Raw genomic sequence first — 57435 nt, forward strand, 5'->3', positions numbered from 1 at the left:
TTCCTTGTCACTTCCACAAAGTTTACCTTCGAAGTAAGAGAAAACCACTGCAAGATCAGCTCCTTGATTCTCATCCCCCATCTGATCATTGATCGCACCAGCCAAACTCTCGAACCAGGTATATGCCGTGTTATCATCGACGCTATCCCAAATTTTGATGTGTTTGGCGTCTGCAACTTGGGTTAATTCGGGAAACCGCTGTCGAAAGTCGCGGTACATCTCCAACACACTCAAATCTGATCTCTTTCGATATTCGTAAACCGCTACAATCCAGACCTTGGTGCAATCCGCAGCATCGTTCAAGTTGGGCTCACACCAGACTTCCACCCAAAAAAGGGGCCACCCGGAGGCAGCCCCAATCTTTTAGCAATGAAGCGTGAGCTTACATCATGCCGCCCATGCCGCCCATGTCGGGCATACCGCCACCGGCAGGTGCATCCTTGGCGGGCTTGTCGGCAACCATAGCTTCAGTTGTGATCAGCAGACCTGCGATCGACGCTGCGTCTTCCAGCGCGGTACGCACAACCTTGGCCGGGTCAATCACGCCGAACTTGAACATGTCGCCATATTCTTCGGTCTGTGCGTTGAAGCCGAACTTGCTGTCACTGCTTTCACGGATCTTGCCCGCAACAACCGAACCGTCAACGCCGGAGTTTTCGGCGATCTGACGCAGCGGTGCTTCCAGCGCGCGACGCACGATGGCGATGCCGTTGTTCTGGTCGCTGTTTGCACCTTCAAGGCCGGCAACTGCATTCGCGGCTTGAACCAGTGATACACCACCACCCACAACGATGCCTTCTTGGACAGCGGCGCGGGTTGCGTTCAGCGCGTCATCAACGCGGTCTTTACGCTCTTTCACTTCGACTTCTGTCATGCCGCCAACGCGGATCACAGCAACACCGCCTGCCAGTTTGGCAACGCGCTCTTGCAGTTTTTCACGGTCATAGTCGCTTGTGGTTTCTTCGATCTGAGTGCGGATCTGAGCAACACGTGCTTCGATCTCGGCTTTCTCACCGCCACCATCGATGACAGTTGTCTCATCTTTGGTGATGTCCACGCGCTTGGCCGAACCCAGCATGTCCATGGTCACGGACTCCAGCTTCATGCCCAGATCTTCAGAGATCACCTGACCACCGGTCAGAATGGCGATGTCCTGCAGCATGGCTTTACGGCGATCGCCGAAACCAGGAGCTTTAACCGCTGCGATTTTCAAACCGCCGCGCAGTTTGTTGACCACGAGGGTCGCCAGCGCTTCGCCTTCGACGTCTTCGGCAATGATCATCAGCGGCTTTTGCGACTGGATCACCTGTTCGAGCAGTGGCACCATTGGCTGCAGCGAGCTGAGTTTCTTTTCGTGCAGCAGGATCAGGCAGTCTTCAAGCTCTGCAATCATCTTGTCGCTGTTGGTCACGAAGTAAGGGCTCAGGTAGCCACGGTCGAACTGCATACCTTCGACCACGTCGGTCTCGGTTTCCAGGCCTTTGTTTTCCTCGACGGTGATCACACCCTCGTTGCCAACTTTCTGCATCGCGTCCGCGATCTGCTGACCGATTTCGGCTTCGCCGTTGGCCGAGATTGTACCGACCTGTGCAACTTCCGCACTGTCTTTGACTTCGCGTGCTGCCGCTTTGATCGATTCAACAACTTTCGAAGTTGCCAGATCAATACCGCGCTTCAGATCCATCGGGTTCATACCCGCTGCAACGGCTTTCATGCCTTCGCGAACGATCGCTTGGGCCAGAACGGTTGCTGTGGTTGTGCCGTCGCCGGCTTCGTCATTGGTGCGGCTGGCGACTTCTTTCACCATTTGCGCGCCCATGTTTTCGAACTTGTCTTCCAGTTCGATTTCCTTGGCAACCGATACACCGTCCTTGGTGATGCGCGGTGCGCCAAAAGATTTGTCCAGAACAACGTTACGGCCTTTGGGGCCCAGTGTTACCTTCACCGCGTCTGCCAGGATGTTCACACCCTTCAGCATCTTGTTGCGGGCATCGGTATCGAATTTGACGTCTTTAGCAGCCATATCTCGATTTCCTTTGAATTAGTGTTTCAATCAGCGGTTCAGGCGATAACGCCCAGAATGTCGCTTTCTTTCATGATCAACAGCTCTTCGCCGTCCAGCGTGATCTCGGTACCGGACCACTTGCCAAACAGAACTCGATCACCGGCCTTTACGGCCATCTCGATCAGCTCACCGCTGTCTTTGCGAGCGCCTTCGCCGCACGCAACGATTTCGCCTTCACTGGGCTTTTCCTTGGCGCTTTCGGGGATGATCAATCCACCAGCAGTTTTCTCTTCGCTTTCTACGCGGCGTACAACGACGCGATCATGTAGCGGTTTAAATGCCATCTCTGAGGCTCCTTAGCTCAAAGTTACTCCCTATGGCCCCTCCCCAAAATTGCTCTGGTGGGGCCGTTAGCACTCAGTGCATTCGAGTGCTAACGGCGCATAGCTAAGGATGTGACCTGACGGAGTCAACAACTCCGCTCAATTTTTTTCATAACCTTTTCAAAGACACAGGCGACGCTTCGCGCTTGCCAGCGCTCAGGAGCGGGTTAAACTCGTTCTATGCTTAGAATTCTCTGTGTTTTTCTGTGCCTTGCCACACCAATTGCCGCAACCGCGTCCTGCGAAGGGACGGATTTGATCGCAACGATGCCACCCGCCGACAGGGCAAGCCTGATCGAAAGCGCCACCAACACCGCGTACCCCGAGGGCCTGTTGTGGCGCGCCGAACGCGCGGACACGACCATAACGCTCTTCGGAACCTATCATTTCGAACATGAAAGGACGTCGGCACATCTGACAGCGCTCACCCCGATGATCGATCAGGCCGATGTGATTTACCTTGAGGTCTCAAACGCCGATCAGGCGCAATTGCAGCGTGAAATGTCGAATGACCCGTCGATCATGTTCATCATCGAGGGCGACACTCTGCCCGATCTTCTGGGTGAGGAAGACTGGCAACGCCTCGCAACTGAAATGCGCGCCCGGGCTGTTCCGGGGTTCATGGCCGCCAAGTTCAAACCGTTTTGGGCCGCCATGATGCTGGGCATCGGCCCCTGCGAAGCGCAAAACGCAGCCGTGAAGGAAAACGGGATCGACAAACAGATCGGCGACTATGCCACCGACATCGGCAATGACAGCCAATCGCTGGAAGACTACAAAACGCTGCTGACCCTGTTCGACAGCTTTCCACAGGAAGACCAGCTCGACATGATCCGCCTGTTCTTTGCCGTTGCCGACGACGCGGATGACATGGCCTACACCCTGCGCCAACGCTACCTGTCACAGGAAATTGCATTGATCTGGGAGTATTCGCGCCATGTCTCGCTCACGTCCGGTGGACCAAATGCCGAGGATGATTTCGCACTCTTCGAACAACAACTGCTTATCGAACGCAATCAGGGCTGGGTTGACGTGCTGATGCGCGATGCCTTGGGCAAAACCGTGTTTCTGGCCGCAGGGGCCGCGCATCTACCCGGAGAGTTCGGATTGCTGCAGATGTTGCAGGATCGCGGGTTTACCATCACCCGCCTACCCTTCGACGCCTGATACACTTATCGAGACGGGCCGCGAAGAAGAGCCTGCGCGCAGGCGCACTCAATTTTACACCACTTCCCCGCCTTCCATCTTGACCGGCGCGCAGGCGCGGGGCATCACGCTGTCATGCTGATCTACAAGATTTTTCGCGCCGCTGAGTGGGCCCATCTGAAAACCCACAAGGAAACCACTGGTGCGCCCGTCGACATGTCTGACGGCTTCATCCATTTCTCGACACTGGAGCAGGCCCCTGAAACCGCCGCCAAGCACTTTGGCGGTCAGGATGATCTCATGCTCCTTGCCATCCACGCGGAACCTCTGGGCGATGCGTTGAAGTGGGAGGTGTCACGCGGGGGCGCGCTGTTTCCGCATCTCTACCGAACGCTGCGTCTGGACGATGTGCATTGGGCGCAACCGTTGCCACTGGTGGATGGGCATCATCAATTCCCACCGGGCCTTTCATGACGCTGCTTGAACGCCTTGGGTTGGCCGCGCTGCATCGGTGTGATCCAGAAACCGCCCACGGCTTTGCGATCAGGGCATTGCGTGCGGGTCTCACCCCCACACCCGGGCCGGTCACATCGCCGCGGCTCGTGACCCAGATTGCGGGTATTGAAATGCCCAACCCCGTGGGGCTGGCCGCGGGGTTCGACAAGAACGCAACCGCGCTGGCACCTCTGTCGCGTGCAGGTTTTGGGTTCATCGAAGTCGGCGCCATCACGCCGCGGCCGCAACCCGGCAACGCGCGCCCCCGGCTCTTTCGCCTAAGTGAAGATCAGGCGGTGATCAACCGCTTCGGCTTCAACAATGATGGTATGGAAGCGGCCGCCAAGCGCCTGGCGCAACGCCCGAAAGATGCGGTGATCGGCCTCAACCTTGGTGCCAATAAAGACAGTTCGGATCGGGCGGAAGACTTCGCACGCGTTCTGTCCCATTGCGGCCGCTACCTTGATTTTGCGACCGTCAATGTCTCCAGCCCCAACACCGAGAAACTGCGCGATCTACAAGGTGCCGACGCGCTGAGCGCCCTCTTGCGCGGCGTGATCGAGGCGCGGAACTGGCTGCAGCACCCTGTGCCGGTGTTCCTGAAAATTGCCCCTGATCTCGATACCCCAGCCCTGGCGGACATTGCGCAGGTCGCCATGGCCAGCAAACTCGACGGGATCATTGCCACCAACACCACGCTTTCACGGGAAGGTCTGACCAGCCTGCACCGTGATGAAGCGGGGGGTTATCAGGCGCACCCCTGTTTGAATCCTCTACCCGCGTATTGGCACAGCTTCATGATCTGACCGATGGAAAAATCCCTCTGATCGGCGTCGGTGGTATCAGTTCCGCCCGCAACGCCTATGCCAAGATTTGCGCCGGGGCGAGCGCTGTTCAGCTCTATTCCGCGTTGGTCTATCACGGCCTGTCACTGGTCGGAGAGATTGCCCAAGGCATCGACCGCCTGCTTGACGCGGACGGATTTACGAATATTTCGCAAGCGGTCGGCACAAAAAGACAGGACTGGTTATGACAACGATCTGGCACAACCCTCGGTGCTCGAAATCCCGCCAAACCCTTGCACTACTGCAAGACCGCGGCGAAGAGATTGAGATACGCGCCTATCTGGATGATGCGCCCCGCGCAGAAGACATTCGCCACGCGCTCAAAACCCTGGGGCTGAATGCCATCGACATCACGCGCACCGGTGAGGCCCTTTTCAAGGAACTTGGCCTGTCAAAAACAGATGACGACGAAACGCTGATCGCCGCCATGACCAAACACCCGAAATTGATCGAACGCCCCATTGTTTTCAAAGAGGGTCGCGCCGCCATTGGCCGCCCACCTGAAAGCGTGTTGGACATTCTGTGATCTGCGCCGGATGAATTTTGTACGCAGTTTCACCCGGGGGATCGACGCGGTCATCTTTGACCTGATCCGGCAATTGCGCTGGTCGTTTTTGCCGCCGATCATGATCTATTTCTCATATGGCGTTGCCACGATCACCGGCATTGTCGGCACGTTTTTTGTGAAGGATTACCTCGATTTATCAGCCGCTTATCTGGCCGGCCTTGCGTTTTGGGCAGGGCTGCCATGGGCGCTGAAAATGCCGCTTGGGCATCTTGTCGACATCATCTGGAAGTGGAAATGGATACTGGTCTGGCTCGGCGCGATCCTGACCGCGGCAAGCGTCTTCATTATGTATCTGGTGATCACCCAGCAAGCGATGATGCAGGCCATCATGCCCATCAGCAGCTGGTACATCACATCGTTCATTCTGGCCCCGTGCGGCCTTGTCATTCAGGACGCCGTTGCCGACGCCATGTCTGTCGAAGCGGTGCCAAAAGTTGACGAAACCGGCCAGCCGATGCCCGAAGACGCCACCAAAGCCATGCACACCACCATGCAGACGCTTGGCCGGTTTGCACTGATTGGCGGCACGGTCGTGGTGGCCTTGGTCAATATCTACATGTTCACAGACATCGAAAACATGACCGAGGCTGACAAGGCCCACACCTACGCCAAAATCTATCTGATGGCGTTGGTGATCCCGCTATTGTCCGTCTCCGGTGTGGTGCTGGCCGGATTACAAAAACGCGCCAAGCAGCGGCGTTTGAGAGACCAGGACGTACCCGAAGATCAGATCGCAGCGCTGGACCAGCCCGACGAAGAAACCACACCCAATTACTGGTATTTCATTGGTGGTGCAGCCTTTGTGGCGCTGACATTAACAGTGGGCCTGACCAATATCCCCTACGGTCAGGAAATCATTTTCGCGGGTTCAATGACCATTGTCGTCGTGCTGATGCGCCAACTCCTGAAGGTCCTGACCCCGGCACAGGCAAAGGCACTGGTGGGAACGGCCTTGATCCTCTTCTTTTTCCGCGCAGTGCCACAACCCGGACCAGGACAGACATGGTTCGAAATTGATGTGCTTTTGTTCGACCAGCAATTCCTGTCTGTACTGTCGCTCATCGTTTCGGTTCTTACCTTGGCGGGCATGGTCCTGTTGCGCCCGATGATGGCCAGCCGCTCCATCACCTGGCTGGTGATCATGCTCACATTGGTAGGCGGGGCGCTGACGCTTCCCAACATCGCGCTCTATTACGGATTGCATGAAACCACGGCGGCCATGACCAACGGCATCGTCGACGCGCGGTTCATTGCCGTGCTGGATACAGCGGTTGAGTCACCACTGGGGCAGGTCGCAGTCATTCCAATGCTCGCCTGGATCGCGCGGAATGCGCCCGGGCATCTCAAGGCCACGTTCTTTGCCGTCATGGCCTCCTTCACCAATCTGGCCCTGTCGGCCAGCGCGTTGATGACGAAATACCTGAACCAGATTTTCGAAGTCACACGCGAAGTGCGTGATCCAGCCACCAACACGATCCAGACAACTGCCGATTACAGCGAGCTCGGATGGCTTTTGCTGTCCGTTACAACGCTCACCGTGGCCCTCCCGCTGATCGTGATCTTCATGGTTCAACGCTCCCCCTTGCGCGCCAAAGATTGACGCGCCCCGCGCAATCCGCGAACCATAGTTCCTGAACCGGGCCTTCGCCCGCAGGAAATTGAAACGTGACCGCAGGCAGCCCACCAGCCACCAATGGACCGGCCAGAAACATCGCGCTTTATCCGTGGTTCCAGTTCCTACGCAATTTGGTCTTTTGGCAGGCCATCTGGTTTCTGTTTTTCCAAAACCGGCTTTCCGCAGCCGAAGCCATCCTGCTTTACGCAATCTACGACATCGGAACGACCGCAATGGAGGTGCCGTCAGGCTACCTCTCCGACAGGTTGGGGCGCCGTCTGACCCTGATCCTTTCTGCGCTGGCCACGCTGATCGGTACGGTATTGCTGACCATTGGCGACGGCTTCGCAATTTTTGCGATCGCACAGGTGTTTTTAGGTGCCAGCACGGCGTTCAATTCCGGCACAGACAGTGCACTACTCTACGAATCTCTTGCCGCCACAGACCGGCAGGACGAGGTTGAAGCGCAAGAACTCCGCGCGTGGCGGTTTGGCTTTGTGGCGCTCGCCCTCTCGGCGGTTCTGGGTGGGGTCATGGCCTATTTCAGTGAAACGCTTCCGTTTTTGATCAGCGCCTTGGTGGCCATCGGTCTTGTGGGCCTGACGCTGAAATTGCATGAACCACCGCATCAAACACCGGCATCCGACCGAAAATCTGACAAACACCGCCTGACCACGTTGCGCAGAGCCATGACCGAACCGGTATTGGTCTGGCTTTTCGCCCTCAGTGTCCTGATGTACGGCTTCAGCCACATTCCCTTCGTCTTTGGCCAACCTTTCATTCTGGAGGCTTTGAACAATGTCGGTCTCGCGGCCGAGGCTCCGGTCGTGAGCGGCGCGACCTCGGCCATCATGATGCTATTGTCGGTCGTGACATCGCTCTTTGCCTTACGTTTACGCCATGCCATTGGCCTATCCGCGATCCTGTTGCTGGCCTTCGCCATGCAGATCACATTGGTGGCGGTTCTGGCCCTGACCAATAATTTGCTGGCCATCGCCCTGCTGTTTTTCCGCATGGTGCCAAACTCTCTGTCACAACCGTTCATCCTCGCCCGGACGCAGCCGATGCTCGAAGATGATAGTCGCGCAACATATCTTTCGCTGCGCAGTTTTTGTGCCCGGCTCGCATTCGCCGGAACGCTTTATGTCGCATCTCTCACGGCCTCTGCCTCCGATCAGATGGCTTATGGCGAATTGCAACAGGTTCTGAGATGGTACGTGGCATGCGGTGTGACAGCACTGGTGCTTTTGGCCTTATGGGCCCGCCGCACGGACGTTGAGCCTGTGGAGCCGAAGTAGAGAACACCGAACCCGTACCCACCCGCGCACTACCACGACCACACCCCGCCTGCAAAAATCCCCGATATCAGCACTTCCACCCTTGTCAGCGCGGCAATACCGGGGCAGCGTAGCGCCAACATGGAATTGGGGCCGTATCTTATCCTCGCATCTCTGGAAGGTGCTGTTTCAGCTGCTGTTCTGGCACTGACCGCCGTGGGCCTGTCGTTGGTCTTTGGCGTCATGCGCGTGGTCAATATCGCCCATGGTGAGTTTTTCATGCTGGGCGCGGTGATTGCCTGGTGGATCGCACACAGCCTGGGTGGACACCCTGCCCTTGGGTTTGGCGTGGCACTGGTGGTGGCACCGTTGGTGGTGGGCGCCATCGCGGTGGCCGCCGATATGACCATTCTCAAGCGGGTAGACTATGACCCGGAGCGCACGATCGTCGCCACAATCGGGCTGCTCTACATCATTCAGCAACTCACGCTGATGACCTACGGCCCTGAGGCCCGCCCGGTCGAAGCCCCTTTCAACACCCGCATTTCCATTCCCTGGTTTGAAAACGGGGAAAACGGCTGGCAGATGATCTGGCCATGGGGCCTCGGCACAACCACCTATAAACTGGCCGTTATCGGTGCAGCAGCCACGGTTTTGATCGGTGTTTGGGTGCTGATGAAACGCACGCGCATCGGCCTCGTTATGCGCGCCACGCAGGCAGATCGTGACATGGCGCTCGCTTTCGGCATCCCGGTCGAGCGGGTCTATGCCATGGTCTTCGGCCTCGGCGCTGCGCTGGCCGCGCTGGCCGCCGTGTTGATTGTTCCCATTCAGCAGGCGCATTACCTGATGGGCGCGGACCCCCTGCTGCTCAGCTTCATCGTGGTCATCATCGGCGGCCTCGGAAGCCTGCCTGGCACGGTTCTGGCGGCAATTCTGATTGGATTGTCCGACGGCATCATTTCGGTCTTCTTCTCCCCGACACTGGCCAAAATTCTGGCCACGTTGCTGGTTGGGCTGGTTCTGGTTTTCCGCCCCCAAGGCCTGGCCGGAACGCGCGAAAGATGACCGAGAAGACCAAAATCATCGTCCTGCATGGCGGTTTGCTGGCGCTTCTCTTTGTCTTGCAGTTTGTTCTGCCCGCCTATCATCACGGCAATCTGGCGCGCATCATGGTACTGGCCAGCTATGCGGTTGGGTACAATATCCTCTTTGGCTACACCGGTCTTCTCAGCCTTGGTCACGCGCTCTTTTTTGCGGCGGGCATGTATGGCGCCGGAATGGGCATTCAGTTTTTCGACCTCTCAGTTGCGCCCGCACTTCTGGCCGGGGTGGCCGCGGGGGCCGTAGTGTCCGCCTTGCTGGCCGTCCTGGCTTTGCGCACCGCCGGTGTGGCATTCATGATTGTCACGCTGATGTTTGCCCAGGCCGGGTACCTCACCGTGCTCTACTTCGGCGAATTCACCCGGGGGGATGAAGGCTTTGTCCTGCAACAGGCGCAACGCGTCTTGTGGGGCATCGACCTGAGCGACCCCACAAACCGGTACTTTGCGGGTTTCATCCTCTTTGCGATTTGCCTGTTCGTATCGCTATGGCTGGTGCGACGCCCGTTCGGCAAAACCCTGATCGCCATCCGCGAAAACGAGGAACGCGTGCGGATGCTGGGCTACAATACATTTGCGCATAAACTCGGCGCCATGGTGCTGTCCGGCACCATTTCGGCGGGCGCAGGTGCCACATACGGCGTGCTTTTTGGGTATGTGGGTGCCAGCTTCGCAGGCGTGCAATATTCCATCTTTCCGCTGCTTTGGGTGCTGTTGGGCGGCGCGGGCACCATTCTGGGCCCCTTTGTTGGCACGCTCTTCATGTTCTACCTGATCGATCTCAGCTCCGGCATCACCACCGCCTATATGCTGATCGCCGGTGTTGTTCTGGTCGCTTTGACCCTTTTTGCGCCGCAAGGCCTGGTTGGCGAACTCAGAAACCGGATTTGGAGATGGTTGCCATGAACCTTCTCTCGACCCGCGAGCTGAGTAAAAACTTCGGCGGCCTGCAGGCCGTACGCAATGTCACTTTTGATGTTCCATCCGGACAGGTCCGCGCGTTGATCGGCCCAAACGGCGCGGGTAAAACCACCCTTGTTGGCATGATCAGCGGGCGCATTCTGCCCAGCACCGGCACCGTCTTTTTCGATGGCAAAAACATCACCGCGCTGCCCGCCCATGAGCGGATCACAAAAGGCATGGCATACACGTTCCAGATCACGTCGGTGTTTGAGCGCCTGCCCGCCGGCGAAAACGTGGCACTGGCCGCGCGCCGCCATCTCAAACCCGCTGAGGTCGAAGAAGCCACGAACGAAGCCTTGAACGCGGTGGGGCTTCTGGACCTGATTGACCACGAAGCCGGTGATCTGGCCTATGGCCACCAACGCCTGCTTGAGATTGCCATGGGTTTGGTGCAGCGCCCCAGGCTTTTAATCCTGGATGAACCAACGCAAGGCCTGACGGACACCGAGATCGACAATTTCAAAGTCCTGGTGCGGGAACTTGCCGGGCAGACCACCATTTTGCTGATCGAACACAATATGAATGTGGTCATGGAAACCGCCGATCAGGTCACCGTTTTGAATTTTGGCGAGGTTCTGGCCGAAGGCACACCAGAAGAAATTCGCGCTGACGTGTCCGTTCAATCCGCCTATCTGGGGACGGGCTGATGCTGGTTCTGAACAACATCAACTCCGGTTATGGCCGCGCACAGATATTGCGAGACCTGTCGTTACGAGTGAACAAGGGCGAGATCCTGTGCCTGTTGGGCCGGAACGGGGCTGGCAAGACCACGACCATGCAGACGATCATGGGGCTTTTGCCACTGATGTCCGGCAGTATCAGCCTTGATGGCGACGACGTCGGGGAATTGGCACCACATCTCGTACCGCGTGCGGGGATCGGCTATGTCCCTCAGGGGCGGCGTCTGTTTGCCGGGCTCAGTGTGGCGCAAAACCTCGAGATCGGCATGCGCACCCGCAACAGCGACCCTGAAATCCTGCAAGATGTGCTGGACCTCTTCCCCCGGCTGCGCGAGCGCTATCTGCAGCGGGCCGAAACACTATCGGGTGGTGAGCAACAGATGCTGGCCACGGCGCGGGCGCTTTGCCTCCGCCCCAAGGCACTGTTGCTGGACGAACCAACAGAAGGCTTGCAGCCTTCGATGATCGAGGCAATCCGTCAGGTGATCATAAAGATGCGCGAAAAAGGCGTGGCCGTTTTATTGGTCGAACAGCGCGTCGATGCCGTGCTATCGGTCGCCAATCGCGTGATTTTCATCGAAAACGGTCAATGCGGCGAGGCCATGCCGGCCAAGCAGTTGCAGGACGAGCCGCATATCATCAAACGCTACCTCGGCGTCTGACCATAAGAACACTTACAGTAGATGCCCGGACTTCGCGGCCTTTGTGGCAAGGTAGGCGCGGTTATGTTCGTTTTCGCCCACCTGTAGCGGTACGCGCTCCGTGACAGCAATGGCATTGGCTTCCATCATTGCAATCTTGCTGGGATTGTTGGTCAGGAGGCGCACCTGACTAAATCCCATGGTTTTCAGGATATGCGCCCCGATCCGAAAATCACGCTCATCATCTTCGAAGCCGAGCCGGTGGTTGGCATCAACCGTATCAAATCCCTGATCCTGCAAGCTGTAGGCACGCATCTTGTTGGCCAACCCGATGCCGCGCCCCTCCTGATTGAGATAAAGCAATATCCCCTCGCCCGTCGCACCCATCTGGGCCAATGCGCCGCGCAATTGCGGACCGCAATCGCATTTCAAACTCCCCATGAGATCGCCGGTAAAGCATGCAGAGTGCAGTCGCGCCAAAACGGGTGTGTCCCGCGCGGGCTTGCCGATTTCGATGGCATAATGCTCCTCTCCACCGTCTTCGGGGCGAAACACATGCAATCGCCCGGCCTCACTCACCGCCAGCGGCAAACGGGCACTGACCACCGGATTGAGCGGGCTTGACGCCTCCAGCACCGGGCCTGCCAAGGTGGCGTTCACCACAGTCAGCCCGTTTTCGGCCGCAAATCGGACGGCGTCCGACATCGGCAGCACCAAAACGGCTGGCAAGAGACGCCCGGCTTTGGCGAGCCGCAAGGCGATGCGGTGCAGATCTGCAGAACCCTCGCGTTCCGAGATCAACGGGCCCTTCATTGGTGTCTTCAGGTCATCTGCCGGGTCAGACACGCCTAAGACCCAGGTCAGCGTTGCATCCGGCGGCAGTTTGACCCGCGCCAGATCGCCGTCATAGGCACGTGCCTTGAGCGTTTCCGCGCGCCGGGCCGTGATTGCCAGAACCGACCCACCGCCCAGAGCCCGTACGTCCGCCAGGCGTTGCGCATCCAGCGTCTCTGCCGCGAGCACAAGGGCGGCGCCATCCGGGCCCGCAAGCACGATCGGCACGCCCATGCGCAAATCAGCGCGGGCACGTGCCAGAATTTCAGTTGTATCCGGGGCCAAGCTCATGCGCACGGGGTCCTTGTCATCATCACGACAGATGTACAGACTTTTGAAATGGATTGAAACAATCGCTCGCGTGGTAACACGTGGGCGTGAGAAGTCTGTAGCACACCTTGTGAACACGCAATGGCTACCGCATCTTCCCGGAAACAACGCAAGGAATTTCCCGATGGGACAGCTAAAGAAAATTTTACTTGTCGATGATGATGACGATCTGCGCGAGGCACTGAGCGAGCAGTTGGTCTTGACAGAAGACTTTGACGTGTTCGAAGCGGCCAACGGTTCCGAAGCGATGACCAAAGCCAAGGACGCCATTTATGATCTGGTCATTCTTGATGTGGGCCTGCCCGACACGGATGGCCGCGAGTTGTGCCGTTTGATGCGCAAACAGGGCGTCAAATCCCCCATCATGATGCTGACCGGCCATGACGGTGACGCAGATACCATTCTGGGTCTGGATGCGGGCGCCAATGACTACGTCACAAAGCCCTTCAAATTCCCGGTTCTGCTGGCCCGTGTCCGTGCACAACTCCGCCAGCATGAACAATCCGAGGATGCGGTGTTCCAACTTGGGCCATATACGTTCAAACCGGCCATGAAGATGCTGGAAACGGAAGACAGCAAGAAAATCCGCCTGACTGAAAAAGAAACCAACATTCTGAAGTTTCTGTATCGTTCGACCGAGGGCGTTGTGCCGCGCGACATCCTCTTGCACGAAGTCTGGGGTTATAACGCGGGTGTCACCACACATACCCTTGAAACGCATATCTATCGCTTGCGTCAGAAGATCGAGCCCGATCCTTCGAACGCGCGCCTGTTGGTCACTGAATCAGGAGGCTACCGCCTGCTGGCCTGACCACAGGCATCCAAAACTGACCTTTATCTGCTCCGCTATCCCTCCTCTAGGACCAGATTTGACCGTCGCATATACGGGAATTCATATGCACCTTTCAAAAATGACCTCGGGGTTTCCCGGGGTCATTTTTTTGAACCGACGCCCTGCAAATATCAGTTTACCTGCGCGCTGTCGCCTTCATCACCGGCCTCGGCCAACAGCAGATCAAAATCCGGGACAGTCACGTGGCGCTTGCCCTCAAGCTCGATGACCCCGTCTTTTTTCAGCGCCGATATCTGACGGCTGACCGTCTCCAGCGTTAAGCCCAGATAATCTGACATCGCCTCACGGGTCAGAGGCAGATCAAACACGATTGGTCCCGTGGCTTGGGACAGATGCAGCGTCGCGCTACGCCGGGCAATGATCGACAAAAGCGATGCGATTTTCTCACGGGCGGTCTTGCGCCCCAGAACCAGCATCCATTCGCGTGCGGCATCCAACTCGTCCAGGGTCATTTCAAGCAAGCGCTGCGCAATATGAGGGGTTGTGGCCATCATCGCCTCAAACGGCGCTTTGCGGAAACAACACATCACCACATCTGTGGTCGCCACAACGTTGTAGGCGGCTTCAATCCGGCCCGGGCGGCCCACGAAATCACTGGGCAAAAGCAGCCCGACCATTTGCGTGCGCCCGTCTTCCATAGTCTGGGTCAGCGTGGCGATGCCAGATACGACCGAGCCCACAAATTCCATATGATCGCCGGACCAGATCACCGCCTGCCCGGCCTCGAACGTGCGGTAATACTTGATCTTGTCCAACTGCACCAACTCTTCGGCTTCGCACCGTGAGCACACGGCACGGTGGCGGATCGGACAATCGCCACAGTCACGGGGAGCCTTTGTCAGGGGCGCGTTCAGCATCTAAAATCACCTAGCAATCTCATGTTGCACCAGGGGCCGCACAATCACGTATGTCCCACACGTAATACCACGACCGGGCCGGAAAAACACGCGCAACGCGGGTCATGTTGACGCAGCGTTCAATCGGCGTTGCGGCGCTCCATTTCCGCCATGAGCGCATCGTAAGACGGTAGCCCGAATTCAGCCCCCATCGTATCCTGCCATTTCTGATCGAAACGCGCCCGCATGGCCGCGCTGATCAACGGCTTGCCAGCGCCAACTTTGCCCGTGGATACTTTTGTCGCTCTGCCACCGGTCGGCAACCCACAGGGTTCATCCCTGTAAGACCGCAGCAAGTGATCATCAAATTGCGTGCTATGGGCCTTCATGAACGCAAAACTGGCTTGCTTCTGCGCCAGTTTGCGCAGCTCCGGATCATCCGGCAGCCCCATGAAATCCGCAACGCGCGCAACAACCGGGGTTAGATCTTGTTTCATATGCTCAAAACAGAAGAGTAATACGTTCTTGTCGTCCCGCTGGCGCCACCACGAGGCGGCATGATCCCAATAGTTGTTGCCCTTGTCACGGGTCAGGTAATAGTGACCAAACTCTTCCAAAGAGATGCTACCGGTTTCAAAATGCCACCCCTCGAGAAACTTGTGCAATGACAACATGGCATCCACCGGGTCGCGCAGAACAACGATGTAGCGACCACCCTTGGGGATGTCATTCCACGACAAGTGGCTCTTGAACGCATGCGGTCGCGCCGCTTGATCCGCATTGACGTCAATTTCCATGTCATAGGCCAATTCAAGCCACGGAACCGCCTGAGACACTTCATCAAAGGCCATGGACCCGCCCGTGCGTAAACCATGAACAATTTGCTGCATCCATGTGGTGCCGCACTTCGCATAGGGCGATATGAAGATATCCGTCGGGTCCGGGGCATAAGACAAAGCACGTCGCATGCTTTCCGCGCTAACGAAATTTTCGTCAATCCTGTCCATTTCGGCGATGCTGCGGGGACGCGTCCGGGTCATTTATAAACCTCAAAATATCAGGTCGTCAGATCCAAAGCTGCGTGCAGCAGCGTTCGTGCATATTCGGTCTGTGGGTTCTCAAAAAGCGCCTGCGCTTCACCGGTCTCAATGATATCACCCTGTTTCATCACCAGTACCCGATGGCTCATCGCGCGCACCACATTCAGATCGTGGCTGATAAACAGGTAGGCCAGCCCGTATTTGACCTGCAGGCGACGCAAGAGATCAACGATCTGCACCTGCACCGTCATATCGAGCGCCGATGTCGGTTCATCCAGAACCACCAGTTTCGGTCGCAGGATCATGGCGCGGGCGATGGCAATCCGCTGGCGCTGACCGCCGGAGAACTCATGCGGGTAGCGATCCATCATACTGGGATCAAGTTCGACCTCTGTCATCACTTCAGCCACCAGATCGCGGGCGGGCCGCCCATCCGGATTGCCATGCACACCAAGGCCCTCGGCAATGATCTGTTCGCAGGTCATGCGCGGGCTCAAACTGCCAAACGGATCCTGAAAAACAATCTGCATATCTGCCCGCCGACGACGCAATTCGCGGGTGTTCCAGGCGGTGACGTCTTCTCCGTCAAACCGGATACCACCCTGCGATGGGATCAGCCGCATAACCGCGAGGGCCAGCGTTGTTTTACCTGATCCACTTTCACCAACAATGCCGAGTGTTTCACCCGCCCGGACCGAAATTGTGGCCTCATTAACAGCTTTCACATGCCCGACGGTCTTTTTGAAAAACCCTTGCTGGATAGGGAACCAGACCCGCAATGCCTCTGTTTCCACCAGCGTCTTGGTATTTGCCGGGACGGGGTCAGGCTCACCCACGGCGCGGGCGCTGAGCAGCTTTTGGGTGTATTCGTGTTGCGGGTTGGCAAAGATTTCAGCCGTCGGGCCGGTTTCAACGATCTCACCGTCCTTCATCACGCAAACCCGGTCAGCAATGCGTTGTACAATGCCCAGATCATGGGTGATGAACAAAAGGCCCATGCCTTCTTCACGTTTGAGTTCGGCAAGCAGGTCCAAAATCTGCGCCTGAATGGTCACATCAAGGGCGGTTGTCGGTTCGTCGGCAATCAGGATGTCGGGTTTGTTGGCCAGCGCCATCGCGATCATCACGCGCTGACGTTGCCCGCCGCTTAATTGATGCGGATAGGCGCCCAAACGGCTCTCGGCATCCCGGATGCCCACCCTCTCCATCAGTTCCACGATCCGTGCCCGCGCCTCGTCGCCGGTCAGGCCCTGATGCAATTCCAACGACTCGCGGATTTGCTTTTCGAGCGTGTGCAGCGGGTTCAGCGACGTCATCGGCTCCTGAAAAATGAAACTGATATCGTTGCCCCGCACATCGCGCAGCAGTTTTTCATCTGCGCCGATCATCTGCTGACCGTTATAGGTAACGCTGCCACCAACATGGGCAGATCCGCCCAAGAGCGATACCGTGCTGAGCGCAGTGACCGATTTGCCTGATCCGGATTCGCCCACCAACGCCACGGTTTCACCTCGGTCCACGGTGAAGGACACGCCCTTGACCGCTTGCGTCACTTGGCCGTCCTGACGGAAGCCAACGGTCAGGTCCTTGACGTCAAGAAGGCTCATTCAAAGGTCTTTCTGGGATCGAACGCATCCCGGATGCCTTCAAAGATGAAGACCAGAAGCGACAGCATGATGGCAAAGGCAAAAAAGGCGGTGAAGGCCAGCCATGGCGCTTGCAGGTTCTGCTTGGCCTGAAGGGTCAATTCCCCCAATGACGGCGACGACGACGGCAACCCAAAGCCCAGGAAATCAAGCCCAGCAAGCAGAGAGATCGTGCCGGTGATCACGAAAGGCAACATGGTCAGCGTGGCTACCATGGCATTGGGCAGCATATGGCGGAACATGATGGTCAGGTTGCTCACACCAAGCGCCTTGGCCGCGCGGACATATTCCAGATTGCGCGCACGCAGGAATTCCGCCCGGACAACCCCCACAAGCGCCATCCAGCCAAAGAGCACGGTGATTCCGACCAGAAGCCAGAAACTTCGCGGCAGGATCGCAAAGAGAATGATGATCACGTAGATCTGCGGGGTGGATGCCCAAATCTCGATAACGCGCTGAAAGATCAGATCGGTTTTACCGCCGAAATACCCTTGCACCGCGCCCGCAAAGACACCGATCACGGTTGATAACCCCGTGACGATCAGGGTGAACAGCACAGATAGCCGAAACCCATAAATCACCCGCGCCAGCACGTCGCGTTTGGTATCATCAGTCCCCAGCAGGTTCTGACCATTCGGCGGCAAGGGCGCCGCCCCTGAGCGATCGACAGAGGTGTCATAGCTATAGGGAATGATCGGCCAGATGGCCCAGCCCTTGGCGATGTTTTCGCCATTCACCACACCGTCTTCGGCATCCGCAATAACGCCGTCAGGGTCTTCGAAGCATGTCTCCAACCCGCCGGATACGATGAGGCATCGCACCTCCGGGTCGCGATAGATCGCTTCGGTCTCAAAATCCCCGCCAAATTCCGTTTCGGGATAGAAATTGAAAATCGGTGTGTAAAAATCACCGCGGTACTTGATCAGGATCGGTTTATCATTGGCAACAAATTCAGCGCAGAGCGTGATACCAAAAATGATCGCAAAGAGGATCAACGACCAAAAGGCGCGTTTGTTGCGGCGAAAGTTGCGCCAGCGGCGCTGATTGAGGGCCGAAAGCGCCATACCCTACCCCGCCCGCTTTTCAAAATCGATGCGCGGATCAACCAGCACATACATCAAGTCCGACAGGATATTGACGACAAGGCCGATCAGACCAAAGAGGAAGAGCGTGCCAAACATCACGGGGTAGTCGCGGCCCACTGCCGCCTCGAAGCCAAGACGGCCCAGACCATCGAGCGAGAATATCGTCTCGATCAGAACCGACCCGCCGAAAAAGACACCGATGAAAACCGCAGGGAAGCCCGCGATCACAATCAGCATCGCATTGCGGAAGACATGCCCGTAGAGAACCTTGCCTTCGCTAAGCCCCTTGGCGCGGGCGGTCATCACGTACTGCTTCTTGATCTCATCCAGAAAGCTGTTCTTGGTCAGCAGTGTCAGCGTGGCAAACGCCGCGATGGTCGACGCCGTCACCGGCAGAGCGATGTGCCAGAAGTAATCCAGCACCTTCCCCACAAGGCTCAACTGCTCAAAATTATCTGACGTAAGACCCCGAAGCGGGAAGAGCTGCCAATAGCTGCCCCCGGCAAAGAGCACCAACAACATGATGGCAAAAAGGAAGGCGGGGATTGCATACGCCACGATGATCACCGCGCTGGTCCATGTGTCAAAGCGCGAGCCATCGCCCACCGCCTTGCGAATGCCAAGTGGGATCGACACCAGATAAGCGATCAGTGTCGACCACAAACCAAGCGATATACTGACCGGCATCTTATCAAGCACCAGATCCGTAACCGTTTCTTTCTTGAAATAGCTCTCTCCAAAGTCGAACCGCATGTAGTTCCACATCATGTTCAGGAACCGTTCCAACGGGGGCTTATCCAGACCGAACTGCTTTTCCAGCTCCGCGATGAATTCCGGCGGCAAACCGCGTGAGCCCAGGTAATCGCTGCTCTCTTCGCCACCGGCCAGCGTGGCATCCTCGCCGCCGCCCGCAAACCCACCAAAGACGTCACCCTCGCCCTGCATCTGGGCGATGATCTGTTCCACCGGACCACCGGGGACAAACTGGACCAGTGCAAAATTGATGATCATGATCCCCAGAAGCGTTGGGATGATCAGCAGCAACCGGCGAAGGATATAGGCGCCCATGCGCCGGTTACCTCAGCGCACCGGAGGCTTTGAGCGCCTCGGCTTTTTCGGCATTGGCCCACCAGAAATCAAGCGCGCCCAAAGCATAAGGTGGCTGCTCTTCTGGGTGCTCATACATATCCCAGAACGCCACCCAGTAATCAGGCACATAGCCCGTCGGGATCAAAAAGAATTCATACCGCAGCGCGCGGTCCAGAACCCGCACCGCCACGTCTTCTTCAGCCTGGCTTTTCGTAAAGAGCGATTTTTCAATGATCGCATCCACCAGCGGGCTGGCCAATCCGGCGGGGTTGAAAAGGCTGTAGGCCGCGTCTGCGGAACCAAACCGCTGCATCAGCCCGGCCCCAGTACCGGTCACGGAAGGGTAGGCATCCAGCACAAGGTCATATTCGCGGTTGCGTTCCAAGTCAGTGTATTGTGACAGATCCACCGAGTTGATCTGCGCATCTATCCCGTATTTCTTGAGGTTCGAGATAAAGTTTTCGACGATGGCCTTGTCGGTGGGGTCCGACGTTGCATTGAGCAGGAAAGTGATTTTCAACGGCTTGCCCTCGGCATTCACCCGTTTGCCATCCACCACATTCCACCCTGCTTCCTTGAGAAGCTGGTTCGCTTTGGTGCGGTTGTCGCGCGTCAAAAGCCGGTCTGGGTCGGACGTGTGTGGGACCACCGCTTCTGTGGTGAGAAAATCGGGTGGAACAACGTCACCAAGCGTTTCCAGAAATGCAATTTCATCTTCACCGGGCAGCCCCTTGGCCTCGAGCGGTGTACCATTGGAAAATGATCTTTGTTGCGCATAGAGCCCGTTATAAAGTGACTGTGTGGTCCATTCGAAATTGAACGCAAGCGCGATGGCCTGACGCACCCGGATATCTTGCAACACTTCCTTGCCCAGGTTGAACACGATACCGCCCATCGACGGCGGATTACCATTTGGCAATTCTTGCCGCACCACGTCACCACGCTCCAATGCCGGGAATTCGTACGCCGTTGCCCATTTTTTCGGATCAGATTCCGTGCGGTATGTCACCTCGCCCGCTTTGAACGCCTCGAACGCGGCGGTGGCATCGGCGAAATACTCCAAACGGATCCGGTCAAAATTGTGCCGGCCCTTGTTGATGGGCAAATCCCAGCCCCAATAGTCAGGATTGCGGTCGAATGTGACGCGGCGGTTCACTTCGACATCCCCGATCACATAAGGCCCCGAGCCCGGCGACACTTCCAGCCGGCTTTCGTTCAGCTTTGCGCCGGTTTCTTCGTACCATTTCTTGGACCAGACCGAGGTGAAACCCACCGTTTCGATCAGGCTGCGCCGTGAATACCCATCGGCAAAGGTGAATTTGATGGTGTGATCATCAATCACTTCGGCGTTTGGGACACGCGCCTTGACCGCATCGGCGTAAGATTGCAGTCCCTGCTCCAACAGCAGTTTGTGACTGAAATGTACATCATGCGCCGTCACCGGCGTTCCATCCGAAAAGCGGGCTTCAGGGCGCATGTGAAAGATCACCCAATCCTTGCTTTCCGGATATTCGATCGTGTGGGCCAGAAGGCCGTAATATTCGCCATCAACGTCTGACGGCAAAACGCCGCTTCCGGCCAGAATTTCGCCCAAAAGACTTTCATACATCACCGATGACAGCGCCGACGCCCGCCCCTGACGGTAATAGGGATTCATCGAATCAAAGGTGCCCCCAAGGGCGATGGAAATCTCGCCCCCTTTGGGTGCATCGGGATTGACGTAGTTGAAATGGGGATAGTCGGCCGGATAGGTCAGTTCGCCGAAATAGGAATAGCCGTGACTTTTGATGATCTTTTCGTCCTGCGCCAGAGCCGTCTGAGCGACCAGTGCCGCGATCATCAGCCCCATAAGGCCAAAAACGTATTTGAGCGTCGTGTTCACCTGAAGCGTTCGGGTTGCCGCCCGATTGCGTGGTCCGGTCATACTGTTCTCCTCTTGCCGCTTTCAGATGTGGCGCCTTTTTTGTTGAAAGCAAGCTACTGGAGGCAGGGCATTACATTCAAGCGCGGAAAGTTGAACAAAGACGTACCCGGCCTGTTTTCAAGAAAAAAGCCGCCGGTTCCGGGGAACGGGCGGCTTCATTCAAAGATCTTGGCGGTTATTGACCGGCGCTTTTCAGATAAGCCACAACGGCTGCGCGATCTTCTTCGTCACGCAATCCCGGGAAGGCCATCTTGGTGCCCGGCGCATAATCGCGCGGCTTGGTCAAAAACGCGTTCAGGTTGTCTTCGGTCCAGGCGCCTTCGAGGCCGTTCAGCGCGTCAGAGTAGTTGAACCCTTCAGCACTGGCGATATCGCGACCAACAACATTGGCCAGATGCGGACCAACACGGTTTTTGCCGTCTTCCAGCACATGACAAGCCTTACACTTTTTGAAAACCTTTTCACCCGCGGCCACATCGGCCGCCGCAACCAGTGCCGCAAAACCTGATGCGTCAGCAGCGGCTGTTTCCTCGGTTACAGCTTCTTCCGCAGATGGCTCTTCGGTTGCGGCTTCTTCCGGGGCAGCTTCTTCAGTCGCGGGCTCTTCGGCGGCCGCTTCTTCCGTGGCTTCTTCTACCGCTTCTTCGGTTGCAGCCTCAGCAGGTTCCTCCGCCGCCGCCGTGTCAGACGCTTCCTCTTCGGTTGCTTTCGCAGCTTCTTCCGTCGCCTCTGCTTCTTCGGTTACGGCTTCTTCAGCGGCAGGCTCTTCTGTTGCAGCGTCTTCGGCAGCAGCTTCTTCGGTAGCTGCCTCTTCGGTTGCAGCTTCTTCCTCAACCGCGGCTTCTTCTTCCGCCGCAGGGGCCGCCATCTCGAACATATCGCCATCCAGCTGGTCCAGATAGGCAATGACGTTGATCCGGTCTTCGGCTTTCTTCAAACCCGAGAAACCCATCGACGTGCCCGGCGTGTAGCCTTTTGGGTTTTCCAGAAACGCGCTGAGTGTTTCAGGCGTCCAGACGTCAACAACTGGCTTCAATGCACCCGAATAGCCAAACCCGGCGGCAGAAGACACATCGCGACCGACAACACCGTAAAGATATGGCCCGGTTGCATTGGCCCCGTCTTCGAGTTTGTGACACGCTTTACACTTGCCAAAAACCTTCGCGCCCTTGTCGATATCCGCGACCGCCCAGAGTTCTGCAAGCGACGGGCCTTCCTCGGCTGCGCCACCGCCCTGATCCTCTTCCTCGACTTCGATGACATAGGCTTGGCCGTGGCTGTCACCACCATGACCCGGGCTGGTATTATACATCTCCTCTGCCACCCAACTGCCCATCATAAAGATCAGCAAAGCTCCGCAGAGGCTGCCGACGATCTTGGTAAGTGTCATCGTATCAAACATAGGCCTGTTTCCATTTGAATCTCGTCGCTTGGTATCTATCCGCTTCCCCTAGACCGGCGCAAGGTGTAGTTTCCGCGACCAAATGCCCATCCGGCACAAATTGACAGGAAAAGTCGTAAATGACCAAGCGCATCGCCTTTCAGGGTGAGCTCGGTGCCTATTCGCACCAAGCCTGCCACGAAACTTACCCCGAGCTTGAGGCCCTGCCCTGCCGCACCTTTGAGGATGCCATCGCGGCAGTACGTTCCGGTGCGGCCGAACTGGCGATGTTGCCGGTCGAAAACTCGACCTTTGGCCGTGTGGCCGACATTCACCACCTGCTGCCGGACAGCGGGTTGCACATCATTGGCGAGGCATTCGTGCGCGTGCACATCAACCTGCTTGCCATTCCGGGTACCAAACTGGCGGATGTGACCGCGGCGATGAGCCATACGATGTTGTTGGGGCAATGCCGCGACTACCTGAAAAAGCACGGTATTTCACGGGTCACCGGGGCAGATACCGCCGGGTCCGCGCATCAGGTGTCGCAGGCGGGCGACCCTGCCATGGCAGCTCTGGCCAGTGAGCTGGCCGGTGAGATTTACGGTCTCGACGTCCTTGCACGACATATCGAGGACGAGGGCAACAATACGACGCGCTTTCTGGTGATGTCAAAAACGCCGGATCATGCGCGGCGCGGCGAGACCGGCATGATGACGACATTTGTTTTTCAGGTGCGCAATATCCCCGCCGCGCTCTACAAAGCCATGGGCGGATTCGCGACCAACGGCGTGAACATGACCAAGCTGGAAAGCTACATGGTGGGTGGGTCGTTTTCGGCCACGCAGTTTTACGCTGATATCGAAGGCCATCCCGACGATCCCAATGTGAAACTGGCATTGGAAGAGCTCGATTATTTCACGTCGGAAATCACCATGCTGGGCGTTTACCCATCCGACCCCAACCGGTACTGACGGCAAGTCGCGGCGTATGCGGCCGGATCAGTCCGGTCTAGTCCACGCTTTTGGCCAGGTCCTGCAAGGTTTTCATTGCGTCATCGGCCCGCGCTTCCGGGATAAACAGGTGATCGTGATAGAACCCCGCAACCGGGTTAACCCCCATGCCCTGCGCCGCCAATTCTGACGTCACGCGGGCCAAAAACCCAACCGCATCCAGCGCGGAATGCACGTTGAGCGTTATCATGCGGCACGGGAATTCATACGCCAGATGATGCCGTTCCGCGTTTTGCTGCAGCAAGATCAGCGTGGTTCCTTCGCTCTCCTGAAAGATCATGCGCGGATGCAGACCCTCTGGAACATCCCCTTTTGGAAGGGTCACAAAAACGAAAACGCCGTCGACCAGCGTGGCTGACATCGAACGGATCAACGTATTCAAATCTGCTTCGCCGGACATTTACCTTCCCCCTCGTGCTACGATGTCTGAAAATCAGAATGCCTACGCGGGCGCAAGTGATTGCTCGAGAACAACTGAATGAAGAGGAAGGGTGAGAGGCTGGACAACGACCCAAGCGGGGCTCGTTACGGCTGCTTCCTTCCGGATCTGACCGGGTTGGCGAGGCGCTCGCCCGCGCCAACCTCTCGTTGGGATACATAGGCTGGCACGGATGGATTCGCAAGGCTCTGAACATCGTGCCCGTCAAGCGCCAGACGCAACTGCACAAACCCCTCGGGGTCATTTCCAATGTCAACTGCCCCAATCGCCTCAAGGTGGTCCGGATAACAGCGTATGCCGGGGCCCGTTTCAAAAGTCACGCTGGTGCCTGGAAGCGGAGCAAAAGACCAAATCGGATCGGTTATCGGCGACAGCACTCCGGCCTCCCGGATGTAACTGGCGACCAACTCACGAATTGGATCCTTGGTCACAACCGCGAAATTAGTCATTCCCATACGCGGGAACAGCCCGCCGCCATACGCACGGAAGCTGTTAACAGCCAGCAAGAACGTGGCATGATCGTCAATCGGCGCGCCGTTATGGCACAGGTTCACGATGCGCTCAGCCGTCGGATTGACCAGCGTTCCGGTGTGATCGTACCGGGCCGGGGCGGACAAATCGATCTGATAACTCAGCCCGTGGATCACATCGAAATTGTGGCCAGGAACTTTGGGGTTCAACAACGGCTGGTCTGTCCGGCCAGGCGTCAACTGATTGAAACAGACCGCTGCGCGTTCCAGCCAGTCACGTACCTGCCCACCGGTCAGGCGCAACCCGCAAAGCGAGTTTGGAAACGCATAAAGGTTCGCCGCATCGCGCAGGCAAATGTCACCGGCAGGTACGTCGCTGAAATACTTCGGACCGCCGCGACCGCCGGTCTTGAACGGAGCGGTTGCCGACAGGATTGGCAAATCTTCATCGGGCGTCCCTTGCACCAGCCGCGTAAGTGCGGCCCGTTGCGCGCGCGTGACCAACTGCGTTGCCGGGTCGTTTCGCACCAGCGCCAGATAGCTGTGCAACGGCGCGGTACAACGCCCCAACGGCTTGCGGATCAGGCCAAGCGTATGTTTGTGCGCGGGCATCAACAGTTTTTGCAAAGCTGCATCAGCCGGGGTTGGTTCAGCAGTGGCGGGCGTCTTTACCGCCCGGACATGCGATTTGTGATTGGTGACAGACCACGCCGCCCCGGATTTGCGCAGGTAAAGATCCAGCACGCCAAGATGATTGCCCCGGAAGCCAGCCATCACCGCAGGTGTGCCGTTCAACGTCCCGTCACGATTGCTGGACCCCGCCACATCTGTTTGGTCCGCGAGGGGAAAACTTCATGGGTATGACCGGCCAATACCGCGTCCATATCCGGCAATTCCGCCAATGCCGGAGCGACGTTTTCTTTGCAGGGGTAATACTCGTCTGCATCAATGCCGCTGTGGACCAGCCCGACGATGATATCCGCACCCGCCGCCTTTACTTTTGGGAGCCAGGTCAACGCGCATTCCACCATATCGCGGGCAAACAACCTGTCCTTGAGGTGAAAGTGATCCCAAGTCGTGATTTGCGGCGGGACAAGGCCCAAAACGCCGATCCGCAAACTATGCATTTCACCTTGGCTGTCTTTCACACGGCGGTGCAGCATCAGATATGGAGGAAACAGAGCTTTGTCGTCTTCGGCGCTCGACGCCTTTTCGGTCAACGCGTTTGCACATGTGATCGGAAATTTCGCATCGGCCAAGGCCGCCTGCAGCCACTCCAAGCCAAAATTGAATTCGTGATTGCCCAAACCGGCGGCATCATATCCCAAGAAGTTCATCGCTGTGATGGCCGGGTGCGGCCCCATCCAACCACTTCCCGGTTGCGCCGTCAGGTCGCTGATCGGCGTGCCTTGAAGGAAATCCCCGTTGTCCATCAACAGGCAATTCGAAGCTTCATTCCGCGCTTGGCGGATCAATGTGGCCGTGCGCGCCAGACCATAGGACGACACCGTGCGATCCGTGTAGTAATCGAACGGCATAAGATTGGCATGCACATCTGTCGTTTCCAACAGCCTGAGCCTGATATGCGGCGGCTCTTTCTGCGGGGGCCGTCTTGACCTTGATGATGTTGCTAAATCGACCACCGATTTGCGCCTGCTTTTCTTGTTTCTAATTTGGATATGTTCGCGCACAGATGACGCACCCATCATGCCGAACGACCGCTACTATACTTATAGTACGAATGAATTTTTATCAAACAACTTTAAGTTGTTTAATTCACTTTTGTTTTCCAATTGCTGCATTTGCGGAACGTCCTTGCCCCTATTGAACGAAAATGCAACCGATAGCGCTACGCGGCTGAAGGGGCCTCACAATGAAAAACGCCGAATCCGTCACCTTTGGGGGCAGCGCTCTTGATCGCGCGGCAGAGCTGCGTGGTGATGCCAATGCGCTGGCAAGCGTTTCAAACTCTGAAACCATCCTTCTTTGGCGCGGCAAACCCTTGGTGACAGCTGATGCATTGGACAAGCTGATCCGCCTGCCACTGGATCACGTCGCCCTTCCAGATGCCTCAGATGCCATTCTGCTGGGACGTGACGAAACCGGCACCTTGATTTTTGCGCATGACATTTCGGAATACGTGCCGGACGGGTTGGACGAAGCTGCGATGGCACAATTCAACGATCCGACGGAACAGGCGCATCCGGCCATCCCGGGCGCGGTTTTTGCAGAATTGCGCAGGATCATGACGCGGCTTGATGCCCGCGATGCGGAGCTTGCTGCAACAGCAAAGTCGGTTCAGGCCTGGCATGTCAGCCACAGGTTCTGTGCCCGCTGTGGCGCTCAAAGTGAGCCGGCACAATCGGGATGGCAGCGCAGGTGCACTACCTGTGGCGCCCAGCATTTCCCACGCACCGATCCCGTTGTTATCATGCTGATCACACGCGGAAATTCCGTTTTGATGGGCCGGTCACACGGCTGGCCCGATGGCATGTATTCATTGCTCGCGGGGTTTGTCGAACCGGGCGAAACCATCGAAGCAGCGGTGCGGCGCGAAGTCTTCGAAGAGGCCGGTATCCGCGTTGGCGATGTATCCTACCTCGCCAGCCAGCCTTGGGCTTTTCCATCCTCGCTCATGGTGGGATGCGCCGGGGCTGCGCTGAACGACGAGATCACCATCGACCCTGTGGAAATTGAAGATGCCAAGTGGTTTCCCCGCGAGGAAATCTTGCGCGCTTTTGCCGGGCAGCATCCAAGCCTTGCTCCAGCCCGAAAAGGCGCAATAGCGCATTTTTTAATGCATAACTGGCTTGCGGATACCATTTATTAACGCGACAATGCGCCCGAGCAGACGACAAGAAGGCCACCCATGAAATTCAGCGCACGGGAAGATATTGAGGCTCCCTTAGAATTTGTTTTCCAACAGATCACGGATTTCCAAGCTTTCGAAAGGTCCGCACTGCGGCGTGGCGCTGAAGTCCAGCGAATTGACAATTTATCCGAAGTTGGTGTGGGCATGGCGTGGGATGTTGCCTTCAAACTTCGCGGAAAAATGCGCGAATTGCAGATGGAACTGACAACCCTCGATGTCCCCCATTGCATGGTGTTGTCATCGCGTTCTCCGTCGATGGGCGGAGACATGGTTGTTGATCTTGTCGCCCTGTCCAGAGCGCGCACCCGGATGAGCATGGAAATCGAACTGCGCCCGGTCAATCTTTCGTCCCGCCTTCTTGTGCAATCGCTCAAGCTGGCCCGCAACAATCTGACCAGCCGTTACAAGACGCGGGTCGCTGGTTTTGCGCGCGAGCTCGAAGACCGATTTGCCCGCCAGGCCTGACGCGTCTTTTTCACATTTTTCGTGTTGTGCAGGGTTGATCCGGCCAAAGCCGCTGATAGGGTCAAACCAAGTGATCACCCAACACATGAGGTCCCCGCATGGCGCTCACCGCCTTCACCGCGCCGGGTCAATTCTATCGCGGCAACCTTCACACACATTCCAACCTGTCCGACGGCGCTCTGGAGCCCCAAGAAGTCTGTCGCCGGTACCATGCGGAAGGCTATGATTTCATCAGTCTCACCGATCACTTCGTTGGACTCTACGGTTATCCGATCGCCGATACGATCGCGTTCCGGGGAAACGGTTTTACCACCATTCCCGGCGCCGAGTTGCACTCCGGCGCGATGGAAAACGGCGAGATCTGGCATGTGTTGGCCGTGGGTTTACCGGAAGATTTTGCCCCGTCTGAAAGCCCAGATTTTATGGCGATTGACGGACAGGAAACCGGCCCGGAAATTGCCCAAAGGGCACGCGACGCCGGGGCATTTGTGGCCGTGGCACACCCACATTGGTCAGGTATGACCGAAGCCGATGCCCGATCAATTGAGGCGGCGCATGCCGTTGAGGTCTATAACCATGGATGCGGGGTTGATAGCGCAAGGGCGGACGGGTTTCAGACCGCCGATCTCTTGCTGTCCGAGGGTCGTGACCTCACATTGATCGCGACGGATGATGCACATTTTGCTTCGCCGGATGCGTTTGGGGGCTGGGTCATGGTGAAAGCCGAAGAAAACGAACCGGCCGCCCTGCTGAATGCGCTGAAAGCCGGACATTTCTACGCCAGCCAAGGCCCCGACCTGCGAGACGTGGTTTTGGACGGGGACGTTGTGACAGTGTCTTCATCGGCTATTGAAACGATGATCGTCCAGGGTCAGGGGTCAGCGACCCAAGCCGTGCACGGCGCCTCAATGACGCACGCCTCTCTTGAACTCAAACGGCTCAAGAACAGCCCTTGGATACGGGTGACAATCATTGACAGCGCTGGCAAACAAGCGTGGTCAAACCCCATCTGGCGCCGCTGATCCGCGAGTGGTCGAAATGGCTTCAGGGCACGGGGCGGTGGTCGCTTAGACCGGTCAAAGCCCACCGCATCTGCACATCGGTTTCAACCGCGCACGGCCTGACCGCCCGAACACGCGCCAGCGCGTCAGCAGGGGCCTCTCCGCTTTGGGCCATCAGTCGCACCAACACCATACCTGAACGGCCACAGCCTTTCTTACAATGGATCAATACCCGGCCACCACCTTCAAGCGCACTTAGAACCGACGAACTTACATCCGGCCACAAATCCGCAGCTGTTTCGTTTGGTGCGCAAAAATCATCAATGGGCAGATGTATCCAGCGCGTGCCCATGTCCTGCACATCAGGCCCCAGATTTTCCGCGTCAAACATGACCATTTCTGCCCGCGTCGTCAGTGAAATCACGAGCGCAGGGCGCCAGTCTCGCACGTGGGACATGTCACCACGGTAGTCCCCCCAGCGACCAGGCAAGGGGCTGAGCGCGAGTATACCATGCGCAACCGGCACGGCGTAAATCACGAAACTGGTCATTCCAGGTCAGAGCCGGTCGGTCCCGAACGTATCACATTGACCCGGATCGCCGCTTTGGTAGCCAGTAGCAAACCAGCGTGATCTTTGCTCCGACGTGCCATGGGTAAAAGTGTGCGGTTGCGGTACCCGACCGGATCGCTTTTGCAGGTGATCATCGCCAATCTTGCGGGCCGCGTTCAGAGCTTCTTCCAGATCACCGGGCTCCAGCATGCCCGAAACCGAGCGCGCCCAAACGCCGCTCAGACAATCCGCCTGCAGTTCCAACCGAACCGTCAGCGCGTTGGCCTCGGTTTTGCTGACGGACTGACGTCGCTTGTTGATCTCTGGCAAAATGCCCAATTCATTTTGGACGTGATGCGCCACCTCATGTGCAATTACATAAGCCGCGGCAAAATCTCCACTCGCACCCATTTGACGCGACAGGGTGCTGAAAAATTCCGTGTCCAGATAGGCTTTGCGATCTGCCGGGCAATAAAACGGACCTGTCGCGCCGGACGCGTTGCCACAGGGGCTGCGGGTGACGCCGGCGTAAAGCACCATCACCGGCGGGCGATATTCCCGGCCCAGTTGCGCGGGAAAAATTTCGCCCCAAACTTCTTCGGTTGTCGCCAGGACACGCGACGAAAACTCTCCGGCTTTTTTCTCGTCTGCGGTCAGCTCCCGGGGCGCACTGCTTTGAGAGGACGCACCCTGCCCCTGAAGCAAAGGAGAGACATCAATCCCGGCGAAATATCCGACCGCCAAGACCACCAAAAGCCCGACACCACCAATGCCAGCACCGGCTTTACCACCCATACGGCGCCGATCTTCAACATTCCGGCTGCCGCGCACACCCCTTAACCGCATTTGTATTCTCCCCCGAGGATTCTCCCACAAGCATACACCGTTTGAGAAATTCTTGCCTAGGGGGAAAGCCAGACGTTGTTTTTCATGAGGCGCACGGTCGTTACCTTCGTGTCGGACATCTCAAGTGTTTTCAGCATGAGATACGCAAAAACTACCGTGTGTTTTGTACCTCTAACGACCCGCTTGGGAGAGAGCCTTTCAGCGGATCCTTAGATGACGGTGACCTGCCGGATAAAGCCTCAGTTTCGGCGGCAGACCGCCCCGACGTGTCATATGTCGCACCGGGAATTTTGCTTTGTGATTCCGATTCTGCGATTACGGCATTCACCATCGGCGCCGATTGAACATTGTCGAATTTCAACCCTGCGAAATTGCTGTTGATCCATACGACCGTGGCGGGCAACTCATACCCGGGCAAGATCACAACCGTTGTCTTGGGGGCGAATTTTTCAACCGGTAACTCGATCATCACACCGCCGCGGCTGATGTCCTTGATGATCGTGGTGGCACTCAAACCGTCATAGTGCAGCACGGCTGGAATGTGACACAACCTGCGTGCCATGGGTTGTCGCGACATGACAACGCGGTAGATCACGACTGCCGAAACAAACATCAAAAAGATCATCAAGAGGAGCGCCAACGGGCTGACCGGCCCGTATTTCAATTGCAATTTTAGCAACTCGGTCATGGATTTGGGCGGTTCACACCCAAATTTCGAAACAATATCAGTGATTTGATTCTGAACTTTGGTCGATGCCTGTGTCAGACCCACAATTTTGCGACCGCCGGTCGACGTTCCGTTGAGCTTCCAGTCTTCACGCACCGCGGCTAAAAAAATTCGCATCACGCGCTGCTCTTTGCGCGAAAAGATGGCCATCGTGCTTTGGTCCCGAAGGCCCCTCAGGGATCGGTTCAAATTCTGTTTGAAAGCATCCGCATCGCCTTTTCCACTGCGTACCGACTCCAACGCACCCGGCAACTCGACAAGCGGACGAAGGAATTCACAGCTACCAGTTTCGGAAGCACGTGCCGACGTACCCAAAAAACTGATCACAAAAACAAATGTCAGAAACGCTGCAGCGCGCATGGACAATATCCCGTTCAAGAACGCTGCCGAACGTGCCGCAAACTCATTAAGATAAGGATACTTGCGAATTGGCCACGAACGGGCGCCTTGCGAACTGGACCTCACGGATACCAACCCATAGGTTACGGGGTGCGAGATCCCAGATGACAGGCAGCGCCCGCGTGACTGAAAATACCGCCTACCAGGTCCTTGCCCGGAAATACCGGCCCGAAACCTTTGCCGATCTTGTCGGGCAGGATGCCATGGTGCGGACGCTGAAGAACGCGTTTCAGGCGGACCGGATTGCGCAGGCCTTTATCATGACCGGGATTCGCGGCACCGGCAAAACGACCACGGCGCGGATCATCGCCAAGGGGATGAATTGCATCGGCCCCGATGGCAATGGCGGCCCCACGACCGAACCCTGCGGCACCTGCGAACATTGCACCGCGATCATGGAAGGCCGCCATGTGGACGTGATGGAAATGGATGCGGCCTCGCGTACCGGGGTGGGCGACATCCGTGAAATCATCGACAGCGTGCATTACCGGGCGGCCTCCGCGCGCTACAAGATCTACATCATCGACGAGGTGCATATGCTCAGCACCTCGGCCTTCAACGCGCTCTTGAAGACGCTCGAGGAACCGCCTGAGCATGTGAAATTCATCTTTGCCACCACCGAAATTCGCAAGGTGCCAGTGACAGTGCTCAGCCGCTGCCAGCGGTTTGACCTGCGCCGCATCGAACCCGAAGTGATGATCGCGCTTTTGCAGAAGATCGCGGGTGCGGAAAAGGCGCAAATCACCGACGACGCCTTGGCCTTGATCACACGGGCCGCCGAAGGATCGGCGCGCGATGCCACATCGCTGCTGGATCAGGCCATCAGCCACGGCGCGGGCGAAACAACGGCGGATCAGGTTCGCGCCATGCTGGGTCTGGCCGACAGGGGCCGGGTGCTGGACCTCTTTGATCTGATCATGAAAGGCGACGCCGCCGGCGCCCTGACGGAGCTGTCGGGCCAATATGCCGAAGGCGCCGACCCAATGGCCGTGCTGCGCGATCTGGCAGAGGTCACGCATTGGATATCCGTGGTCAAGATCACGCCCGAAGCCGCCGAAGACCCCACGATCAGCCCCGATGAACGCACCCGGGGACAGGCCATGGCCGCCGCCCTGCCGATGCGGGTGATGACGCGCATGTGGCAAATGCTGTTGAAGGCGCTGGATGAGGTCGCCGCCGCGCCAAACGCGATGATGGCCGCCGAAATGGCAGTGATACGTCTGACCCATGTGGCTGATCTTCCCAGCCCTGATGAACTGGTCAGGAAACTCAAAGACCCGCCACCGCCGCCGCCCTCTGGTGAGGGAAAACCTGCCGCAAACACCGGTGCAGCGCACGAACCGAGCGGCGGTGCATCTGCCGTTGCATCCACCCGTGCGCCATCGGGCTCCAGTGCAGGACCGCAAGCGGCACTGGCCACCGAGGTCGAGGATGCGCTCGCGCGGTTTCCAACCTTCGACCATGTGGTGGAGCTGATCCGCGCCAATCGCGACGTGAAGCTGCTGGTTGAGGTGGAAGGATGTGTGCGGCTGGCAGCCTATCAACCCGGCCGCATCGAATTTGTGCCGACAGAAAATGCGCCTGCCGATCTGGCACAGCGATTGGGCGGCGCACTCCAGCGGTGGACCGGCAACAGGTGGGCGGTCACGCTGGTCAATGATAGTAATGCGGAAACCATCGCGGAAAAACGCGATGCAGCGGATCTGGCGCTGAAGGCCCAAGCCGCTGCGCACCCTCTGGTCCAGGCCGTCATGACTGCCTTTCCTAAGGCGCGTATCACGCAAATCCGCACGCCCGAAGAACAAGAGGCCGAAGCGCAGGCCGAGGCGCTGCCCGAAGTGGATGATGAATGGGACCCCTTCGAAGAGGATTGATCCTTGCCATGCTGCCGGGCACCGCTTGGGCCGAAGTATGTGACAAGGAACGCCCCTATTGGGTGCCGGGGACCGAGGCCAGCGCCTGGACAGAAACGATCAACCTGTTTTCGACCCCATCATCGCTTGTCTTGTTGCTCGCAACGGCCCTGGTGGTCAGGCTCCGCAGCATGTGGGGCGGGCTTATTGTCGTAATGCTGTGGACCATACTTGCGTCGCTTCTGGCTTTTGTGGAACCCGATGAGGTTACTTTGCAGGCCATCGCCGAAGGATGCGTCGGCAGCCCAAGCTTGTTCATCGCGGTCGTGGCTGCGATATGTGTGGCAATGATTCTGTACACCGCGCCAAAAACTGAGCGCATGGACTAACGGGAGAGCAGATATGTTCAAAGGACTGGGCCAGATGGGTGATATGGCCAAGATGATGAAAGCCGCGCAGGAAATGCAGCAAAAGATGGCTGGCCTGCAGGAAGAAATGCACACCATCATGGTCACGGGCGAAAGCGGTGCAGGCCTGGTCAAGGCCACGTGCACGGCCAAGGGTGAATTGAAGGGCTTGGATATCGATCCGTCGATTTTCAATGCCGATGACAAGGAAGTGGTCGAAGACCTGATCCTTGCCGCCATCAAGGATGCCCAGCAAAAAGCCAACGAGCGCGCCAAGGAAGAAATGGGCAAGATCACCGAAGGTATGGGCCTGCCCAAAGACATGGATTTGCCGTTCTGAGGCGCCGCCGCCCATGAACAGCACACGCGACATCGACGCCCTCATCCAGATGATGGCGAAGCTACCGGGGCTGGGGCCACGCTCGGCCCGACGCGCGGTGCTGCACCTGATCCGCAAGCGTGAGCTACAACTGACACCGCTGGCGGATTTGATGCAAACGGTGGCCGCCACCGCGCGCGAATGTCTGAACTGCGGCAATGTGGGCACCACCGATATCTGCGATATCTGCGAGGCCGAAAAACGGGCCAATGGCATGCTCTGCGTGGTCGAGGATGTGGCCGATCTCTGGGCGATGGAACGCGCAGGCGTCTTTAAGGGGCGCTATCATGTGCTGGGCGGCTCACTGAGTGCGCTGGATCAAGTTGGACCGGAACAGCTACGTATTCCTAAACTGGTCGACAGGGTCGACAGCGAAGCGATTACCGAAGTCATTCTCGCGCTCAATGCCACGGTCGACGGGCTTACAACCGCGCATTACATCGCCGATCAGCTCGAGGGTCGCGTGACACTGACTTCACTGGCGCAGGGCGTCCCCATCGGTGGCGAGCTGGACTATCTGGACGACGGAACGATCAGCGCGGCCTTGTCCGCCCGCAAAGCGCTTTGACAGACTGATCGGTTGCGCCGCGTGTACGTGGCAGAAAATCTGATCCGGTCAATACACTCCGACACGCGCAAGCAATTCCTTTGAAACCAAAATGCGTTTTGGCGCATCCGACCGCCCGGACATATCAATGTTGACGGCAAAGGCGTAAATGCGACCGTCTCGCTCGATCCAGCCAACAAACCATCCCAGATCCGGGTCAGGCGCCGTCGTCCACCCCGTTTTTCCATAAAGCGTGGAATTGTTTTTCGCATCAAGGCGCAGAATGTCCCGAACGACAGCTTGATGTTGGTCTGAAACCGAAAGCTCCTGTTGCGCCAGCAAAGCCAGGAATTTCGCCTGCTCCACCGCACTGATCTTGAGCGGCCCCTGCAGCCAGAAGTGTTCGACATCTTCCCCAATGGTGGCGTTTCCATAGTGTAGTTTGTCCAGCCAACTCTGATAGCGCGCCACGCCGACCCGCCGTGCAATCTCCTGAAAAACCGGAACGTTGGATATCCTAATGGCATCACGGATCGACATGTCTTTTTCCCAGGCTTCGATGGGCTGCGGCGCCCCGCCATACGGGATGATTTCATCCTCATTCGCCACAACGCCCTGTTCCAGCGCAATCAGACTGTTGGCGATTTTGAATGTCGAGGCTGGGATAAAACGCGTTCCGGCCCTTGCAGCATTGGTCACAATCAACTGGTTCTCCGTCACATCCAGAAGCGCAAAGGAACCACCAACGCCATGCTGGTCGAAAACACTTTGCAGATCTGGTCGTTCGACAATCTCCTGAGCTGGCGCTGGCAGCGGCAAGAGGAAGATTAAAGCAGCGAAAAGCAGAGAGCGCATGATACCCATATCCGTTTTGGATTTTGACAGATCACGTTGCCAGTTGTGATCATTTGGAAGCAGGCACAAGTGCATTCGAATTACACGCTTGCATGTTGGCGAATATTCGCTGCACACTTCGCGGTCAGACATATTTTAGTTTCTGGAGAGCAATTATGAAATTTTTCAAAAGTTCTTTTGTGGTTTTGGCAGTGGTCGCCGGCATCAGTGGCTGTGCTTCACAAAATGATCCTTTGGGTTCCTACGAAGCAGGCGCGTTCGAAGGCGGCGATTGACGGCAAACACAAAAAAACCCGGCCGAAGCGAACGACCGGGTTTGATTTCATAACGAGAACAAGGCATCAGGGCTGTTCGTCTTCGTCCTCGCCTGCGTTTTCCGGCAGGTTAAAGAAGCTGTCGGCGTCGAATTCCTTGTCCTCTTCGCCACCCTCTTCTTCCGCGTCACCGCTCAGGCTGAAGGTCTCCAGACCCTCAATCGCCGTTGGAATACGCGGCTCTGCTTCCTGACCCAGGCTCTGTTCTGTGCTCAGCAACTTACGACGCTCGTCGTCATCAATCGCGCCGCCTTCCTTGGCCTTTTTCGCCGCCGCTTTTTGCACAGCCGCATCCAGTTCGGACTGTTTGCACAGCCCCAGGGCAACCGGATCAATCGGCTGAATGTTCGAAATGTTCCAATGGGTCCGCTCACGAATGGCCTGAATGGTCGGCTTGGTCGTGCCCACAAGTCGCGAGATCTGGCTGTCTGCCAGTTCCGGATGGAACTTGACCAACCACAGAATCGACGCCGGACGGTCCTGACGCTTGGACAGGGGCGTATAGCGCGGCCCGCGGCGTTTTTCTTCACCCTGTGCAGCGGCGTTGAACTTGAGCTTCAACTTGTGCAGCGGATCCTTTTCAGCCGCGTCAATCTCATCCTGCGTCAGCTGGTTGTTGGCGATGGGATCAAAGCCTTTGACACCCGCGGCCACATCACCATCGGCAATGCCCTGAACCTCAAGCTCGTGCATTTCGACGAAGTCCGCGATCTGCTTAAAGCTGATCGTTGTGTTGTCCACCAGCCAAACAGCGGTGGCGCGGGCCATTAGCGGCTTTGCCATATCTCAGGTCTCCTTCACGCATATCTTTCCCGTCGCCTGGAAGGGCGGTCCCGGGGGCCGGGACGGGTTTCCGTTGTCGGGGAACTTGGCCGGTATATAGTGGCGTTGAACGGGAAAAGAAAGACCGAAATATGCGCGCCCTCTTGATCCTTCTACTCACATCTGCTGCGGCAATGGCCGATGGTGAACGTGCGGGAGAATTCGACTATTACGTCGTGTCGCTCAGTTGGTCACCGACATGGTGCGCTCTGGAAGGCGACGCACGCGGCTCTCCGCAATGCGACGTGTCTGCGGATTATGGCTGGATACTGCACGGGCTCTGGCCGCAATATCACCGGGGATTTCCTGCCCATTGCCAATCGGCCGAGCGCCCGCCGTCCCGCGCAATGACAGCTGAGATGGCTGATATCATGGGCACGTCCGGTCTTGCCTGGTACCAATGGAAAAAGCATGGTTCATGCACGGGGCTATCGGCGGCCGATTACTATGCCCTGTCGCGAAAGGCCTATGCGTCGGTCAATCGCCCGGACGTTTTCCGCAAACTATCAAAGCCCGTCAGGCTCCCTGCGAAGGTCATTGAAGACGCTTTCCTGAAGGCCAACCCGGAATGGGACGCCGATATGCTGACGATCACCTGCCGCGAAGGCCGCATTCAGGAAGCGCGCCTGTGTGTGTCAAAGGATTTGACGCCGGTACCTTGCGGACGGGATGTCATCCGCGATTGCCGGATGCGTGACGCCCTGTTTGATCCGATCGATTAGGCCATGCCCGTCAAAGATTTTTCAGGCGATGCTTTTCCAACAAGGCGATCAGGATGCTCTGCGCCTGCTGGCGGTGTTGGCGGTGGCGTTCGCGTGCCAGATCAGGTTTCTGATCGCGAATGGCCTGAAAAACCACGCGATGGTCTTCGTTGGATTGCGTCGGCAACGGGCGAATAAACAAGGTTGACGCCCGCGCACGCCGGACCTGATCGCGCATCATGTCGACAATCATCTCGACCCGGCTGTTTTTGCCCAGATGAACCAGTTCGCCGTGGAACCGGTCATCGGCCTCCGCCCAGGCGTACAAGTCTTCGGCTGCAATTGCCGCATCCATGTCAGAAATCGCTGCGGCAAGCGCATGCAATTCCGCGTCGGAATACCCCTGACGCGCCGCACGTTCCGCCGCCAGGCTCTCCAACTCGGTCAGAACGTCATAGATTTCGCGCATATCACCAGGTGACACCGGCAGGATGCGCACGCCCTTGCGGGGTCTGACCTCCAGCAACCCCTGACTTTCCAACATCAACGCCGCTTCGCGAACCGGGGTACGCGACATGCCCAATTGCGCGGCCAACTCGCTTTCCAAATGGTCCGTTCCGGCGGCCAGATCCCCGGAAAAAATCATCTCGCGCAGGTCATGCAGGGCACGTTGCGTATTGGATATCGGTTTGTTGATCGTCACACTGTACCTAGTTCGATTTTCCGTCCATCCCGCGCCGACGTATAAATGGCCTCTTCGATTTCTATCACGCTGAGGTAATCCGCGGCCCGGTTCTCAAGATCTGTTCCGTCCAGAAGGCTTGAAATTACATGATTTTGCAAGGCATGAACGCAATCACCACCAAAACCCTGCCATTTATCTGCCGCTAAAATCTGCGTTTCAGCCCCGGTCCCGAAAGCACGCAGCGTCAGCGACCCATCGCCGCTCAGACAAAGCGTACCGTCGGTGCCTTCCACCAACGCTTCCCCCATGGTGCGGCGCAGATTATCAGCGGCATGATCCAGATGCCTGTTGCCATCAAAAAGACCCCGCGCACCGTTTGGAAAATCAAAGATGATATGGCCCGCATCCTCGCCGGCAATTGCCGGGTTGAGGCGCCGTAAATCGGCGTAAACCGCCGACGGCTCACCGAGCAAATACCGAAAGGTGTCGATCCAATGCACCGCTGTTTCATGCACCAGAAATCGCGGCATTTCTTGAAAATACGGCTGTCGATCCAGATAGGCATCCGGACCCTGACCATCGCCGGGGCGCAGCCGAAACGTGATCTGGTGCACCGCGCCGACGGCACCCGCTGAAAGCTGGTCTTTGATTGCGCGGTACCAGGGCTGAAACCGAAAGTTTTCGTGCACCACCAGATTGGTACCTGCTGCCGCCGCCTCAGCGGTAACAGCGCGCGCCTCAGCCAGATTAATACAAAATGGCTTCTGACAGATGATGTTTTTGATCCCGGACTTGAGCGCAGCACGGATCGTGGCCGCCTGTGCCGTAGGTGGCAAAATTACATCCAGAAGGTCAATTTGTGTAGCCGCCAGCATCTCATCAAGCTTGTCAAAAGCCGGCAAGCCTGTGGCCCGGGCGCGGTCAATGTCCCGATCACAGGCGCCAACCAATGCAACACGGGGCATCCTGGCCCAACTGTCATAGTGAAACTGGCTGAAATACCCCGCACCCACGCAGGCGACACGCAAGGGAACCGGCTGTTTCACGACACCAGCATGGCGTCAATGACGGCCTTGGCAACATCCGCCGTACCCGCGGTTCCGCCAAGATCGTGGCTGAGGCATGTGCCATCCGCGATCGTGTCTTCCACCGCTTGACGCAGGCGCACACCATCCGCACGTGCGTCAACGTTGCCATGTTTCAAACCCAGCCATTCCAGCATCATTGCGGCCGACAGAATCATGGCCAACGGATTGGCGGTGCCGGTGCCCGCGATATCCGGGGCGGACCCGTGGCAGGGTTGGAACACCGCGTGCGACAGCCCGATATCGGCAGACGGTGCCAACCCAAGGCCGCCAATCAGGCCCGCACCCAGATCCGAAAGAATGTCGCCAAAGATGTTTTCGGTCACCAGAACGTCGAAATCCCACGGTTTTTGAACCATCCACAGCGCGGTGGCATCTACATAGGCATGATCGGCCTGAAGCTCCGGGTGGCGGGCGGCCTCTGCATCAAACAGATCCCGGAAAAAGGCGAACGCGCGGAACACATTGGCCTTATCAACACAGGTGACACGCCCCGGCCCACGCCCATCTGATTTGCGCTGTGCCGCCAGATCAAAAGCGAAACGAAAGAGCTTTTCAGATGTATCTTTGGTGATCCGCAATGTCTCTCGGGCCTCAGTCTCGCTGACATCACCTTGGCCTTGCGAGTAAAACAATCCCTCAGTGCTTTCGCGGATCAGCACAAAATCAATGCTCTTGCCCGGTGGAATGGTCAAAGGGCAATGTCGCCCGCCCAAGACACTGACCGGACGCACCCCGGCAAAAAGGTCAAGTTCCTTTCGCAGGTCAATCTGCGGCGAAATTTCAGTACCGTCCGCATAGCGCACATCCGGAAGCCCCATGGCCGACAGCAAAATCGCATCTGCGCTTTTAGCCAGTTGCATGGATGCATCCGGGAAAGATTCGCCGGTACGCGCGAAATGCGCAGCCCCCGCGGGCGCGTCCGTAAACCCGAGGGAATACCCCGATGACACTGACGACAGCCGCAACAGAATTTCGACCGTCGGCGCCATGATTTCAGGGCCTATCCCGTCTCCTTGAAAAACCGCGATTTCGAAATTCTGGGTCATGTTGGCCTTCGTCCTTCTCACCCGGTTTGGCACATATTTTGGCAAAGGGCATCTTGTTATTGACAATGTATGCATTAATACATACGCAATTAAATACAATATAAAACGCACAATTTCTTGGGAGGAATACAAATGATGCGTCGTCTTGGAAAATTTGCAGCGGTAAGCGCGCTGATCGCCGGGTTGGGATCAGCTGTGACCGCACAAGAATACCCGTATCGCGACATCACAACTGCAGTCGTTTGGGGCGCAGGCGGCGGTACGGACAGCATCAACCGGATGATCATGGCAGAGATGGAAAAACACCTGCCCGTATCGATCAATGTCACGAACCAGACCGGTGGTGTGGCAGGATCAAACGGCATGGTCTACGTGATGAACCAACCCGATGACGGCTACACGTTGGTCGGCCTCTCGGAATCAAATGTGACAGCCGCTGTTCAGGGTGGATGGGACAAGAAATTCGATTTTTGGTATCCGTTTATCGTAGGCGGGTCACCGGATTTGATTTCCGTGCCTGCAGAAAGCCCCTACACATCGTTGCAAGAGCTTGTTGATGCCGCAAAGGCCGCCCCGGGCAGCATTCCCGCAGCCGCATCCGGTGCCGGATCGATCCATCACCTGAATCTGTTGGCGATCCAAAACGGATCGGGCGCTGAATTCAAATTCATCCCTTACAAAGGGTCTGCGCCTGGTCAGGAGGCGGCAATCGCGGGCGAAGTTGCCTTGGTTGTCACGTCTCTGGCCGAACAGGCCGCCCTGATCGAAGGGGGGCAACTCAGACCGCTCGCCATGCTGACACCTGACCCGGTGGAAATTGCTGGCAATCAGGTTCCCTCTGCCTTTGATCTCTACGATGGGCTCGACAAATATTTGCCGCTGAAACAAGCCATTGGCTTTGCCGTGCACACGTCCGCTTCCGATGATGTGAAATCAGCCCTGGGTGCTGCTTTCGAAAAAGCCATCGCGTCAGATACGGTCGCCGAATGGGCCGCAGCCAACAACTATGATGTCGGTGGTCAATATGGCGAAGAGGCCCAAGCGCTGTTTGCAAACCTGGAAAGCACGTTTGCCTACACCCTGAAGGATCTTGGCGCGACAACCGTCGATCCCACATCACTTGGCATCGAAAAACCCTGAGAACGCTTAGAAAATGAAACCGGGGGCGCTGTGAGTGTGCCCCCTTTTTCAGGGAAAATGACCACGTGTCCCACCCAAGCGATCATTTGATCCTGCGCGCGCGCGATTTCTGGACGTCATTGGTCCTGATCGCGCTTTCGCTGTTTTTCCTGTGGAAGACGTCCGCAATTCCGCTCTTCGGAGACAACCGCGCGGGTGTCAGCGGCGGCGATTGGTACACCTCCGCCGCCCTTGTGCCCTTCGGCCTCTTCGGTGGCTTGCTGATCCTGTCTTGTGTCCTTTTGGGCATCTCAATTCGCGCGGGCGGCGCAAAACACGCGCTTTCGTCGGTTGGCATCGGGTGGGACAGCACCGAAGCCAAACGTGTGCTTAGCCTTTGCGCCATCATGCTGGGCTTTATTGCGGGGCTGGTGCCACGCGTGGATTTCGTGATTTCTGCGGGCCTATTGATCACCGCATTGATCTACGGCTTCCGGCGGGCCGCGTCACGGCGTTTGCCCGTTGCAACGCTGGCCGTCCTTTTGCCCGCCGCCTATGCGCTGATCGCCAACACCGCACAATCAGAATGGAACCTGCACGACGATGACATCGTCACCCTCGCGGTCTGGATTTTGCTGACAGGAGTGGTGTTGTGGCAGGCTCACCACGAACCGGCCTTACGCATCATACCGTTCATCGCGGTGTTGGCACCGCTCATTCTGGTTTGCGCCATGGCATTCGGCTTCCGTCAAAACGTACCGGCACGGGGCGGGTTAATTTTTGCCCAAATTGAATACCACTACTACGTCACCCTTCGCCCTCTCTGGAGGCGGTGATGGATTTTGTGGTCGCGCAGCTTGCCGGATTTGGCGGCGCATTCTGGACGCTGATCATTGACCCGCTCAGCTACCTCTACATCATCCTATCCGTTTTTTTGGGCATCACGTTCGGGGCCTTGCCAGGATTGACGGCCACGCTGGCGGTGACCATCCTGACAGGTTTTTTTGGCAACAAAATTCCGCTGGATTACGCCCTGATCGCGCTGTTGGGGGCGTATGTTGGCGCGATCTATGGCGGCTCGTACCCCTCTATCCTGTTGAACATTCCCGGCACCGCGGCCAGTGCGGCCACAGCGATGGACGGATACCCCCTGGCCCGCGCCGGGCGCGGCGGTGAGGCGCTTGGCCTGACCACCACGGCAAGTTTTATCGGAACCCTGATCGGTACACTGGCCCTTCTAGTCTTTGTCTGGGCGCTCCTGCTGATTTCCAAAAACATCGCCAGCCCCGAAAAAGCCCTTTTGGCTCTTTTTGGCATCCTGCTCTCGGGTACGTTGATGAGCGAAGATCTCGTCATCAAGGGCTGGATGGCGGGCTTGGTGGGCCTTGCAATGGCAATGGTCGGTCTCGATCCGCTCCTGTCAGAACCGCGCTACACCTTCGGCTGGTCCTATTTGCTCAGCGGTTTTCAGGTTGTTCCGGTTCTAATGGGGGCCTTCGCCATTCCGCAGATCATTGAGGGGATGCGCCATGTCGATCTGGGCCAAATGGTTGCCCTCAAGGGGCGCATTCTTCCCAATCTCAAGACGGTACGCCGTTACCTGCCCACAATCGGCCGCTCCGGCGTAATTGGCACGGGCGTGGGTGCGCTGCCCGGCGTTGGTGAAGATGTGGCCGGATGGGTCAGCTACGGTGTTGGCAAATCTGTCAGCCGCGAGGGCCAGAAATTCGGCAAAGGCTCACTTGAAGGCCTCTTGTCATCGGAAACCGCCAATAACGCCTGCATCGGCGGCGCGATGATCCCGCTGCTGGTCCTTGGCATCCCCGGCTCACCCCCCGCCGCGGCACTGATGGGCGCTTTCAAGATCAACAACGTGATCCCCGGCCCCACAATCGACCCTGAGATCATCATGCGCGTTGTCGCGATCCTGATGCTGGCCAGCCTGACCATGTTCATCATGGGCCTGTTTACCGCCCGGCTGTTCATCCGCATTCTGAAAATCCCGCAAACCGTGTTTTTGCCGGTGGTTCTGGTGCTGACCACCATCGGATCTTTCAGTGTCGGCGGTGGGATCAATGACCTTTACCTGATGCTGGGCGTGGGATTTGTGGCCTATTTCATGAACCTTCTCAAATATCCCATCGCACCGCTTGTGATCGGTGTCATTTTGGGAGGACTTTTTGACGAAACCTTCCGGCGATCCCTGTTGATTTCTGATGGCGACATTTCGGTCTTTGTTTCCCGACCCGGTGCCGCGATACTATGCGCGCTCAACCTCGCGCTCATCCTGAGCCAATTGCCGTTCATAAAACGCGCCTTTGGACGTCTGAAAGGAGCTATCCACTGATGTATGCCGTGACTGTTCTGTTCCGAACCAAACCCGGCCTCATGCAGGATTTTCTGCCGCGTATGGTCGAAAACGCACGCCTGTCTCGCGAAACCGAACCGGGCTGTCAGCAGTTCGACGTCTGCAAAGGGGATGATCCCGACACTGTTTTTCTCTACGAGATTTATGATGATCGAGCAGCCTTTGACGCGCATCTGAAATCCGCACATTTTCTGGCCTTCGACGCGGCGGTTGCGGATATGGTACTGGATAAGAAACTCGACACGTATGACGAGGTCCTGCGATGAGCGACTGGCAGGTTTTTTCCGTAAAATACGCCGACAGAAACGCGCGCACACGCAGCGATAGCTTCATCTTTGACAACAATCATGATGCCCCGCATCCCATGGATTACTTCATCTGGGTGCTGCGCCGCGACGATCAGATCATCCTTGTCGATACCGGTTACGATATGCACGAAGCAACCTCGCGCGGGCGCCCGATCCGGCTGACCCCAACCGAGGCGCTGGCGCCGTTAGGCATCGATCCAAAGGCTGTCTCGCAAGTCATCGTGACACATCTGCATTATGACCATGCGGGCGGTCTGCATCTTTTTCCCAACGCCACTTTACACCTCCAGGCCGCGGAAATGGCTTTCGCGACCGGCCCTTGCATGTGCCATGACACATTGCGGATGCCCTATACCGCCGGGCATATTTGCGAAGCCATCCACCGGCTTTACGCGGGCAAGGTTACCTTCCACGACGGGGATGCCGAAATAACCGACGGCGTTACCGTGCACCGGATTGGCGGTCATTCGCGCGGGTTGCAATGCGTTCGGGTCAAAACAACCGCCGGCTGGTTGGTTCTGGCCTCGGACGCATCACATTTTTACGAAAACGTAGCCCATGGAAAACCTTTTCCGATTGTGGTCGATCTGCAGGACATGTTGGACGGGTTCGACAGGCTGCGCCAATTGGCCAGCGCGCCTCAGCTTATCATTCCCGGCCACGATCCGCTTGTGTGTCGTATCTTTGATGAAGGCCCCGCCGGTCACATCAACCGTCTGGACCACGGCCCCAACCAAGACATTACCATATGAAACTAGGCATCATCGCAGACGATTTTACCGGTGCCTCGGATATTGCACTGACCGTGGCCGAAGCCGGCATGTCAGTCGCGCAATTCATCGGCGTCCCGGACACGCCCCCACCGGCCGACCTGGCCGCCGGGGTCATCGCGCTCAAATCACGCACGGCACCTGTGGACGACGCCGTCACCATGTCGCTGGCCGCGTGCGACTGGCTGTTGGCTCAAGGTGCCACGCAGATTGTCTTCAAGGTCTGCTCTACCTTCGACAGCACACCGGCAGGCAATATCGGGCCGGTTCTGGATGCGCTGAGCACACACCTCAATGCCCCACGCACCATTGTTTGCCCGGCGTTTCCCGAAAACGGGCGCAGTGTCTTTCAGGGCCATCTTTTTGTGAACGACGTGCTGCTGAATGAGAGCGGCATGCAAAATCACCCCCTCACCCCCATGCATGACGCGGATTTGCGTCGCGTGTTGGCCGCACAAAGCCGCCACCCCATCGGGCATGTGCCCGCACGTGTCGTGATGGGCGGCCCTACGGCCATCGTCGACGCTTTGCCGGACAAGGGACATGTCATTGTCGACGCCATTCGCGACGCTGACCTTTGGGCCATTGGCCAAGCGGCTGCCTCGGAAAGTCTCTTATGTGGTGGCTCAGGCATCGCGCTTGGCCTGCCGAAAAATTTCGGCCATATGGCAACCACACCGACATGGGCACCGATCACAGGTCCGGGCGCGGTTTTATCGGGCTCTTGCAGCACAGCCACCCAAGCTCAGGTCCGGACCTTTTGCGCCCATGCCCCTCATATGGAAATCCGGGCGCGAGACGTAGTGAACGGCGACATCACGGCCGAAAAGGTGGCAGAGTGGGTTTTAACCCACCCCACGCCTCCCCTGGTGTATTCGTCCGCGGATGCGGAAACAGTACGCCGGGCGCAGGCCGAGTTTGGGGCCGAGACCGTGGCCCATAAGATCGAAGCTCTTTTTGCCGATCTGGCGCGTCACTTGGCCGAAAACGGTGTACGCAGGATCGTGGTAGCGGGCGGAGAAACGTCAGGCGCTGTCGTGGGCGGCCTGAATGCCCGCGTCCTTCGGATTGGGCCCCGCCTCGCGCCGGGCGTTCCGGTCACCAGCCTTGATCGGGACCTTCCGATTGCACTTGCGCTCAAGTCCGGCAATTTTGGGGGGCCAGACTTCTTTGCCGACGCCTTGGCCTTTATGGAGGGCAGCACATGAGCGAGATCACCAAACTGCGCGAGGACATCTGCACCCTCGCCAAATCCATGTTTGATCGCGGCCTGACCTGCGGCGCATCCGGCAATATCTCCGCACGGCTGTCAGATGGGTCTCTCTTGATGACGCCGACCGGCAGTTGCATGGGTTTTCTGGACCCCGCTCAAATCAGTCATCTGAGCACGGATTTGACATTGCTGTCAGGCGATCCACCGACAAAAGAAATCCCCTTACACACGGCCTTTTACGACACCCGCAGCACGGCCGGCGCAGTGGTACATCTGCACGCTACCCATTCCGTCGCCCTTTCGATGTTGCCAGATACGGACCCCGACAATGTCCTGCCACCCCTGACCCCCTATTCGCTCATGCGCGTGGGGCGGGTAAAGCTCCTGCCTTTCTTTCTGCCCGGTGACGCGGCGATGGGCGACGCGGTCCGCGGACTGGCGGGAAAACGATCCGCCGTGTTACTGGCAAATCATGGACCCGTTGTCGCCGGGAGCGATCTCTGGGCTGCTGTCTTTGCGATGGAAGAGCTGGAAGAAACCGCAAAACTTGCCATTCTGACCCGCGGTATGAACCCGAATATGTTGAGCGAAACGGACATCCAAGCGCTATCCACCCGGTTTGACTTCGAGAGCTGAAGATTCACAATACGGTATGGGCCATTCCCCTCAGCATCTGCGAAGAAACAGCACGGTTTGCATTCATAGAACGCAATTGTTAGCGTCGGCATTCTAGAACAATCGCCCGTTGGTTCAGCAATCCAAAACCTGCGCTGCATGGCAAAAAATAAACTGGGAGAAACTGGATAATGTTAGCATACAAAAACCTGAAGACGGCGGTTCTGTCCGCGGCGGTGATCGTCGGTGTCGGCACCGCAGCCATCGCACAGGACCTCAAATTCTTTACGATTGGTACCGGCGGCACGGCCTACACGTATTATCCAGTTGGCGGCGTGATCGCCAATGCGATCTCGAAACCACCGGGATCGCGCGAATGCGATGCGGGCGGTTCTTGCGGCGTCGAGGGGTTGATTGCCTCAGCCGTTTCCTCACGCGGCTCGGTCGACAATGTCAACGCCATCATCTCCGGCCTGCGGAATTCCGGCTTTGCCCAGTCTGACGTTGCTTATTGGGCCTATACCGGAACGGGCACGATGGAAGGCAAGGAACCTGCCACCGATCTGCGCACCATTGCCGCATTGTTCGAAGAGCACATTCACCTTGTCGCTCTTGCTGATAGCGGCATCAACTCGGTCGCCGATCTGAAGGGCAAGCGCGTGTCTCTGGATGAGCCTGGCTCGGGCACGTATGTCGACGCCAATCTGATCATGGAAGCGAACGGTCTGTCTGTGGATGACGTCACCGCCGAAGCCCTCAAAGGCGGAGCCGCATCGGAAGCATTGCGCAATGGCAAGATTGACGCGTTTTTCGTGGTCGCGGGATACCCGACCGGATCGCTGGTGGAATTGGCTTCGGCTGCTGACATCAAGCTTGTGCCCATCGATGGCGATGGTGCTGCCTCACTGACCGATAAATACGGCTTTTTCGCTGCCTCCGACATCCCCGAGGGCGCGTATGAAGGCGTCGGCACAACACCAACCGTCGCCGTTGGCGCCCAGTGGTTTACATCGGCCAATGAAGACGAAGAGCTGATCTACAACATCACCAAGGCGCTCTGGAATGAGCAGTCACGCAAATTGCTGGACGTGGGTCACGCCAAGGGCAAGACAATCACGCCAGATACGGCCCTGAATGGCGTTGGTGTGCCGCTGCACGCGGGTGCCGAACGCTTCTACAAAGAAGCCGGATTGCTGGAATAAGCAGGCCGTTTCCAACATCGCCCCGGGTTTCAACAGACGCCCGGGGCTTTTTTATTTTGGCATGGGGTGGGGAACATGACAACGGACACGCAACCTGAACTGACGCCAGAAGAACTGGCCGAAATCGAGCGCAAATTTGATCCTGAAACGGCGTTCCGCGCCACCGGCCTTCAGATCGGATATGTGATTGCGACAGCTCTGGTTGCGATGTCGGTTTACCATTTCTACGCCTCCGGATTTGCCCTGATCCGCGAGCTTTTGCACCGCGGCATTCATTTGGCGTTCGTGCTGGGGCTGGTGTTTTTGCTGTTCAGCTGGCGCAAAGATGCCAGCACAGAACCGCGCCGGGGTGGGTTCTATTTCCAGGGCGTCCCATTCCTTGATCTGGTGTTTTCCATACTCGCCGTCGGCGCAGCACTTTACCTGCCGCTTCTTCCGCCCGAGATCGTTGCAGAGCGGGTCGGCAACCCGTCACAATCCGATATCTTCATGGGCACAGCCTTGTTGGTTCTGACACTGGAGGCCACACGCCGGTCCGTCGGCCCCACACTGCCCATTATCGCGCTCTTCTTCATCGCCTTTGCTATTTTCGGCCCGTGGATGCCCGGCGCGCTGAAACATGGCGGCTCATCCTGGTTGGGATTGATCAACCATCTCTACATGACCAATCAGGGCATTTACGGCGTCGCCATCGGCGTGATGGCGCAATACGTTTTCCTCTTCATCCTGTTTGGCGTGCTGGCCATGCGGATCGGATTAGGACAGCTTTTTATCGATCTTGCGATGGTGATTGCCGGGCGCTATTCCGGCGGCCCCGCCAAGGTGGCAATCTTTTCCAGCGCCTTCATGGGCACGATTTCGGGCTCCTCGATTGCCAATACAGTGACCACTGGCGCATTGACGATCCCGGCCATGAAACGTGTGGGCTATCCCGCCCATTTCGCAGGCGCCACCGAGGCCACTGCCTCCACCGGCGGACAAATCACGCCACCCATCTTGGGCGCGGCGGCATTCATTATGGTCGAATATCTCGAGATACCTTTGCGAGATGTTCTGGCCGCAGCCCTTTTCCCCGCGCTTCTGCATTACTTCGGGATCTTCATCATGGTGCATCTTGAGGCCAAGAAACTGGGGCTTCGGGGCCTGCGCGCCGAGGAACTGCCCAAGGCGGCCATCGTGCTGAAACAGCATTGGCTCAGCATCATCCCGTTGGGCATTCTGGTCTATTTGATACTGTCGGGAAAAACCCCGGATTTTGCCGCCGTCTACGGCATCATTGCCTGTGTTGTGGTTGGGTTTTTAAACCCGGTCAATCGCCTGACATTGACGGATTTGTGGAACAGCCTCGCTTCAGGTGCAAAAAGTACGCTGGCTGTGGGCGCCGCAGCGGCCACTGTGGGTGTGGTTGTGGGTGTTGTTACGCTGACCGGCGTGGGTTTCCGGCTGGGTTATGTCGTCGTCCAAACGGCCACTGATATCGGCAGCTTTGTCGGGAGCATCTGGCCCCTGTCCTATTTCGCAATCGAACAATGGGCTCTCTTTTTCTCGCTCATCCTGATCGCAATCGCCTGCATCATCATGGGTGCCGGCATCCCCACCACAGCCACCTACATTATTCTGGTGGCCGTGGCCGCACCCGCCCTCGCACAGCTTCAGGTGCAACCGCTCGTCTCGCATTTTTTCGTGTTTTACTACGGTGTTCTGGCTGACATCACGCCCCCCGTGGCGCTTGCAGCTTACGCCGCGGCTGGCATTGCGGGCTCGAACCCGTTCAAAACCGGTAACACCGCATTCCGGCTGGGCATCGCCAAAGCGCTTGTGCCTTTTGTGTTTGTTTATTCGCCCGCACTTTTGCTGGTTGCGGATGGCTTCACATGGTGGGCTTTCACCGTCACCCTCTTGGGAGCCATGCTCGGGATTGCGTCCCTTGGCGTCGCGTTTTCCGGCTACATGATGGCCCCATTGCGAAACTGGGAACGATGGTGGGTCGGCCTGTTCTCGTTCCTCTTTATCGCGCCGGGTTTGACCACGATGGTCATGGGCATTTTGGCAATGGTGCCGATCATCGTCCTGCAACTTCGGCGCAAGAAAGGCCTAGCCTGAGCAACGCGGCTCAGGTCACGCCACCGTTGAAAGCCTAAGTCACCAATCGTTGCGTTCGTACGTTTCGGTTGTCTCATAACTTTCTTCAGCGCCATGATTTTCCGAAACCGGCTCTTCCATCACGTCATCATCCGAGGCGTCTGAACCGTCATCTTGTGTGGCTGCATCATCTGCCCAACCCGCATCACCACCCTCCGCATTCTCGGCATCCGCCATGAGCAATTCTTCATCAGATCCGTCTTCTGGCGTGGCATTCTCAACATCGCCAACATCAATCTCAAACGTTTCTGTTGTTTGGACCGTTTCGCCGTTGAACGCGGTATCCGTCACCGTGAATTCAGCCGAAATAGTACCCTCGAAGCCTGGGGGCGGCATGAATTCAACCAAATCCAGATCCCAGCCCGTCAAATCCAGATCAGAACCATCGGACACGACCGAATTTGACCCGCTTACCAAGATGGTATCCGCAGGCAAGCCGGACAGTGTGATTGATCCATCCGGTCCAACATCGTGGTTGACCAGTTGAACATCCAGAGTGCCATTTTCCGGGACCGCCAGTTCCGTGTCGGCCTGCACCAGTTCGCGGCCGTCAATGCCTGGCCCTTCCCATTCCAGCTTCAAACCGGCATGGCCATAGTTTTCAAAATATCGCACTTCGATGTCATGGGTGCCGGGTTCCAATTCTATTTCGCCCGAACGCGTGCGAAACCCATGCAAACCATCGTTATCAATGACCTCAATGCCGTTGACGAAGAGCACGACACCGTCGTCACCACCGAGGAAGAAATCAAATGTCCCACCCTCTTCGATGGTCACCTCACCGGTTATCCGTGCCCCAAACGTATCCTTAGAGCCATCTTCCCAAAAGGACTCGCGACTGTTGGTGTAATTGACCTCGCCCACCACTTCCTCATGGGTTGGTTCACCATCCCAATCGATCTGATCCAGACGATTAAGACTGTGATCCACATCAAAATAGCTGGCGCGAAAACCCGCCTGAAGATCGATGTCCGGTCCGGAAATCTCCGCTTGATCAACCGTAATATTCAGGTCCGTGGTCGTGACGGCTTTGTCGCCACCTTCATGGGTAACCGACGTCACCACTTCTGCATCGATATCGCCCGTAAAGTCGACCGGTGGCGTGATGTTCAACAGCGACGTATCCAGACCCGTAACATCTGCGGTGCCATCTTCGCCAACAGTTATGAACGCCTCACCGGCCTGCACTTCTGTACCCGGTGGCAAGCCTTCGATCACCTGGCTGAAAGATCCATCCTTTGGGGTCGACATATCTGTTGTCAGATCCACGGAAACAGGCATCCCATTCACGGTTTGCAAATCATCGACCGCTGGCGGTGTGAGCAACTCGCGACCATCCAAGCCCGGGCCTTCCCATTCCACCTTGAGACCGGCATGTCCGTGATTTTCAAAATACCGGACTTCGATCACATGTGTCCCGGGATCAAGCTCGACCTCGCCGGACCGTGTCCGGAAGCCATGCAAGCCATCGTTTTCGACAACTTCCTGACCGTTGATATACAAAACAACACCATCGTCCCCGCCGATGTGGAAATTGAATGTACCACCTTCTTCGATCTCGATGTTGCCGGTGATCTGAACACCAAACGTATCCGTCGAACCGCCTTCCCAAAACGATCCGCGGCCATTGGCATAGTCAATGTCACCGACCAGTTCTTCGTGGGTTGGGTCAGTTTGCCAATCCACATCATCAAGTTCACCTAGCCTGTGATTCACGTCGAAATAGCGGGCATGAAACCCGGTTGCCAACCCAACCTCTGGCACATCCATGACCGATACATCAAAGCTTTGGGTGACCGCCTGGCCGCCGCTGTCAGTGGCCGTGACATCCAGCGTCAATTCAGCCGCTTCATCACGGTTCAGACTCACGCCCTCCTTCAGTTTGACCTGCCCGTCGACCACTTCAAAACGTTCATCCGATACCGAAAAACTATGTGTGTCTCCAGCGTCTGAATCGGTCACCGAAATATGCCCAACCACGGCGCCATCGGTATTTTCCGCAACCGCATGATTGGATAACGACACATCGATCGGCGCTTCGTTTACATCCGTCACGGCAATGTCGAAGCTTTCGGTGTATTCTGCGCCCGAGGCATCCGTCACGGTTACATCCAGCACCAGCTCCGAAAGCTCTTCGTGATCGAGCGCGATGCCATCCTTTAGTTTGACATGCCCATCGACAACCTCAAACCGGTCATCTGACAGCGCAAAACTATGTGTATCGCCAAAATCGCCATCCACAACAGACAGCTTGCCAACAACGGCGCCTGCAGCATTTTCAGCAATGGATTGGTTTGAAAGATTTACGTCGCTTGGGGCCGAATTTTCAGGCTCAGCTTCCGCAACCGGCTCTTTGGCTTCCGGACCATCCTGCGATTCATTGTCTTCTGTAACCCGTGCTGCATCGGCGCGCGGACGCGGCGCGTCTTCTGCGTCCGGGGCATCCTGCCCAGCCATTGGCGCTGCGGAGGTTGGAGCGTCTGATCCATTGTCGCGCGCCACCTGCGCGTTACTCTCTTCTTCGGTGCGCTCCGTCGTCTTAGACGACGGTGTCAGCGCCGGTTCTTCGGCCGGACCATTGATGGAAGAGGTTTCGCTATTGGCCTGCCGGGCCTCTTCCGGCCCATCCTCGGATTGCTCCCCCTCAGCGTGATCCGGTGTAGAGGCATCCGGGGCAGAGCTGTCGACGGTAGTGCCTTCGTAGTCTTCGCCATAGTGCAACGTGCTGCGGCTGGTGTCTTCCGGCGCAAGCTCAGCAGATTTGACAGAGTCCGCTGCCGCCTTCTTCTTCAGATCATCCGATTCCGGCTGAAAATTTTCGGGCGAAACGTCTTCAAAATTGTCGTCTTGCATCACGATCTCCTGGCTCAAAAGCTCCGGAACTGTCTCGACCGTGAACGCAAAGAAAGACTTAAGATGACCAAACGATTAGCGGAGTATTCGATTAAACGTTAAAGCACCTTTTTTTGCATTTAAGGAAATGAGAAACCTTAACGCGCCATAAAACTCGGACGATTGTTGGAGTTTCATGTGTCACATACGGTGTCCTCACAAAGTTTGCCTGTGTCCCCGCCACGAATTGGCGCAACGACACTTGCCGCAACGCTTGGCCTTAATTTACTGGCGCTGGCGCTGCCACTGGTGGTGCTACAAGTCTTCGACCGTGTGATCCCTTTTGAGGCTGTCGAAACTCTGTCGTTCCTCTTTCTGGGCCTGTGCGTTGTCGCGGCTCTGGAGTTTGCGCTGAAATGGGGGCGGGCGATTCTACTGAGCAATAGGGCGGAACAATTTGAAACAAATCTGTGCAATTCCTTTGCCCATGCCACGCTGAATGCCGATCCTGAAACCTTTGGGAAAACCACGCCTGCCGCTCACATGGACAGGATGAGCGCCATCGCGCAGTTGCGGTCATATTACGGCGGGCAAGCGCGAATTCTGTCAATCGACCTGCCTTTTACCGTGGTCTTTATTTCGATGATTGCCTGGATTGGCGGTTGGTTGGTTCTGGTGCCACTGACCAGTATCGCGTTGCTGCTCATGTTCAAAATGGCGTTGACCAAGGCGCAATCCAGCGTTTTTGAGAAACGCAGGACACTTGATGGCCGACGTTACTCGTTTCTCGTCGAAGTCTTGTCGCAGATCAAAACGCTCAAATCCAATACGATGGAGCCGCAGATGCAGCGGCGTTACGAGCTTTTGCAACGCCAAACGGCCGACCTGAGCCATAACGTGATCCTGTTTTCCGGCTTCTCACAGACATTTGGCGCCTTGTTTTCCCAAGTGGCGGTCGCAGCTATGGGGTTGATGGGCGGCTACCTGGTGATCACCCATCATATTGGCATCGCGGAATTGGCGGCCTGTATGCTCCTCAACGGTCGCACCGTACAACCCATGCTCAAGGCGTTGGGACTGTGGGCACAATCGGAAAGTCTCGGCATGGCCAAGTCAAAAGTAACCGAGGCCTGCAACATCCCACAGCGCCCCAAAGCTCCGGCCTTGGTCGAACCAATCACTGGTCTCATCAAATTTGAAAAGCTGAGCCTCAAACACTGGATGCATGACGAATTTATCATCCAGAACAGCTCGGGTGAGATACAGCCCGGCACCTGCGTGGGCCTCACCGGACATTCCGGCGCCGGTACATCATCTTTCCATAAACTGCTCCTTGCGGAAATAATGGCGACATCCGGAACCATCACGATTGACGGCCAGTCTCCCGACACGCTTGTAAACGCGCGCGGGGTGGGCGGTATTGTTTATGCTGACCAAAACCCGGTCTATTTTGCCGGCACGGTATTGGAAAACATTTCGGCCTTCGGCGACGGGGACAGAATAGAAAAAGCACTGGAGCTGTCCGAACGGCTCGGCTTGCAGAAAATCCTGCATCGTTTGCCGATGGGGTACAACACGCCCATCCAGGACAGCCAAGCGTTGTTGCACAACCAAAATTTCCTGCAAGGCGTTACTCTCGTGCGGGCGCTTGCACTCAAACCAAGACTTTTGTTGTTAAACAACGCAACAACACCAATGGATGACGCGGCCACAGCCAGATTTCTTTCGGTTTTGCAAGCCCTTAAGGGCGAAACGACCATTGTCTTGTCTGATCCGGACCCCGCATTCATGCAGTTGACAGATGCACGGGTAGAATTGCGGTCCGACAAATCCACGCTGACAGACGCGTGGGACAAAGATCGGCAAGATGACCAAGAGATGGTCCAGACAGTTCCAAACGAGAGGGCCGGATAATGGAGAGCAGCCTTCCTTCAGCCATCTCGATCCTCGACAAAGCCATGTCGGCCGCCGGGTGGCACTCAAATCAAAATCGTCTGTTCGAGGCCGTCCCACATATGTCGGACCGTCTAAGCGCAGACGACATGATCAAAACATTGCAGAATTTGGGTGTTCCGCTTACCACCCAAGACTGCAAACTGCATCATATTACCGACAAAGATTGTCCCGCACTTTTTGTGCGGCAGACAGGTGAAATCATTGCGATTTTCGAGGTTGATGGCAAAAAAATCCTGTCCTGCACCATGGCGGAAACAGACCCGGTATGGCACGAGTTGCCAAACCAGTCAGGCTGCCTGATCCGCCTGGAAAGATTCAACAGCGCCCAAGAAGCGGCGGAAACACCGGGTTTTTCACAGATCTGTCGCCAATTCAGCGGGTTGATGCCGTGGCTTATTGGCGCCTCCTTCCTGTCAAACTTGGCAGGTTTGGCAACCCCGCTGCTTATCATGGTGATCTATGATCGTGTCATCCCTGCAGGATCCGTCGATCTGGTCCTCTCCCTGGTCTTGGCCGTGCTGTTGGCAGTATGTGCCGATTGCGGCTTTCGAATTGCCCGGACCAGTGCTGTGGCGCATATGGGGCGACGCACCGAACACCAGATGGGTTTGGCACTCTTTCGCAAACTGCTTGCACTGCCACTGGATCAAATCGAAAAGTCGGATGTCGAACAACAATTGGCGCGCTTCCGTCAATTTGAAAGCCTGCGGGACATTTTCAGCGGTCAGACCATGACAACGCTGCTCGATCTGCCTTTTATCGTGATATTTTTGGTGGTTCTGTTCATCTTGAATGCGACGGTCGCCTGGCTGGTCATTTGTCTCGCCGTCATCTTTGCCGGTGCTATTTGTCTGAATCTGCCGAAGCAACGGCAGTTGAACACCGTGGCGGCCGATCACAAGACCAAACTCCACAGCCATGTTTTTGAAATCACCGAAAAACAGCGCGCCATTCAGCGTCTGGGGCTTAGTGCGCACTGGCAGGACCAAAGCGCCATCCTTGCAAAACGCGCATCCCGCAGTGCCCAACAAGCCAGCAATTTCACACTTGTCTCCCAGTCATTTGGCCAAGGTCTGATGGCAATTGCCGGCATCGGCGCCGTCGCCATCAGCGCAATGTCAGCGATCAATGGTGACATGTCCTTTGGCGCGTTGATTGCCGTAATGGCTTTGGTGTGGAAGGTCTTAACCCCGCTGCAGGCGTTATACGCCAACGCGCCGCAAATTCTGGGTTTCCTTTCAAGCAAGCGCCAAAGCGACCGTGTTTTGGCGTTGAACGAAGAGGTTGTGCGCGGCATCGGTCAAAGCCATCAAAAAGCGTTCAGAGGTCAAATTACGTTGAACGGTGTGACGCACCGATATGACGCCACAACCGCGGCGGTTCTTTCGCAGGTTTCACTGGACATTCAGGCCGGGGAGTTTGCGATCATCTCAGGCGACAGCAACAGCGGTCGGGCCACAATGTTTGACCTGATTTGCGGGTTCCGTCAGCCCAGTCTTGGGTCAATCCAATTGGATGGGGTCGATGTTCGGCAAATCGCCGTGGACGACTTGCGGCGCGCCATCACGTATGAGCCCTCGCGCAGCGAGCTGTTTTACGGCACCATTTATCAGAATTTCCGCCTGGCGTCGCCCAGCATCACCGAAGAAGAGGTGACGACAGCACTTGAAGCGATGGACCTGATGGATGAGGTTACCACCTTCCCAGACGGTATTCATACGCGCCTGTCCGAGGCATTCCGTTCTTCACTGTCACCTTCCACCCTTCGGGCGCTGACTTTGGCCAGAAGCCTCACAAGAGAAGGTCCAGTATTGATGCTTCATCAGCCACTCGCCGGTCTGGACCAGTCGCGCAAAGAGGCGTTTGCCAAGCTGTTATCCGACCAAAAGGGCATACGCACCATCGTTGTCGCCACAAGCGAACCTGAGCTTTTGCAACTAGGGGATCGATTTATCTTCCTCGATCAGGGGCGCGTTGTGGCCAATGACACAGGCGCGGCAGGCTTCAAGAAATTATCGGCATTGAAATCCAAATCCGGAGGCCAGTAGCAGAATGGCACACCCATCCAACTCCTCAAAACCAGGCGTCTTCGCTAAGGCTGAAAACCGTGCGGCACAACGGGGTGCAGCAACTGCAAAAATCGTGGTCACGACCATTACATGCTTCATAATCGGAGCCATTTGGTTGGCAACCGCGACAACGGTTCCCGAACTGGTCCGCGCCAAGGGCGAATTGGTACCGGTAGGCCTTTCGCAACAGGTGCAAGCGCCCGAACAAGGCATCGTTGTCACGGTGCTGGTCGACGAAGGGCATATCGTTGAAAGAGGTCAAGTGCTCGCAGAATTAGCGTCGGCGGAACTGGACCAGTCGCTTGCGGATGTTCAGCAAGAAATGTTTTCCTTGCAAACGCGGCTCAAAAATTTGCGGGCAATCATCGGGGCCACGCAACATGGCGAGGCGCTCTACATTCAGGCGAACGCGGCAACCGACGGGATCGATATGACCTATGCAACCGCGCAGTTGGACCTATTTAATGCCCAACAAAACGTACAGTTAACCCTGTTGAAGCATCACAAAAAAACACGCGCCACCCTGATGAACGCCTACGAGCTAACAACGCAACGGGTTCAAAGCCGCCATGAGCGGGTCGCCCATGCCACTTCGCTTTTCAAAAATGGCCTGACGCCGCGGC

Annotated in this window: 53 protein-coding genes, 1 other RNA gene and 2 pseudogenes (2 of these 56 cut by a window edge); 32 read left to right on the plus strand and 24 right to left on the minus strand. The window is 57.0% G+C overall.

Annotated features, from left to right (window positions below; all coding sequences use genetic code 11):
* From ACZ1HJ_RS01375 to groES, 3 genes are all read right to left on the minus strand, one after another.
* Positions 1–303, minus strand: the 5' portion of a protein-coding gene (locus ACZ1HJ_RS01375; RefSeq protein ID WP_472720581.1) for a DUF7674 family protein. 147 nt of this gene lie to the left of the window's left edge; the window shows 303 of its 450 coding nt (coding positions 1–303); its start codon is at positions 301–303; its stop codon lies off the left edge, out of view.
* 79 nt (positions 304–382) lie between these two features.
* A complete protein-coding gene (gene groL, locus ACZ1HJ_RS01380) occupies positions 383–2023 on the minus strand; it encodes a chaperonin GroEL (RefSeq protein ID WP_472720582.1) in 1641 nt (546 codons plus the stop codon).
* 38 nt (positions 2024–2061) lie between these two features.
* Positions 2062–2349, minus strand: a complete 288-nt coding sequence (gene groES, locus ACZ1HJ_RS01385) for a co-chaperone GroES (RefSeq protein WP_472720583.1) — start codon at positions 2347–2349, stop codon at positions 2062–2064.
* Positions 2350–2568: 219 nt separating this feature from the next.
* Between groES and ACZ1HJ_RS01390 the strand changes: the two genes are divergently transcribed.
* From ACZ1HJ_RS01390 to ACZ1HJ_RS01435, 10 genes and pseudogenes are all read left to right on the plus strand, one after another.
* Complete coding sequence (locus tag ACZ1HJ_RS01390; RefSeq protein WP_472720584.1) at positions 2569–3555, plus strand: TraB/GumN family protein; 987 nt, start codon at positions 2569–2571, stop codon at positions 3553–3555.
* 114 nt (positions 3556–3669) lie between these two features.
* Complete coding sequence (locus tag ACZ1HJ_RS01395) at positions 3670–4008, plus strand: DUF952 domain-containing protein (RefSeq protein WP_472720585.1); 339 nt, start codon at positions 3670–3672, stop codon at positions 4006–4008.
* Positions 4005–5062: pseudogene (locus ACZ1HJ_RS01400) on the plus strand (quinone-dependent dihydroorotate dehydrogenase). The gene ACZ1HJ_RS01395 and the pseudogene ACZ1HJ_RS01400 overlap by 4 nt, the downstream one beginning before the upstream one ends.
* Positions 5059–5400 carry an arsenate reductase (glutaredoxin) gene (arsC, locus tag ACZ1HJ_RS01405; protein WP_472720586.1) on the plus strand — a complete coding sequence of 114 codons (342 nt, stop codon included), beginning with the start codon at positions 5059–5061 and terminating at the stop codon, positions 5398–5400. The pseudogene ACZ1HJ_RS01400 and the gene arsC overlap by 4 nt, the downstream one beginning before the upstream one ends.
* Before the next feature lie 10 nt (positions 5401–5410).
* Positions 5411–7042, plus strand: a complete 1632-nt coding sequence (locus tag ACZ1HJ_RS01410) for an MFS transporter (RefSeq protein WP_472720587.1) — start codon at positions 5411–5413, stop codon at positions 7040–7042.
* A 65-nt stretch (positions 7043–7107) separates the two neighbouring features.
* The gene (locus ACZ1HJ_RS01415; RefSeq protein WP_472720588.1) at positions 7108–8355 is read left to right on the plus strand and encodes an MFS transporter; all 1248 of its coding nucleotides are present in this window, start codon (positions 7108–7110) and stop codon (positions 8353–8355) included.
* A gap of 120 nt (positions 8356–8475) precedes the next feature.
* A complete protein-coding gene (locus tag ACZ1HJ_RS01420; protein WP_472720589.1) occupies positions 8476–9402 on the plus strand; it encodes a branched-chain amino acid ABC transporter permease in 927 nt (308 codons plus the stop codon).
* Positions 9399–10343, plus strand: coding sequence for a branched-chain amino acid ABC transporter permease (locus ACZ1HJ_RS01425; protein ID WP_472720590.1), 945 nt, complete (start codon positions 9399–9401; stop codon positions 10341–10343). The genes ACZ1HJ_RS01420 and ACZ1HJ_RS01425 overlap by 4 nt, the downstream gene beginning before the upstream one ends.
* A complete protein-coding gene (locus ACZ1HJ_RS01430; RefSeq protein ID WP_472720591.1) occupies positions 10340–11047 on the plus strand; it encodes an ABC transporter ATP-binding protein in 708 nt (235 codons plus the stop codon). The genes ACZ1HJ_RS01425 and ACZ1HJ_RS01430 overlap by 4 nt, the downstream gene beginning before the upstream one ends.
* Complete coding sequence (locus ACZ1HJ_RS01435) at positions 11047–11742, plus strand: ABC transporter ATP-binding protein (RefSeq protein ID WP_472720592.1); 696 nt, start codon at positions 11047–11049, stop codon at positions 11740–11742. The genes ACZ1HJ_RS01430 and ACZ1HJ_RS01435 overlap by 1 nt, the downstream gene beginning before the upstream one ends.
* Before the next feature lie 12 nt (positions 11743–11754).
* Here the strand turns inward: ACZ1HJ_RS01435 and ribA are convergent, their stop codons facing one another.
* Positions 11755–12846, minus strand: a complete 1092-nt coding sequence (ribA, locus tag ACZ1HJ_RS01440) for a GTP cyclohydrolase II (protein ID WP_472720593.1) — start codon at positions 12844–12846, stop codon at positions 11755–11757.
* Positions 12847–13009: 163 nt separating this feature from the next.
* Between ribA and ACZ1HJ_RS01445 the strand changes: the two genes are divergently transcribed.
* Entirely contained in the window at positions 13010–13696 is a 687-nt protein-coding gene (locus ACZ1HJ_RS01445) for a response regulator transcription factor (protein ID WP_472720594.1), read from the plus strand.
* A 152-nt stretch (positions 13697–13848) separates the two neighbouring features.
* Here ACZ1HJ_RS01445 and fnrL read toward each other — a convergent pair whose 3' ends face one another.
* The 7 genes from fnrL to ACZ1HJ_RS01480 all read right to left on the minus strand — a co-directional run bounded on the left by fnrL (position 13849) and on the right by ACZ1HJ_RS01480 (position 22760).
* Positions 13849–14595 carry a transcriptional regulator FnrL gene (gene fnrL / locus ACZ1HJ_RS01450; protein ID WP_472720595.1) on the minus strand — a complete coding sequence of 249 codons (747 nt, stop codon included), beginning with the start codon at positions 14593–14595 and terminating at the stop codon, positions 13849–13851.
* 119 nt (positions 14596–14714) lie between these two features.
* Positions 14715–15614 carry a sulfotransferase domain-containing protein gene (locus ACZ1HJ_RS01455; RefSeq protein ID WP_472720596.1) on the minus strand — a complete coding sequence of 300 codons (900 nt, stop codon included), beginning with the start codon at positions 15612–15614 and terminating at the stop codon, positions 14715–14717.
* A gap of 17 nt (positions 15615–15631) precedes the next feature.
* Entirely contained in the window at positions 15632–17221 is a 1590-nt protein-coding gene (locus ACZ1HJ_RS01460; protein ID WP_472720597.1) for an ABC transporter ATP-binding protein, read from the minus strand.
* Positions 17218–18324, minus strand: coding sequence for an ABC transporter permease (locus tag ACZ1HJ_RS01465; RefSeq protein WP_472720598.1), 1107 nt, complete (start codon positions 18322–18324; stop codon positions 17218–17220). Before ACZ1HJ_RS01465 ends, ACZ1HJ_RS01460 begins: the two co-directional genes overlap by 4 nt.
* Positions 18325–18327: 3 nt before the next feature.
* Positions 18328–19413, minus strand: coding sequence for a microcin C ABC transporter permease YejB (locus tag ACZ1HJ_RS01470; protein ID WP_472720599.1), 1086 nt, complete (start codon positions 19411–19413; stop codon positions 18328–18330).
* 7 nt (positions 19414–19420) lie between these two features.
* On the minus strand, positions 19421–21358 hold the full coding sequence (locus ACZ1HJ_RS01475) for an extracellular solute-binding protein (protein ID WP_472720600.1): 1938 nt from the start codon (positions 21356–21358) through the stop codon (positions 19421–19423).
* Between the two features lie 175 nt (positions 21359–21533).
* Entirely contained in the window at positions 21534–22760 is a 1227-nt protein-coding gene (locus ACZ1HJ_RS01480; RefSeq protein ID WP_472720601.1) for a c-type cytochrome, read from the minus strand.
* 119 nt (positions 22761–22879) lie between these two features.
* Here ACZ1HJ_RS01480 and ACZ1HJ_RS01485 point away from each other — a divergent pair, with 119 nt between their 5' ends.
* Positions 22880–23713 (plus strand): prephenate dehydratase, encoded by an 834-nt coding sequence (locus ACZ1HJ_RS01485; protein WP_472720602.1) that lies wholly within the window; start codon positions 22880–22882, stop codon positions 23711–23713.
* 37 nt (positions 23714–23750) lie between these two features.
* Here ACZ1HJ_RS01485 and ACZ1HJ_RS01490 read toward each other — a convergent pair whose 3' ends face one another.
* The 4 genes and pseudogenes from ACZ1HJ_RS01490 to ACZ1HJ_RS01505 all read right to left on the minus strand — a co-directional run bounded on the left by ACZ1HJ_RS01490 (position 23751) and on the right by ACZ1HJ_RS01505 (position 26229).
* The gene (locus tag ACZ1HJ_RS01490; protein WP_472720603.1) at positions 23751–24152 is read right to left on the minus strand and encodes an ACT domain-containing protein; all 402 of its coding nucleotides are present in this window, start codon (positions 24150–24152) and stop codon (positions 23751–23753) included.
* Between the two features lie 90 nt (positions 24153–24242).
* Positions 24243–24339: signal recognition particle sRNA small type (ffs, locus tag ACZ1HJ_RS01495), an RNA gene on the minus strand.
* Positions 24340–24661: 322 nt separating this feature from the next.
* Positions 24662–25435 (minus strand): annotated as a pseudogene (locus ACZ1HJ_RS01500) (5'-nucleotidase C-terminal domain-containing protein); the annotation flags it as partial.
* Positions 25436–25452: 17 nt separating this feature from the next.
* Complete coding sequence (locus ACZ1HJ_RS01505; protein WP_472720604.1) at positions 25453–26229, minus strand: metallophosphoesterase; 777 nt, start codon at positions 26227–26229, stop codon at positions 25453–25455.
* 305 nt (positions 26230–26534) lie between these two features.
* On the opposite strand from ACZ1HJ_RS01505, the gene nudC reads away from it, so the two are divergent.
* The 3 genes from nudC (at position 26535) to ACZ1HJ_RS01520 (ending at position 29020) form a co-directional block, all read left to right on the plus strand.
* The gene (gene nudC / locus ACZ1HJ_RS01510) at positions 26535–27491 is read left to right on the plus strand and encodes an NAD(+) diphosphatase (protein WP_472720605.1); all 957 of its coding nucleotides are present in this window, start codon (positions 26535–26537) and stop codon (positions 27489–27491) included.
* Between the two features lie 39 nt (positions 27492–27530).
* Positions 27531–27998 carry an SRPBCC family protein gene (locus ACZ1HJ_RS01515; protein ID WP_472720606.1) on the plus strand — a complete coding sequence of 156 codons (468 nt, stop codon included), beginning with the start codon at positions 27531–27533 and terminating at the stop codon, positions 27996–27998.
* A 98-nt stretch (positions 27999–28096) separates the two neighbouring features.
* Positions 28097–29020: a CehA/McbA family metallohydrolase gene (locus ACZ1HJ_RS01520; RefSeq protein ID WP_472720607.1), complete on the plus strand. Its 924-nt coding sequence runs from the start codon at positions 28097–28099 to the stop codon at positions 29018–29020.
* A gap of 22 nt (positions 29021–29042) precedes the next feature.
* Here the strand turns inward: ACZ1HJ_RS01520 and ACZ1HJ_RS01525 are convergent, their stop codons facing one another.
* From ACZ1HJ_RS01525 to ACZ1HJ_RS01535, 3 genes are all read right to left on the minus strand, one after another.
* On the minus strand, positions 29043–29549 hold the full coding sequence (locus ACZ1HJ_RS01525) for a protein-tyrosine phosphatase family protein (protein ID WP_472720608.1): 507 nt from the start codon (positions 29547–29549) through the stop codon (positions 29043–29045).
* A 6-nt stretch (positions 29550–29555) separates the two neighbouring features.
* Positions 29556–30395 carry a KPN_02809 family neutral zinc metallopeptidase gene (ypfJ, locus tag ACZ1HJ_RS01530; protein ID WP_472720609.1) on the minus strand — a complete coding sequence of 280 codons (840 nt, stop codon included), beginning with the start codon at positions 30393–30395 and terminating at the stop codon, positions 29556–29558.
* Positions 30396–30546: 151 nt separating this feature from the next.
* On the minus strand, positions 30547–31482 hold the full coding sequence (locus tag ACZ1HJ_RS01535) for a PilZ domain-containing protein (protein ID WP_472720610.1): 936 nt from the start codon (positions 31480–31482) through the stop codon (positions 30547–30549).
* Positions 31483–31625: 143 nt separating this feature from the next.
* Here ACZ1HJ_RS01535 and ACZ1HJ_RS01540 point away from each other — a divergent pair, with 143 nt between their 5' ends.
* From ACZ1HJ_RS01540 to recR, 4 genes are read left to right on the plus strand one after another with little or no spacing between them, the layout of a single operon-like run.
* Entirely contained in the window at positions 31626–33395 is a 1770-nt protein-coding gene (locus ACZ1HJ_RS01540) for a DNA polymerase III subunit gamma/tau (RefSeq protein ID WP_472720611.1), read from the plus strand.
* On the plus strand, positions 33371–33763 hold the full coding sequence (locus tag ACZ1HJ_RS01545) for a hypothetical protein (protein ID WP_472720612.1): 393 nt from the start codon (positions 33371–33373) through the stop codon (positions 33761–33763). The genes ACZ1HJ_RS01540 and ACZ1HJ_RS01545 overlap by 25 nt, the downstream gene beginning before the upstream one ends.
* Positions 33764–33776: 13 nt before the next feature.
* A complete protein-coding gene (locus ACZ1HJ_RS01550) occupies positions 33777–34121 on the plus strand; it encodes a YbaB/EbfC family nucleoid-associated protein (protein ID WP_472720613.1) in 345 nt (114 codons plus the stop codon).
* Between the two features lie 13 nt (positions 34122–34134).
* Complete coding sequence (gene recR, locus ACZ1HJ_RS01555) at positions 34135–34728, plus strand: recombination mediator RecR (protein ID WP_472720614.1); 594 nt, start codon at positions 34135–34137, stop codon at positions 34726–34728.
* Positions 34729–34776: 48 nt separating this feature from the next.
* Here the strand turns inward: recR and blaOXA are convergent, their stop codons facing one another.
* Both blaOXA and ACZ1HJ_RS01565 read right to left on the minus strand, forming a co-directional pair.
* Complete coding sequence (blaOXA, locus tag ACZ1HJ_RS01560) at positions 34777–35562, minus strand: class D beta-lactamase (protein ID WP_472720615.1); 786 nt, start codon at positions 35560–35562, stop codon at positions 34777–34779.
* A 341-nt stretch (positions 35563–35903) separates the two neighbouring features.
* Positions 35904–36659: a DUF1013 domain-containing protein gene (locus ACZ1HJ_RS01565; protein WP_472720616.1), complete on the minus strand. Its 756-nt coding sequence runs from the start codon at positions 36657–36659 to the stop codon at positions 35904–35906.
* Positions 36660–36790: 131 nt separating this feature from the next.
* Here ACZ1HJ_RS01565 and ACZ1HJ_RS01570 point away from each other — a divergent pair, with 131 nt between their 5' ends.
* On the plus strand, positions 36791–37420 hold the full coding sequence (locus ACZ1HJ_RS01570) for a ribonuclease T2 family protein (protein WP_472720617.1): 630 nt from the start codon (positions 36791–36793) through the stop codon (positions 37418–37420).
* Between the two features lie 10 nt (positions 37421–37430).
* Here ACZ1HJ_RS01570 and ACZ1HJ_RS01575 read toward each other — a convergent pair whose 3' ends face one another.
* From ACZ1HJ_RS01575 to ACZ1HJ_RS01585, 3 genes are read right to left on the minus strand one after another with little or no spacing between them, the layout of a single operon-like run.
* On the minus strand, positions 37431–38102 hold the full coding sequence (locus tag ACZ1HJ_RS01575; RefSeq protein ID WP_472720618.1) for a GntR family transcriptional regulator: 672 nt from the start codon (positions 38100–38102) through the stop codon (positions 37431–37433).
* Positions 38099–39130 (minus strand): Gfo/Idh/MocA family protein, encoded by a 1032-nt coding sequence (locus ACZ1HJ_RS01580; RefSeq protein ID WP_472720619.1) that lies wholly within the window; start codon positions 39128–39130, stop codon positions 38099–38101. Before ACZ1HJ_RS01580 ends, ACZ1HJ_RS01575 begins: the two co-directional genes overlap by 4 nt.
* Positions 39127–40218, minus strand: a complete 1092-nt coding sequence (locus ACZ1HJ_RS01585; RefSeq protein ID WP_472720620.1) for an isocitrate/isopropylmalate dehydrogenase family protein — start codon at positions 40216–40218, stop codon at positions 39127–39129. The genes ACZ1HJ_RS01580 and ACZ1HJ_RS01585 overlap by 4 nt, the downstream gene beginning before the upstream one ends.
* Positions 40219–40350: 132 nt before the next feature.
* Between ACZ1HJ_RS01585 and ACZ1HJ_RS01590 the strand changes: the two genes are divergently transcribed.
* The 9 genes from ACZ1HJ_RS01590 (at position 40351) to ACZ1HJ_RS01630 (ending at position 49916) form a co-directional block, all read left to right on the plus strand.
* On the plus strand, positions 40351–41358 hold the full coding sequence (locus tag ACZ1HJ_RS01590; RefSeq protein WP_472720621.1) for a Bug family tripartite tricarboxylate transporter substrate binding protein: 1008 nt from the start codon (positions 40351–40353) through the stop codon (positions 41356–41358).
* A gap of 65 nt (positions 41359–41423) precedes the next feature.
* Complete coding sequence (locus ACZ1HJ_RS01595; RefSeq protein ID WP_472720622.1) at positions 41424–42173, plus strand: hypothetical protein; 750 nt, start codon at positions 41424–41426, stop codon at positions 42171–42173.
* The gene (locus tag ACZ1HJ_RS01600) at positions 42173–43684 is read left to right on the plus strand and encodes a tripartite tricarboxylate transporter permease (RefSeq protein WP_472720623.1); all 1512 of its coding nucleotides are present in this window, start codon (positions 42173–42175) and stop codon (positions 43682–43684) included. The genes ACZ1HJ_RS01595 and ACZ1HJ_RS01600 overlap by 1 nt, the downstream gene beginning before the upstream one ends.
* Positions 43684–43971 carry a putative quinol monooxygenase gene (locus ACZ1HJ_RS01605; protein WP_472720624.1) on the plus strand — a complete coding sequence of 96 codons (288 nt, stop codon included), beginning with the start codon at positions 43684–43686 and terminating at the stop codon, positions 43969–43971. Before ACZ1HJ_RS01600 ends, ACZ1HJ_RS01605 begins: the two co-directional genes overlap by 1 nt.
* On the plus strand, positions 43968–44765 hold the full coding sequence (locus tag ACZ1HJ_RS01610; protein ID WP_472720625.1) for an N-acyl homoserine lactonase family protein: 798 nt from the start codon (positions 43968–43970) through the stop codon (positions 44763–44765). The genes ACZ1HJ_RS01605 and ACZ1HJ_RS01610 overlap by 4 nt, the downstream gene beginning before the upstream one ends.
* Positions 44762–45991: a 3-oxo-tetronate kinase gene (gene otnK / locus ACZ1HJ_RS01615; protein WP_472720626.1), complete on the plus strand. Its 1230-nt coding sequence runs from the start codon at positions 44762–44764 to the stop codon at positions 45989–45991. The genes ACZ1HJ_RS01610 and otnK overlap by 4 nt, the downstream gene beginning before the upstream one ends.
* A complete protein-coding gene (gene otnC, locus ACZ1HJ_RS01620; protein WP_472720627.1) occupies positions 45988–46632 on the plus strand; it encodes a 3-oxo-tetronate 4-phosphate decarboxylase in 645 nt (214 codons plus the stop codon). Before otnK ends, otnC begins: the two co-directional genes overlap by 4 nt.
* A gap of 170 nt (positions 46633–46802) precedes the next feature.
* On the plus strand, positions 46803–47813 hold the full coding sequence (locus tag ACZ1HJ_RS01625) for a TAXI family TRAP transporter solute-binding subunit (RefSeq protein ID WP_472720628.1): 1011 nt from the start codon (positions 46803–46805) through the stop codon (positions 47811–47813).
* A gap of 75 nt (positions 47814–47888) precedes the next feature.
* Positions 47889–49916 (plus strand): TRAP transporter permease, encoded by a 2028-nt coding sequence (locus tag ACZ1HJ_RS01630; protein WP_472720629.1) that lies wholly within the window; start codon positions 47889–47891, stop codon positions 49914–49916.
* Positions 49917–49955: 39 nt separating this feature from the next.
* Here the strand turns inward: ACZ1HJ_RS01630 and ACZ1HJ_RS01635 are convergent, their stop codons facing one another.
* Positions 49956–52808 (minus strand): PA14 domain-containing protein, encoded by a 2853-nt coding sequence (locus ACZ1HJ_RS01635; protein ID WP_472720630.1) that lies wholly within the window; start codon positions 52806–52808, stop codon positions 49956–49958.
* A 210-nt stretch (positions 52809–53018) separates the two neighbouring features.
* On the opposite strand from ACZ1HJ_RS01635, the gene ACZ1HJ_RS01640 reads away from it, so the two are divergent.
* The 3 genes in view from ACZ1HJ_RS01640 to ACZ1HJ_RS01650 are tightly spaced (at most 4 nt apart) and all read left to right on the plus strand, a layout consistent with a single transcriptional unit that may run on beyond the window.
* Positions 53019–54701 carry an ABC transporter transmembrane domain-containing protein gene (locus tag ACZ1HJ_RS01640; protein ID WP_472720631.1) on the plus strand — a complete coding sequence of 561 codons (1683 nt, stop codon included), beginning with the start codon at positions 53019–53021 and terminating at the stop codon, positions 54699–54701.
* Complete coding sequence (locus tag ACZ1HJ_RS01645; RefSeq protein ID WP_472720632.1) at positions 54701–56791, plus strand: peptidase domain-containing ABC transporter; 2091 nt, start codon at positions 54701–54703, stop codon at positions 56789–56791. The genes ACZ1HJ_RS01640 and ACZ1HJ_RS01645 overlap by 1 nt, the downstream gene beginning before the upstream one ends.
* 4 nt (positions 56792–56795) lie before the next feature.
* Positions 56796–57435 carry the start of an HlyD family type I secretion periplasmic adaptor subunit gene (locus tag ACZ1HJ_RS01650; RefSeq protein WP_472720633.1) on the plus strand. Its footprint extends 686 nt past the window's final position, so only the first 640 of its 1326 coding nucleotides appear in the window; it begins with the start codon at positions 56796–56798; its stop codon lies beyond the right edge, outside the window.

It is taken from the genome of Roseovarius sp. JB2-10 (genome assembly GCF_055693585.1).

Coding starts and splice junctions, on each gene's coding strand:
- groL (WP_472720582.1), bottom strand. CDS start 2,023: ATGGCTGCTAAAGACGTCAAATTCGATACCGATGCCCGCAACAAGATG.
- groES (WP_472720583.1), bottom strand. CDS start 2,349: ATGGCATTTAAACCGCTACATGATCGCGTCGTTGTACGCCGCGTAGAA.
- ACZ1HJ_RS01390 (WP_472720584.1), top strand. CDS start 2,569: ATGCTTAGAATTCTCTGTGTTTTTCTGTGCCTTGCCACACCAATTGCC.
- ACZ1HJ_RS01395 (WP_472720585.1), top strand. CDS start 3,670: ATGCTGATCTACAAGATTTTTCGCGCCGCTGAGTGGGCCCATCTGAAA.
- arsC (WP_472720586.1), top strand. CDS start 5,059: ATGACAACGATCTGGCACAACCCTCGGTGCTCGAAATCCCGCCAAACC.
- ACZ1HJ_RS01410 (WP_472720587.1), top strand. CDS start 5,411: ATGAATTTTGTACGCAGTTTCACCCGGGGGATCGACGCGGTCATCTTT.
- ACZ1HJ_RS01420 (WP_472720589.1), top strand. CDS start 8,476: ATGGAATTGGGGCCGTATCTTATCCTCGCATCTCTGGAAGGTGCTGTT.
- ACZ1HJ_RS01425 (WP_472720590.1), top strand. CDS start 9,399: ATGACCGAGAAGACCAAAATCATCGTCCTGCATGGCGGTTTGCTGGCG.
- ACZ1HJ_RS01430 (WP_472720591.1), top strand. CDS start 10,340: ATGAACCTTCTCTCGACCCGCGAGCTGAGTAAAAACTTCGGCGGCCTG.
- ACZ1HJ_RS01435 (WP_472720592.1), top strand. CDS start 11,047: ATGCTGGTTCTGAACAACATCAACTCCGGTTATGGCCGCGCACAGATA.
- ribA (WP_472720593.1), bottom strand. CDS start 12,846: ATGAGCTTGGCCCCGGATACAACTGAAATTCTGGCACGTGCCCGCGCT.
- ACZ1HJ_RS01445 (WP_472720594.1), top strand. CDS start 13,010: ATGGGACAGCTAAAGAAAATTTTACTTGTCGATGATGATGACGATCTG.
- fnrL (WP_472720595.1), bottom strand. CDS start 14,595: ATGCTGAACGCGCCCCTGACAAAGGCTCCCCGTGACTGTGGCGATTGT.
- ACZ1HJ_RS01455 (WP_472720596.1), bottom strand. CDS start 15,614: ATGACCCGGACGCGTCCCCGCAGCATCGCCGAAATGGACAGGATTGAC.
- ACZ1HJ_RS01460 (WP_472720597.1), bottom strand. CDS start 17,221: ATGAGCCTTCTTGACGTCAAGGACCTGACCGTTGGCTTCCGTCAGGAC.
- ACZ1HJ_RS01465 (WP_472720598.1), bottom strand. CDS start 18,324: ATGGCGCTTTCGGCCCTCAATCAGCGCCGCTGGCGCAACTTTCGCCGC.
- ACZ1HJ_RS01470 (WP_472720599.1), bottom strand. CDS start 19,413: ATGGGCGCCTATATCCTTCGCCGGTTGCTGCTGATCATCCCAACGCTT.
- ACZ1HJ_RS01475 (WP_472720600.1), bottom strand. CDS start 21,358: ATGACCGGACCACGCAATCGGGCGGCAACCCGAACGCTTCAGGTGAAC.
- ACZ1HJ_RS01480 (WP_472720601.1), bottom strand. CDS start 22,760: ATGTTTGATACGATGACACTTACCAAGATCGTCGGCAGCCTCTGCGGA.
- ACZ1HJ_RS01485 (WP_472720602.1), top strand. CDS start 22,880: ATGACCAAGCGCATCGCCTTTCAGGGTGAGCTCGGTGCCTATTCGCAC.
- ACZ1HJ_RS01490 (WP_472720603.1), bottom strand. CDS start 24,152: ATGTCCGGCGAAGCAGATTTGAATACGTTGATCCGTTCGATGTCAGCC.
- nudC (WP_472720605.1), top strand. CDS start 26,535: ATGAAAAACGCCGAATCCGTCACCTTTGGGGGCAGCGCTCTTGATCGC.
- ACZ1HJ_RS01515 (WP_472720606.1), top strand. CDS start 27,531: ATGAAATTCAGCGCACGGGAAGATATTGAGGCTCCCTTAGAATTTGTT.
- ACZ1HJ_RS01520 (WP_472720607.1), top strand. CDS start 28,097: ATGGCGCTCACCGCCTTCACCGCGCCGGGTCAATTCTATCGCGGCAAC.
- ACZ1HJ_RS01525 (WP_472720608.1), bottom strand. CDS start 29,549: ATGACCAGTTTCGTGATTTACGCCGTGCCGGTTGCGCATGGTATACTC.
- ypfJ (WP_472720609.1), bottom strand. CDS start 30,395: ATGCGGTTAAGGGGTGTGCGCGGCAGCCGGAATGTTGAAGATCGGCGC.
- ACZ1HJ_RS01535 (WP_472720610.1), bottom strand. CDS start 31,482: ATGCGCGCTGCAGCGTTTCTGACATTTGTTTTTGTGATCAGTTTTTTG.
- ACZ1HJ_RS01540 (WP_472720611.1), top strand. CDS start 31,626: ATGACAGGCAGCGCCCGCGTGACTGAAAATACCGCCTACCAGGTCCTT.
- ACZ1HJ_RS01545 (WP_472720612.1), top strand. CDS start 33,371: ATGGGACCCCTTCGAAGAGGATTGATCCTTGCCATGCTGCCGGGCACC.
- ACZ1HJ_RS01550 (WP_472720613.1), top strand. CDS start 33,777: ATGTTCAAAGGACTGGGCCAGATGGGTGATATGGCCAAGATGATGAAA.
- recR (WP_472720614.1), top strand. CDS start 34,135: ATGAACAGCACACGCGACATCGACGCCCTCATCCAGATGATGGCGAAG.
- blaOXA (WP_472720615.1), bottom strand. CDS start 35,562: ATGCGCTCTCTGCTTTTCGCTGCTTTAATCTTCCTCTTGCCGCTGCCA.
- ACZ1HJ_RS01565 (WP_472720616.1), bottom strand. CDS start 36,659: ATGGCAAAGCCGCTAATGGCCCGCGCCACCGCTGTTTGGCTGGTGGAC.
- ACZ1HJ_RS01570 (WP_472720617.1), top strand. CDS start 36,791: ATGCGCGCCCTCTTGATCCTTCTACTCACATCTGCTGCGGCAATGGCC.
- ACZ1HJ_RS01585 (WP_472720620.1), bottom strand. CDS start 40,218: ATGACCCAGAATTTCGAAATCGCGGTTTTTCAAGGAGACGGGATAGGC.
- ACZ1HJ_RS01590 (WP_472720621.1), top strand. CDS start 40,351: ATGATGCGTCGTCTTGGAAAATTTGCAGCGGTAAGCGCGCTGATCGCC.
- ACZ1HJ_RS01600 (WP_472720623.1), top strand. CDS start 42,173: ATGGATTTTGTGGTCGCGCAGCTTGCCGGATTTGGCGGCGCATTCTGG.
- ACZ1HJ_RS01605 (WP_472720624.1), top strand. CDS start 43,684: ATGTATGCCGTGACTGTTCTGTTCCGAACCAAACCCGGCCTCATGCAG.
- ACZ1HJ_RS01610 (WP_472720625.1), top strand. CDS start 43,968: ATGAGCGACTGGCAGGTTTTTTCCGTAAAATACGCCGACAGAAACGCG.
- otnK (WP_472720626.1), top strand. CDS start 44,762: ATGAAACTAGGCATCATCGCAGACGATTTTACCGGTGCCTCGGATATT.
- otnC (WP_472720627.1), top strand. CDS start 45,988: ATGAGCGAGATCACCAAACTGCGCGAGGACATCTGCACCCTCGCCAAA.
- ACZ1HJ_RS01625 (WP_472720628.1), top strand. CDS start 46,803: ATGTTAGCATACAAAAACCTGAAGACGGCGGTTCTGTCCGCGGCGGTG.
- ACZ1HJ_RS01630 (WP_472720629.1), top strand. CDS start 47,889: ATGACAACGGACACGCAACCTGAACTGACGCCAGAAGAACTGGCCGAA.
- ACZ1HJ_RS01635 (WP_472720630.1), bottom strand. CDS start 52,808: ATGCAAGACGACAATTTTGAAGACGTTTCGCCCGAAAATTTTCAGCCG.
- ACZ1HJ_RS01645 (WP_472720632.1), top strand. CDS start 54,701: ATGGAGAGCAGCCTTCCTTCAGCCATCTCGATCCTCGACAAAGCCATG.